The organism is Nocardia sp. NPDC058658, assembly GCF_042716665.1.
Lineage (GTDB): Bacteria > Actinomycetota > Actinomycetes > Mycobacteriales > Mycobacteriaceae > Nocardia.
Genome location: NZ_JBHXRR010000014.1, coordinates 2,826 through 60,496 on the forward strand (window position 1 = coordinate 2,826; position 57,671 = coordinate 60,496).

At 66.5% G+C, this 57,671-nt stretch carries 45 protein-coding genes (1 of these 45 only partly in view); 20 read left to right on the forward strand and 25 right to left on the reverse strand.

The genetic code is table 11. The annotated features are described in order from the left end of the window. The first annotated feature begins 249 nt into the window (after nucleotides 1-249). Together ACFWUP_RS19885 and ACFWUP_RS19890 are read left to right on the forward strand one after the other, a co-directional pair. The gene (locus ACFWUP_RS19885; RefSeq protein ID WP_379236302.1) at nucleotides 250-1,218 is read left to right on the forward strand and encodes a glycosyltransferase family 2 protein; all 969 of its coding nucleotides are present in this window, start codon (nucleotides 250-252) and stop codon (nucleotides 1,216-1,218) included. Further along, nucleotides 1,215-2,732 carry a DUF2142 domain-containing protein gene (locus tag ACFWUP_RS19890; protein ID WP_379236304.1) on the forward strand — a complete coding sequence of 506 codons (1,518 nt, stop codon included), beginning with the start codon at nucleotides 1,215-1,217 and terminating at the stop codon, nucleotides 2,730-2,732. The genes ACFWUP_RS19885 and ACFWUP_RS19890 overlap by 4 nt, the downstream gene beginning before the upstream one ends. Nucleotides 2,733-2,753: 21 nt before the next feature. Here ACFWUP_RS19890 and rfbB read toward each other — a convergent pair whose 3' ends face one another. Beyond that, nucleotides 2,754-3,755 (reverse strand): dTDP-glucose 4,6-dehydratase, encoded by a 1,002-nt coding sequence (gene rfbB, locus ACFWUP_RS19895; RefSeq protein ID WP_379236306.1) that lies wholly within the window; start codon nucleotides 3,753-3,755, stop codon nucleotides 2,754-2,756. A 326-nt stretch (nucleotides 3,756-4,081) separates the two neighbouring features. On the opposite strand from rfbB, the gene ACFWUP_RS19900 reads away from it, so the two are divergent. Next, a complete protein-coding gene (locus ACFWUP_RS19900; RefSeq protein ID WP_379236308.1) occupies nucleotides 4,082-4,774 on the forward strand; it encodes a hypothetical protein in 693 nt (230 codons plus the stop codon). A gap of 126 nt (nucleotides 4,775-4,900) precedes the next feature. After that, nucleotides 4,901-5,347: a hypothetical protein gene (locus ACFWUP_RS19905; RefSeq protein ID WP_379236310.1), complete on the forward strand. Its 447-nt coding sequence runs from the start codon at nucleotides 4,901-4,903 to the stop codon at nucleotides 5,345-5,347. Between the two features lie 234 nt (nucleotides 5,348-5,581). On the opposite strand, the gene ACFWUP_RS19910 is transcribed toward ACFWUP_RS19905, so the two are convergent. Then, nucleotides 5,582-6,622: an alpha/beta hydrolase gene (locus ACFWUP_RS19910; RefSeq protein WP_379236312.1), complete on the reverse strand. Its 1,041-nt coding sequence runs from the start codon at nucleotides 6,620-6,622 to the stop codon at nucleotides 5,582-5,584. A 244-nt stretch (nucleotides 6,623-6,866) separates the two neighbouring features. On the opposite strand from ACFWUP_RS19910, the gene rfbA reads away from it, so the two are divergent. After that, nucleotides 6,867-7,742 carry a glucose-1-phosphate thymidylyltransferase RfbA gene (gene rfbA, locus ACFWUP_RS19915; RefSeq protein WP_379236314.1) on the forward strand — a complete coding sequence of 292 codons (876 nt, stop codon included), beginning with the start codon at nucleotides 6,867-6,869 and terminating at the stop codon, nucleotides 7,740-7,742. Nucleotides 7,743-7,745: 3 nt separating this feature from the next. Then, complete coding sequence (locus tag ACFWUP_RS19920; RefSeq protein WP_379236316.1) at nucleotides 7,746-8,297, forward strand: dTDP-4-dehydrorhamnose 3,5-epimerase family protein; 552 nt, start codon at nucleotides 7,746-7,748, stop codon at nucleotides 8,295-8,297. 49 nt (nucleotides 8,298-8,346) lie between these two features. On the opposite strand, the gene ACFWUP_RS19925 is transcribed toward ACFWUP_RS19920, so the two are convergent. After that, the gene (locus ACFWUP_RS19925) at nucleotides 8,347-9,822 is read right to left on the reverse strand and encodes an MFS transporter (protein WP_379236318.1); all 1,476 of its coding nucleotides are present in this window, start codon (nucleotides 9,820-9,822) and stop codon (nucleotides 8,347-8,349) included. A gap of 86 nt (nucleotides 9,823-9,908) precedes the next feature. Between ACFWUP_RS19925 and ACFWUP_RS19930 the strand changes: the two genes are divergently transcribed. Next, the gene (locus tag ACFWUP_RS19930) at nucleotides 9,909-10,328 is read left to right on the forward strand and encodes a MarR family winged helix-turn-helix transcriptional regulator (protein ID WP_379236320.1); all 420 of its coding nucleotides are present in this window, start codon (nucleotides 9,909-9,911) and stop codon (nucleotides 10,326-10,328) included. Here the strand turns inward: ACFWUP_RS19930 and ACFWUP_RS19935 are convergent. After that, a complete protein-coding gene (locus ACFWUP_RS19935; protein ID WP_379236322.1) occupies nucleotides 10,312-11,157 on the reverse strand; it encodes a helix-turn-helix domain-containing protein in 846 nt (281 codons plus the stop codon). The two genes, ACFWUP_RS19930 and ACFWUP_RS19935, sit on opposite strands and share 17 nt — an antisense overlap. 123 nt (nucleotides 11,158-11,280) lie before the next feature. Beyond that, the gene (locus tag ACFWUP_RS19940; protein ID WP_379236323.1) at nucleotides 11,281-12,030 is read right to left on the reverse strand and encodes a DUF4282 domain-containing protein; all 750 of its coding nucleotides are present in this window, start codon (nucleotides 12,028-12,030) and stop codon (nucleotides 11,281-11,283) included. A 60-nt stretch (nucleotides 12,031-12,090) separates the two neighbouring features. On the opposite strand from ACFWUP_RS19940, the gene ACFWUP_RS19945 reads away from it, so the two are divergent. From ACFWUP_RS19945 to ACFWUP_RS19955, 3 genes are all read left to right on the forward strand, one after another. After that, nucleotides 12,091-12,585, forward strand: coding sequence for a hypothetical protein (locus ACFWUP_RS19945; protein ID WP_379236325.1), 495 nt, complete (start codon nucleotides 12,091-12,093; stop codon nucleotides 12,583-12,585). Nucleotides 12,586-12,691: 106 nt separating this feature from the next. Beyond that, entirely contained in the window at nucleotides 12,692-14,851 is a 2,160-nt protein-coding gene (locus ACFWUP_RS19950) for a molybdopterin oxidoreductase family protein (protein ID WP_379236327.1), read from the forward strand. Between the two features lie 168 nt (nucleotides 14,852-15,019). Then, a complete protein-coding gene (locus ACFWUP_RS19955; protein WP_379236329.1) occupies nucleotides 15,020-15,646 on the forward strand; it encodes a pyridoxamine 5'-phosphate oxidase family protein in 627 nt (208 codons plus the stop codon). 1 nt (nucleotide 15,647) lies between these two features. On the opposite strand, the gene ACFWUP_RS19960 is transcribed toward ACFWUP_RS19955, so the two are convergent. Beyond that, complete coding sequence (locus tag ACFWUP_RS19960) at nucleotides 15,648-16,145, reverse strand: GtrA family protein (protein ID WP_379236331.1); 498 nt, start codon at nucleotides 16,143-16,145, stop codon at nucleotides 15,648-15,650. A gap of 15 nt (nucleotides 16,146-16,160) precedes the next feature. On the opposite strand from ACFWUP_RS19960, the gene ACFWUP_RS19965 reads away from it, so the two are divergent. From ACFWUP_RS19965 to ACFWUP_RS19980, 4 genes are all read left to right on the forward strand, one after another. Then, nucleotides 16,161-17,588, forward strand: a complete 1,428-nt coding sequence (locus tag ACFWUP_RS19965) for an FAD-binding protein (protein ID WP_379236333.1) — start codon at nucleotides 16,161-16,163, stop codon at nucleotides 17,586-17,588. Continuing rightward, nucleotides 17,585-18,364, forward strand: a complete 780-nt coding sequence (locus ACFWUP_RS19970; RefSeq protein WP_379236335.1) for a decaprenylphospho-beta-D-erythro-pentofuranosid-2-ulose 2-reductase — start codon at nucleotides 17,585-17,587, stop codon at nucleotides 18,362-18,364. Before ACFWUP_RS19965 ends, ACFWUP_RS19970 begins: the two co-directional genes overlap by 4 nt. A 107-nt stretch (nucleotides 18,365-18,471) precedes the next feature. Next, nucleotides 18,472-18,645, forward strand: a complete 174-nt coding sequence (locus ACFWUP_RS19975) for a type II toxin-antitoxin system VapB family antitoxin (protein ID WP_379236337.1) — start codon at nucleotides 18,472-18,474, stop codon at nucleotides 18,643-18,645. A gap of 161 nt (nucleotides 18,646-18,806) precedes the next feature. Further along, entirely contained in the window at nucleotides 18,807-20,870 is a 2,064-nt protein-coding gene (locus tag ACFWUP_RS19980; RefSeq protein ID WP_379236339.1) for an arabinofuranosyltransferase, read from the forward strand. Between the two features lie 89 nt (nucleotides 20,871-20,959). Here ACFWUP_RS19980 and ACFWUP_RS19985 read toward each other — a convergent pair whose 3' ends face one another. The 3 genes from ACFWUP_RS19985 to ACFWUP_RS19995 are packed head-to-tail and all read right to left on the reverse strand — an operon-like array spanning nucleotide 20,960 to nucleotide 22,316. Then, on the reverse strand, nucleotides 20,960-21,394 hold the full coding sequence (locus ACFWUP_RS19985; protein ID WP_379236341.1) for a PIN domain-containing protein: 435 nt from the start codon (nucleotides 21,392-21,394) through the stop codon (nucleotides 20,960-20,962). Further along, complete coding sequence (locus tag ACFWUP_RS19990) at nucleotides 21,391-21,645, reverse strand: AbrB/MazE/SpoVT family DNA-binding domain-containing protein (protein WP_379236343.1); 255 nt, start codon at nucleotides 21,643-21,645, stop codon at nucleotides 21,391-21,393. The genes ACFWUP_RS19985 and ACFWUP_RS19990 overlap by 4 nt, the downstream gene beginning before the upstream one ends. 41 nt (nucleotides 21,646-21,686) lie before the next feature. Beyond that, nucleotides 21,687-22,316, reverse strand: coding sequence for a TIGR03086 family metal-binding protein (locus ACFWUP_RS19995; protein ID WP_379236345.1), 630 nt, complete (start codon nucleotides 22,314-22,316; stop codon nucleotides 21,687-21,689). Nucleotides 22,317-22,402: 86 nt separating this feature from the next. Here ACFWUP_RS19995 and ACFWUP_RS20000 point away from each other — a divergent pair, with 86 nt between their 5' ends. The 4 genes from ACFWUP_RS20000 to ACFWUP_RS20015 all read left to right on the forward strand — a co-directional run bounded on the left by ACFWUP_RS20000 (nucleotide 22,403) and on the right by ACFWUP_RS20015 (nucleotide 28,406). After that, nucleotides 22,403-23,365: a helix-turn-helix transcriptional regulator gene (locus tag ACFWUP_RS20000; RefSeq protein ID WP_379236347.1), complete on the forward strand. Its 963-nt coding sequence runs from the start codon at nucleotides 22,403-22,405 to the stop codon at nucleotides 23,363-23,365. A 169-nt stretch (nucleotides 23,366-23,534) separates the two neighbouring features. Continuing rightward, nucleotides 23,535-24,065, forward strand: coding sequence for a hypothetical protein (locus ACFWUP_RS20005; RefSeq protein ID WP_379236349.1), 531 nt, complete (start codon nucleotides 23,535-23,537; stop codon nucleotides 24,063-24,065). A 192-nt stretch (nucleotides 24,066-24,257) separates the two neighbouring features. After that, nucleotides 24,258-24,770 (forward strand): hypothetical protein, encoded by a 513-nt coding sequence (locus ACFWUP_RS20010; RefSeq protein WP_379236351.1) that lies wholly within the window; start codon nucleotides 24,258-24,260, stop codon nucleotides 24,768-24,770. 141 nt (nucleotides 24,771-24,911) lie between these two features. Then, nucleotides 24,912-28,406 carry an arabinosyltransferase domain-containing protein gene (locus ACFWUP_RS20015; RefSeq protein ID WP_379236353.1) on the forward strand — a complete coding sequence of 1,165 codons (3,495 nt, stop codon included), beginning with the start codon at nucleotides 24,912-24,914 and terminating at the stop codon, nucleotides 28,404-28,406. A 506-nt stretch (nucleotides 28,407-28,912) separates the two neighbouring features. On the opposite strand, the gene ACFWUP_RS20020 is transcribed toward ACFWUP_RS20015, so the two are convergent. Further along, nucleotides 28,913-32,245 carry an arabinosyltransferase domain-containing protein gene (locus tag ACFWUP_RS20020; RefSeq protein ID WP_379236355.1) on the reverse strand — a complete coding sequence of 1,111 codons (3,333 nt, stop codon included), beginning with the start codon at nucleotides 32,243-32,245 and terminating at the stop codon, nucleotides 28,913-28,915. A 78-nt stretch (nucleotides 32,246-32,323) separates the two neighbouring features. Here ACFWUP_RS20020 and ACFWUP_RS20025 point away from each other — a divergent pair, with 78 nt between their 5' ends. Then, on the forward strand, nucleotides 32,324-32,821 hold the full coding sequence (locus tag ACFWUP_RS20025) for a peptidylprolyl isomerase (RefSeq protein WP_379236357.1): 498 nt from the start codon (nucleotides 32,324-32,326) through the stop codon (nucleotides 32,819-32,821). Between the two features lie 75 nt (nucleotides 32,822-32,896). Here ACFWUP_RS20025 and ACFWUP_RS20030 read toward each other — a convergent pair whose 3' ends face one another. After that, nucleotides 32,897-33,556 (reverse strand): hypothetical protein, encoded by a 660-nt coding sequence (locus ACFWUP_RS20030; RefSeq protein ID WP_379236359.1) that lies wholly within the window; start codon nucleotides 33,554-33,556, stop codon nucleotides 32,897-32,899. A 167-nt stretch (nucleotides 33,557-33,723) separates the two neighbouring features. Between ACFWUP_RS20030 and ACFWUP_RS20035 the strand changes: the two genes are divergently transcribed. Then, the gene (locus ACFWUP_RS20035; RefSeq protein ID WP_379236361.1) at nucleotides 33,724-34,317 is read left to right on the forward strand and encodes a hypothetical protein; all 594 of its coding nucleotides are present in this window, start codon (nucleotides 33,724-33,726) and stop codon (nucleotides 34,315-34,317) included. Between the two features lie 586 nt (nucleotides 34,318-34,903). Here ACFWUP_RS20035 and ACFWUP_RS20040 read toward each other — a convergent pair. The 14 genes from ACFWUP_RS20040 to ACFWUP_RS20105 all read right to left on the reverse strand — a co-directional run. Next, nucleotides 34,904-36,448, reverse strand: a complete 1,545-nt coding sequence (locus ACFWUP_RS20040) for an acyl-CoA carboxylase subunit beta (protein WP_379236363.1) — start codon at nucleotides 36,446-36,448, stop codon at nucleotides 34,904-34,906. Further along, on the reverse strand, nucleotides 36,449-41,677 hold the full coding sequence (gene pks13 / locus ACFWUP_RS20045; protein WP_379236365.1) for a polyketide synthase Pks13: 5,229 nt from the start codon (nucleotides 41,675-41,677) through the stop codon (nucleotides 36,449-36,451). Nucleotides 41,678-41,771: 94 nt separating this feature from the next. Then, nucleotides 41,772-43,682 carry a long-chain-fatty-acid--AMP ligase FadD32 gene (gene fadD32, locus ACFWUP_RS20050; protein ID WP_379236367.1) on the reverse strand — a complete coding sequence of 637 codons (1,911 nt, stop codon included), beginning with the start codon at nucleotides 43,680-43,682 and terminating at the stop codon, nucleotides 41,772-41,774. A 183-nt stretch (nucleotides 43,683-43,865) separates the two neighbouring features. After that, nucleotides 43,866-44,885, reverse strand: coding sequence for an LLM class F420-dependent oxidoreductase (locus ACFWUP_RS20055; RefSeq protein ID WP_379236369.1), 1,020 nt, complete (start codon nucleotides 44,883-44,885; stop codon nucleotides 43,866-43,868). Between the two features lie 140 nt (nucleotides 44,886-45,025). Then, nucleotides 45,026-46,018, reverse strand: coding sequence for a cutinase family protein (locus tag ACFWUP_RS20060; protein WP_379236527.1), 993 nt, complete (start codon nucleotides 46,016-46,018; stop codon nucleotides 45,026-45,028). Beyond that, complete coding sequence (locus ACFWUP_RS20065) at nucleotides 46,012-46,509, reverse strand: DUF732 domain-containing protein (RefSeq protein ID WP_379236371.1); 498 nt, start codon at nucleotides 46,507-46,509, stop codon at nucleotides 46,012-46,014. The genes ACFWUP_RS20060 and ACFWUP_RS20065 overlap by 7 nt, the downstream gene beginning before the upstream one ends. 111 nt (nucleotides 46,510-46,620) lie before the next feature. Continuing rightward, complete coding sequence (locus ACFWUP_RS20070; RefSeq protein ID WP_379236529.1) at nucleotides 46,621-48,441, reverse strand: alpha/beta hydrolase-fold protein; 1,821 nt, start codon at nucleotides 48,439-48,441, stop codon at nucleotides 46,621-46,623. A 162-nt stretch (nucleotides 48,442-48,603) separates the two neighbouring features. Continuing rightward, complete coding sequence (locus ACFWUP_RS20075; RefSeq protein WP_379236373.1) at nucleotides 48,604-49,608, reverse strand: alpha/beta hydrolase; 1,005 nt, start codon at nucleotides 49,606-49,608, stop codon at nucleotides 48,604-48,606. Nucleotides 49,609-49,998: 390 nt separating this feature from the next. Next, complete coding sequence (locus ACFWUP_RS20080) at nucleotides 49,999-51,060, reverse strand: alpha/beta hydrolase (RefSeq protein ID WP_379236375.1); 1,062 nt, start codon at nucleotides 51,058-51,060, stop codon at nucleotides 49,999-50,001. A gap of 427 nt (nucleotides 51,061-51,487) precedes the next feature. Next, on the reverse strand, nucleotides 51,488-52,558 hold the full coding sequence (locus ACFWUP_RS20085) for an alpha/beta hydrolase (protein WP_379236377.1): 1,071 nt from the start codon (nucleotides 52,556-52,558) through the stop codon (nucleotides 51,488-51,490). 221 nt (nucleotides 52,559-52,779) lie between these two features. Continuing rightward, nucleotides 52,780-54,675 (reverse strand): flagellar motor control protein ZomB, encoded by a 1,896-nt coding sequence (gene zomB / locus ACFWUP_RS20090; protein ID WP_379236531.1) that lies wholly within the window; start codon nucleotides 54,673-54,675, stop codon nucleotides 52,780-52,782. Between the two features lie 4 nt (nucleotides 54,676-54,679). After that, nucleotides 54,680-55,612, reverse strand: coding sequence for a decaprenyl-phosphate phosphoribosyltransferase (locus ACFWUP_RS20095; RefSeq protein WP_379236379.1), 933 nt, complete (start codon nucleotides 55,610-55,612; stop codon nucleotides 54,680-54,682). Between the two features lie 26 nt (nucleotides 55,613-55,638). After that, the gene (locus ACFWUP_RS20100) at nucleotides 55,639-56,196 is read right to left on the reverse strand and encodes a phosphatase PAP2 family protein (RefSeq protein ID WP_379236533.1); all 558 of its coding nucleotides are present in this window, start codon (nucleotides 56,194-56,196) and stop codon (nucleotides 55,639-55,641) included. 26 nt (nucleotides 56,197-56,222) lie between these two features. Then, nucleotides 56,223-57,671, reverse strand: the 3' portion of a protein-coding gene (locus tag ACFWUP_RS20105; RefSeq protein WP_379236381.1) for a glycosyltransferase. It continues 477 nt past the right edge of the window; 1,449 of the gene's 1,926 nt are visible here — the last part of the coding sequence; its start codon lies off the right edge, out of view; the stop codon is at nucleotides 56,223-56,225.

Below are 57,671 nucleotides of genomic sequence, written 5' to 3' on the forward strand. Positions count from 1 at the left end.
GTGGCGCGGCGGTTGCGTTGCGGCTTGGGAGCAAGCAACGGCGGCTAACCGGCGGCCCCTTGGGGCCGCGACTCGAGCGCGCCAGCGCTCCAATAAACACAGCGTATACAGCCTGGGACTACCAACACCCGAGGCTCTGCCAGTCAAAGGGCCCATCAACGATGGCGCCGGACACCCGGACCCTGCTCAACAACAATCCTGTAGCCTCCCGGTGTCTTACTTGCTGCCTAACACCGAGGACTGACCCAGGTGGACTCCACCGAGCTTCGCATTGCCGCCGTGGTCCCCTGCCACAATGAAGAGGCCGCCGTCGCCAAGGTCGTCGCCGACCTCAAGGCCGCCGTGCCGGGGATCGTCGTCTACGTCTACGACAACCTGAGCACCGACCGCACCGCCGAACGCGCCCGCGAGGCCGGGGCGATCGTGCGCTACGAGAACACCAAGGGCAAGGGCAATGTCGTGCGCCGCGCCTTCGCCGATATCGACGCCGACGTGTACCTGATGATCGACGGCGACGACACCTACGAGGCGTCGGCCGCACCGCTGATGATCAAGACCCTGCTCGAGGGCCCCTACGACCACATCCTCGGCGTGCGCAAGCAGGACGACTCCGATTCCAGCGCCTACCGCAGCGGCCACGAGACCGGCAACAAGGTGCTCAACGGCGTGGTCGGCAAGGTGTTCGGCGAGAACGTCGAAGACATGCTGAGCGGGTTCCGGGTGTTCTCGCGCCGGTTCGTGAAGAGCTTCCCGGCCGTGTCGCGCGAGTTCGAGATCGAGACCGAGCTGACCGTGCACTCGCTGCACCTGCGCGTGCCGCAGACCTCGGTGTCGGTCGGCTTCCGCGACCGTCCCGCAGGCAGCGAATCCAAGCTGCGCACCTACCGCGACGGCACCAAGATTCTCGCGCTGATCCTCGGCTTGGCCCGCCACGAACGCCCCGTCGCGTTCTACGGCCTGTTCGGCACCGTGGCCTGGCTGGTCTCGGTGATCCTCACCGTGCCGATCGTGATCGAGTTCTACAACACCCACGAGGTGGCGCGGTTCCCGACGCTGTTCCTCGCCTTCACGCTGCTGCTGCTCGGCAGCCTCGCGTGGACCGCCGGGTTGATCCTGGACGGCATCCGCCGCTCGCGGCACGAGACCGCGCGGCTTGTCTACCTGCGTTATTCGGCCGCCGGGGTGAGCGAGGACATCGGGGCCGGAGAGCGTCGGTGACCACCACGACCGAACCCACTGTCGAGATCGCCGAAACCCCCGCACGCAAGGATCGAGCACTGAAACCGGTGCGCGCGGTGACCCAGCGGTTCGGTGCGGCGACGGTCGCGTTCGCGGTGGTCGCCACCGTGTTCGGCGCGCTGTTCGCCGTGCTCACGCCCGCGTTCTGGGGCCACGACGAGATCACCCAGTTCGGTCGCGCCTACCAGGTCGCGCACGGCGGGGTGTTCCCGCAGCGCATCGTCGACGATCGCGGTGTTGCCTACGGCGGGCAGATCCCGGTCAGCGTCGACGAGCTGATGGGCTACGCCTTCAAGGACTACGGCGACAACCCAGAAGAGCCCGGCGCGATGGTGGCCGACCCCGGCGCCTACGACCGGCTCGGCGCCGCCGAGATCTCGGACAAGACCCGGCAGATGTGGTTCACCAACACCGCCGCCTACTCGCCGGTGCCGTATGTGCCTGCGGCCGTTGGCATTCGGTTGGGTGAGGCGCTGGGGCTGAATGTGGGCGGCATGTATTTGCTGACCCGGTTCGCCGGGCTGTTCGCCTATCTGGCGGTTGTCGGATTCGGGCTCTACGCGCTGCGTGAACGGCGTTCGCAGTGGCTGGTTTTCACCGTCGCGGTGTTGCCGATCGCACTGTTCCAGGCGGGCACCGTCACCGCGGATACGCTCACCAACGCGCTCGCCATCATGGTGTCGGCGCTGCTGCTGAAAGCGCTTTTCGTCGGTGATCGATTGCACCGCACCGAAACCGCCGCGCTGCTCGCCGCGACCATCGCGCTGCCGCTGAGTAAACCGACCTATGTGCTGCTGGCGATGCTCGTTGTCGTAGTGCCCGCCGACCGGCTCGGTTTCACCGGAAAACTGAAATTCCTCCCGTGGGCATTCGCGGTGACCGGCGGTGTGCTTTTCCTCGCCTGGACCAAGATCGCCGCACCCACCGGCGACGGCATGGGCCTGATGCGGCCGCCGCACCAGTGGGGTCAGGTTCGGCCCGGCGATCAGCTGAAGGGAATCATCGGCGACCCTGTGCAATTCGTGCACGTGTTCGGCGAGAGTATCGCGCTGCGCGACCATCGCTGGTTCAACCAGTTCTTCGGTGAACTCGGTTTCGCGTATGTGGATGTGCCCGCGCTGTCGATGCTGGCGTGCCTGCTCGCGTTCGCGGTGAGTTTCGGGATCGTCGACCGGATGAGTACTGCCACAGCCACTTTCCGGCGCACGCTGATCGTGGCGCTGGTTGTTCTCGCGAGTGTGGCGATGATCTATGTGACGCTGTACCTGTCGTTCACGCCGGTCGATTACTACATCATCGACGGTGTGCAGGGCCGGTATTTCGTGCCGCTGGCGATCATGGGACTTGCCGTACTCGCTCGGATGGTGCCGCTGCGGCTCACGAATTCCGACGGGGTGATTCCGACCCGAGGGACCGGGATCACCATCGCCTGCGCGTCGACTTTCGCGCTTATCGCAACTGCCGCAACGTATTACACCGTCGTCTGGGGATAATTCCCCAGACGACGGTGGGAATTACAGCGTCTTCTCCCCTGCGGCCGCGTAGGCGCGTTCGGTATCGGCCTTTTTCGGGCGCCACCAGTCCTCGTTGTCGCGGTACCAGGCGACGGTGTCGGCCAGGCCCGCGCGGAAGTCCGCGTAGCGCGGTGACCAGCCGAGTTCGGAGCGCAGCAGGCTCGCGTCGATGGCGTAGCGCTGGTCGTGGCCGGGGCGATCGGTCACGTGATCGAAATCGGTCGGCTCGCGATCGAAAGCTTGCAGAATGAGTTGCACGACAGTGAGATTGTCGAGTTCGCCCTGCGCGCCGATCAGGTAGGTCTGACCGGTTCGGCCGCGCTCGAGAATGTCCCAGACCGCGCGATTGTGGTCGTCGACGTGGATCCAGTCGCGCACCTGATGACCGGCGCCGTACAGGCGTGGGCGCACACCGTCGATCAGATTGGTGATCTGGCGGGGGATGAATTTCTCCACGTGCTGATACGGGCCGTAATTGTTGGAGCAGTTCGACAGGGTCGCGCGGACACCGAAAGACCTGGTCCAGGCGCGAACCAGCATGTCGCTGCCCGCTTTGGTCGCCGAATACGGGCTCGACGGGTTGTAGGCGGTGGATTCGGTGAAAGCGGGCTCGTCGGGGGTGAGATCGCCGTAGACCTCGTCGGTGGAGACGTGGTGGTAGCGCACGTCGTGGCGGCGCACCGCCTGCAGCAGCGAGTAGGTGCCGACGATATTGGTCTGCACGAACGGCCACGGCTCGGCCAGGGAGTTGTCGTTGTGGGATTCGGCCGCGAAATGCACGACCGCGTCGACGCCGCTGACCAGATTGTCGACCAGGTCGAGATCGGCGATATCGCCGTGCACGAATTCGATCCGATCCGCGACCGGATCCAGTGACGCGCGGTTGCCCGCGTAAGTGAGTGCGTCGAGCACGGTCACTTGGACATCCGGGCGCGTGGCCACAGTCTGCTGGACGAAATTGGCACCGATGAACCCGGCCCCGCCGGTTACGAGCACTCGCACTCGGTCAACGATACGTGTATTCCGCGAGCCCTCGCGACGAATGTGGCACCGTAATGCGTTGCGGGAACGTCTCCGAGCTGAGATCGGGCATCTATTTACACCGTGATCTCCATCACACTACTTGCAAGTAGGTTAAGACTCAGAGTTGGTTTTCCTGAGAAAAACCCCGGTCAACGCTCAGGTTTCTATCAGCGCACCAGTGTCGGGGTACCGATGGTGAACATAACTTGAACTAACAGTCACAGCGGGTTCACCTCTGGTTAGCTGCGGAGGCTTTTGATCTACACGTCCCCTCCGCACCGCTCCAACTTTGAGGTTCACCAAAAATGCTGATGAGGAAATTCGCCGCCACGTCGGCGCTGCTGATCGCCGCTATGGGCGTCGCCGCCGGTACCGCGCACGCCGATGAGGCCCCTGCCCCGGTCCAGTACACCGCCACCACCACCGAGACCGAGTCGATCATCACGGTCGAGCAGGGCTCGCTGGCGATCGAAGACGGCGCCCTGAAGATCAAGAACAACGTTGGCACCACCATCGCCGGCACCCCCTTGACCTTCCGCCTCGATGACTTCGAGCTGCCGATCGCCGCCGAGCTCACTGGCAACACCGTCAAGCTCGCCCCCGTGGCCGACGTGACGAAGGCTGTCTACAAGCCCGTCGCCCTTCCGTACGAGGACAAGGCTCCTTGGAAGAACGAGTACGAGCGTGAGCAGGCTGCCTGGAGCCGTCTGACCTCCACCATCTCCATGGGCGCCACCATCGGCACCCTCGTCGGCGGCATCGGCGGCGCGGCTGCCGGCTGCGTCATCGGTGCGGGCATCGGCCTGGTCCTGACCGGCGCTCTGCTGACCCTGTTCGGCGCCGGCCCCATCGCGGGTTGCGTCGCGGGTGCGGCTGCTGTCGGCTTCCTCGGTGTTCTCGCCGGTCAGATCTTCGTGACCGCGCCGTTCGCCATCGGTGCCGCGATTCAGTACTTCAGCACCATCGCGGGCCCGGCGCCCGTTGCCCCGGCCAAGTAATTCGCCGTAGCACAGAGGTCAAGTGCCCCCGCTCGGGAGGAATCCTGACGGGGGCACTGCTCTGTATACATCGGTCATGTACCGGCGGGCCCCGAGTCCGCACTGTTTTCTGATGAGGAGAAACCTGTGAAGAAGTTCCGTCTGGTCGGCGCTGCCGTGGTCATGGCGTCTGGTCTGATGCTGGGCATGTCCGGCACCGCAGCAGCAGCCGAAACCACCCCCACCCCGGCTCCCGCCACCGGCTCCGCCGCCCCGAACACCGGCTCCGCGCTCGCGAAGCTGCTCGAGGGCAGCTTCTTCGGTATCGGCGCGGTCGCCGAGACCCCGGCTCCGGTCCCCGCCACCGGCTCGGGCGCCCCGAACACCGGCTCGGCCGTCGACAAGATCCTGAACCCGCCGAAGCCGGCCACTGTCGCGGAGACCCCGGTCCCGGCCCCCGCCACCGGCTCCAGCGCCCCGAACACCGGCTCGGCCGTCGACAAGATCCTGAACCCGCCGAAGCCGGCCACTGTCGCGGAGACCCCGCTGACCGGCTCGGGCGCCCCGAACACCGGTTCCGCGCTCGCGAAGTAATTTCTCCGTAGCTCGAAGGACAGCGGCCCCCGCTCAGAGAGATCTGAGCGGGGGCCGCTTCTGCGTTCTCGGACCAAGGGCCAGGGGCCTACGACATCGCAGGCCCCCCGACCCGAGTCGGCTCGTCCGGCCGATCGCGATCAGGACCGTTCGAGCCGCTTCAGTCGGCCTAAATGACACCGGCGCGAAGCGTTCCTCAGCCGCGCACGGCCGGAGCGAATGCGGAGGTACGCCTTAGGCCGTGCGGGCCCGCTGGGCCGGTTCCACGGCGCTACGGACGAACTTCGCTACCCGGCCCAGGGCCGAGCGGCTCTCAGGCATGCCAGGCACGATGCTCATGAAGGCGTGGACCTGTCCGCGCCACAGTTCCAGGGTGTTGGGGACGCCCGCTGCGGTGAGGCGGTGGACCATCAGTTCGCTGTCGTAGCGCAGTAGTTCGTCTTCGGCGGCGATGAGCAGGACCGGGGGCATGCCGGTCAGGTCGGCGTTCACCGGTGACAGGGCGGGATCGAGGGGGCCTTCGTGCTCGGCACCGAGGTGGACGACTGCCTCGAGCCCCTTCAGCGGGATGTAGGCGTCCCGGTTGACGTTGACGTACCCCGCCTTGGCCCGGTAGTCCAGGTCGAGCAGCGGGCTCAGCCCAACGAGGCCGGCGGGCAGTGGCAGGCCGAGTTCGCGGGCGCGGATCGCGGTGGCGAAGGTGAGGAAGCCGCCTGCCGAGTCGCCGGCGATCACGATGCGGGCGGGGTCGGCGCCGTGGCGCAGCAGCCAGCGGTAGGCGAGGACGCAGTCGTCGATGGAGGCGTCGATCGAACCGGGGAGCTGCCGGTATTCGACATTGAGGACGGGTAGTCCGGTGCGCCGGGCGATGCCTGCCGCGATCGGGCGGTGGGTGCGCAGACCGCAGACCGCGAAACCGCCGCCGTGCAGGTAGAGCACCGCGCCGTGGCGAAGGGCGCGCGAGCCGCCCGCGGGGCGCAGCATTTCCATCAGGAACCCGTCGAGCTTGATCTGCTCGCGTTCCACACCCTGCGGTTCGGGGTGCAGCCGGGCCAGCAGGTCCACCGCGACGGCGCCGATCGGAATGGTGGCCCGGTTGATGGGCACGGTGCGCAGCAGCGGCCCGACCAGTCCGAGGCAGGCGCCCATGAGCACGCGTGAGGCGGTGCTGGTCCGGCCGGAGTTGACGATGATGCCCGGCTCCGGCCTGGCGGTGGCGATCGCAGCCACGGGCGCGAGCCCGCCCATCACTCCGGTGATCTTCGTGGCAACCATCGCGCACCTACCTTTACCGCTGGCGCGTCGACCCCTGACCAGGCGAGAACCCCCGGAGCGGATGTCGGCGCTGACATCTAACACAGTGATGTTTCACACATCGGGGCTCACACAATCAGATGAGCACCGCGTCTGTCTCAGTTATCGCCCGACACGCCCGGTCACCAAACCTTCGTGATCAATTCGCCGACGTGTCGGAACCTCCCCGACTCCGGGGAGCAGGGAACTGGCAGACTTGCCACCTATGCGCGGAATCATCTTGGCGGGCGGCACCGGTTCACGGTTGCACCCGATCACGCGCGGGGTGAGCAAGCAGCTCGTCCCGGTCTACGACAAACCCATGGTCTACTACCCGCTGTCCACCCTCATGCTGGCAGGGATCGACGACATTCTGGTGATCACCACGCCGGAGGACGCCGACGCGTTTTCGCGCCTGCTCGGCGACGGCAGCCAGTTCGGCATCTCCATCAGCTATGTGGTGCAGGCCAACCCAGACGGTCTGGCCTGCGCGTTCGTCCTCGGCGCCGACCACATCGGCACCGAACCGGTGGCATTGGTGCTCGGCGACAACATCTTCCACGGCCCCGGCCTCGGCACCAGCCTGGAACGCTTCCACGACATCGACGGCGGCGCGGTGTTCGCCTACTGGGTGAAGGACCCGACCGCCTACGGCGTGGTCGAGTTCGACAAGCAGGGTCGCGCGATCTCCATCGAGGAGAAGCCGAAGGTCCCGCGCAGCAACCACGCCATCCCTGGCCTCTATTTCTACGACAACGACGTGGTGGAGATCGCCCGCGAGCTGAAGCCGTCGGCGCGCGGGGAGTACGAGATCACCGACATCAACCGCGCCTACCTCGACCAGGGCAGGCTCAGCGTCGACGTGCTGGCGCGCGGCACCGCCTGGCTCGACACCGGCACCTTCGACTCGCTGCTCGACGCCGCCAACTACGTGCGCACGATCGAGGAACGACAGGGACTCAAGATCGGCGTGCCGGAGGAAGTGGCGTGGCGACGCGGCCTGATCTCCGACGACCAGCTGTGCGAACTGGCCGAACCGATGGTGCGTTCGGGCTACGGCCGCTACCTGCTCGACCTGATCGACCGCGGAAAAGACTGGTAGCGCATGGAGTTTCGTGAACTGGCGATCCCCGGCGCCTGGGTGGTGACCCCGCGCCTGCTCGGCGACGATCGCGGGATGTTCTGTGAGTCGTTCAAGGCCTCGGAGTTCGAGAAGGCCACCGGGCGCCCGTTCGAACTGCACCAGGTGAACACCTCGGTCTCGGCGGCCGGGGTGCTGCGCGGGATCCACTACACCGAGGATCCGCCCGGTCAGGCCAAGTATGTGACCTGTGTGCGCGGGGCCTTCCTCGATGTGGTGGTCGACCTGCGGCCCGGCTCGCCCACCTACGGGCGCTGGGACAGTGTGCTGCTCGACGACGTGACCCGCCGCTCGGTGTTCCTGTCCGAGGGGCTCGGTCACGCCATCCTCTCGCTGGAGAACCGTTCGACGGTCACCTACCTGTGCTCGCTCGAGTACTCCCCCGAATTCGACCGTGACATGGACGCTTTCGATTCGCGCCTGGCCATCGACTGGCCGACCGAGGGCCGCGACGGTCGTCCGCTCACCTACATTCGCTCGGCGAAAGACGAAGCGGCGCCCAAGTTCTCCGCATAGACGAACGGCACCACCTACGAAAGGTGGTGCCGTTCAGCGTTGGTGACGATCAGGCCGGTTCGAGCACCTTCTCCTCGACGACCGGTCCGTCGACCACCGGCTTGCGGAACCGGGGCAGGAAAACCGTCAGCGCCAGCAGCGCACCGACGATGGTGACGCCCGCCGCGAACTCCAGACCCGGCCGGTAGGTATCGAGCATCTGCTGCGGGGTGGCACTCGTGCCGTGCCCGCCGGAGGTGACGATGGCGGTGGTCACCGCGAGCACGATGGCCGCGCCGACCTGCATGGACGTCTGCAGCACGCCGGCCGCCAGACCCTGTTCGTCGTCGTCGATACCGCTGGTGGCCTGCACATTGATGGCCGGGAACCCGACCCAGCCGATGCCGATCAGCAGGATGGCGGGCAGCAGCATGGTCCAGTAGTCCGGCGCGGTGTCGAGACGCAGGAACAGCAGGTAGCCGATCGCCATCACGCTCATGGTGACCGCGATGACCGGTCCGGTGCCGAATCGGTCGATCAGCTTCTCGGAGAAGAAGGCCGACGCGACGACCAGGATGCCGACCGGCAGCAGCGCCATCGCCAGCTTCAGCGCCGACCATTCCAGGGTGTCCTGCATGTAGAGCGTCACGATGAACTGCCAGGAGAAGTACGAACCGGCGACCGCGACGATGGCGAGGCTGGCCCGCAGCAGCGAGGCCTTGCGCAGGATGCCGAGGCGGATCAGCGGGTGCTTCACACGCTTCTCGGTGACCACGAACGCGGCGAACAGGGCGATCACGGCGAGGAACGATCCGATGGTGCGGCCTGAGGCCCAACCGACTTCCGGCGCGGTGACCACGGTGTAGACCAGCAACAACATGCCCGCGGTGGACAGCAGCGCCCCGAGTAGATCGTGTCCGCCCTCTTCGGCCTTACCGTCGCGCGGGATCAGCGCGAAGGCGGCGATCAGGGCGGCGATGGCGATCGGGACGGGCAGCAGGAAGGTCCAGCGCCAGCCGACGCCGGTCATCAGGCCGCCGAACAGCAGGCCCATGGAGTAGCCGCCCGCACCGAAGACGGTGTAGATCGACAGCGCCTTGTTGCGCGCTTTTCCTTCGGCGAAGGTGGTGGTGATGATCGACAGACCGGTCGGCGCGGTGAACGCGGCGGCCAGGCCCTTGATGAAGCGGGTGGCGATCAGCAGGGCTGGGTCGCTGACCAGGCCGCCGATGAGCGAGGCGACGGCGAACACGGCCAGCGCGATGAGGAAGACCTTGCGCCGGCCCAGCAGGTCGGCGGTGCGTCCACCCAGCAGCAGCAGGCCGCCGTAGCCGAGGATGTAGCCGCTGACGAGCCACTGCAGGGTGGAGGTGTCGAGGTCGAGTTCGGCGCCGATGGACGGCAGAGCGACACCGATCATCGAGACGTCGAGGCCGTCGAGGAAAAGGACGATGCACAGGGTGATCAGCAAGCCCCAGAGCCGGAGGGGCCATCTGGTGGGATCGGTCGCCTGATCTGCGGCCGAGAGCGAGGCTGTCGAAGTCATGCGAGGGACATTACATGCACACGCATTAATTGCCAACACATAAAATGCCGTTGCATGAAGATGCTTCGACCTCTAAGATGGGGCCCATGAATCCGGCCGAAACCACAGCTCGGCGCAACGAAGCGCCCCCCGAGCTGGTCGGTCAATGGCGCGAACTGCTCGGCAGGCATGCCGCCGTGAGTTGCGCGCTGGAGAAGGCGCTCCAAAGAGACCACGAGATCGGCCTCAGCGAATTCGAAACGCTGGACCGTCTGGTCGACGCGGCCTGTCAGAAGTACCGCATGACGGAACTGGCACACGACATCTACCTGAGCCAGAGCGCGCTGTCCCGCGCTGTGGCCAGGTTGGAACGCGACGGCCTCGTCGAACGCAGCATGTGCGATCTCGACCGCCGCGCCATCTTCGTCCAGCTCACCGACAAGGGCAGGGCGGTCTACGACCGGGCCCTGCCCACGCACCGTTCGGTGCTCGCCGGCTCCTGGGACAGCCCTACAGCGTGCCCGTAGCCGCCGCGGCGATATCGGTGAACGCGCGACGGTAGCGATCACAGTCGGCCGTCTTGTCGAGATAGTTGCTGCCCGCGAAGGTTTCCACGTAGACCACCGGCGGCTCCGGTCGATCCACCGAATCGTCGACCCCGAAGTCCAGGATCACGAACCGGCCCGATTCGAGCCCGGCGTGATAGCCGCAATCGCCGGGAACCACCTGGATGCGCACCGTTTCACGCTCGGCCAGCTCCCGTAATCGCGCGAGCTGGCCGGCCCGCACGCGCTCGTCACCGATCGCGCGGGTGAGCACCGGCTCGGCCAGCACCACGTCCAACCGCAACGGGGCATCGGCCCTGGTGACCAGCGCCTGCCTGGCCGCCAGCACCCGCAGCCTGCGCTCCAGCTCCGACTCGGTCAGCTCCGGAATCGTCTGCTCGAGCAGCGCTTTCGCGTAGTCCTCGGTCTGCAACAGCGCCGGGATCAGGCCGTCCTCGTAGAGGCAAAGGCCCGAGGCGGCTTCCTCGAGGCCGATGTAGACCTCGAAGCCCTCGGCGATCACGTCGCCGTAGCTCGTCCACCAACCCCGTGCTTTGGTTTCGCGAGCCAAGGCGGCCAGCGGTTCGACCAGATCGGTCGGCGCGCCGTACACCTTGCACATGGCTTCGACATCGAGGCTGCGCAACGACGTCTGCCCCGTTTCGATCCGCCAGATCTTCGCTTCCGACCACTCCAGTTGCGCCGCAGCGGTTCTCGTTGTCATCCGCGCACGATTGCGCAGGTCACGTAAGTGCCTGCCCAACTGCCTGCGTGGCATGGTCGAACCGGTGACGCCCTGTGGTGAAGCCATACTTCCCCCCTGTATCCGAACTCCGGCTCCGGAAAAGATCTTTCGGAAGCCGCCCTGCGCAGCCGACATATCGCCGGATCTGCGTACGGATTGTTTCACAATGAATCGGACACCGCGCAAGACCTATTTTTTCTTTCTGAACCGCCAGAACTGCACGGCTCGAACGTCTTCGGAGAGCTGGTTCACCGGCTCGGCCACATCAGAGAGCGCCTGGAACAGGTTGTCGGCCAGTTCGCTGATGTGCTCGACCCGCCCCGCCAACCGCGCTGCGTTGTCGGCGAATTCGAGCATCAACCGCACCGAAGCGGCGATGGTCAACCCCAGCGGAACCGCAACAAATACCGCCAACACCCCCAGAACGACGGAGGTTTTCCACATCAGCACCACGAATGCGACCGGCAGGCCGATGCCGAAGGACACAACGCCCAATACGTAGGCCAGTGGCAACAATGTCCTGGTCGCGGGCCTGCGGAACTGCACATCGAGCAGCGAACGGCCCGCTTCGGCCGCCCACTCCTTGGCCGAACCCGTGCTCCGGAACGGCTCCTCGAACCCCGAATCACGCGCGAGCTGCGCTTGGTAGGCGTCTTCGTTATCGCTTGCCGCCCGTGAACCCGTACGCTTCGCGTCGGTCTCTTTCCAAGAGAGCCACCGTGATTCGGCTTCGAACTCCTCGGCGTCGGCTTCGGGCGGCTCGGGCGTACCCGGCACTTCGGTCATGAGCCGAATCCTGCCCCGTTTCCGGCCCCACGCCAACCCGGAAGCGGTCGAACCTGCGATAGCGAAGGTTGCACGATTGAGACGAACCATACATTCTCGAATATTTTTTCGTAACGGCGTAACGAGTCGCCCGCCTCCCGCCGATACGCCCATGAACGCAGCAACGACAGCTCTTCGGAGCCAACGACAGCTCTTCGGGGAATGGAGAACACAGTGCGCACGACGTTTCCGACCACCACTACGGCCGCCGACAAAGGTGCCGCCGCGCAGGAGTACGCCGCGCGTGGATGGACGGTCGCCGAAACCATCAACGGCCTCTGCTTGATCACCGACGACGAGGTCTCGGCCATCGAGATCACCGGTGAGATCGCGGGCGAGGTCCGTCGCTTCCTGCGCGCCAACAACCTGTCCGGCCCCGTGATCGAGATCCCGGGCGCCGAGCGTCGCGAGATCCACCTGGTCACCGGCGTCCGCAAGGCCGCCATGGCGATCGAGGCCATGCGTGAAGCGGGCGTCATCGTGCACACCGACGGTGCCAGCATCCCGCTGCCGCCGACCCAGCTCGCCGCGGGCAGCGCCTCCTGGGGCGTCGCTCCCACCGAGGCTCGCTGGATCCCGCCGGTCGTCGCCCTCGGTGCGGCCGTTCGCTCGGCCATCGCCCGGTCCCGCAAGCAGAGCGGTGCGCGCAAGCTGACCGTGGCCTGCTGAGCCTGAAACTCACCGAACCCGCGATCCGACGCCTCCCCGACGTCGCCGATCGCGGGTTTTCGGCGTTTCCGGACATCGGCCGACCGACCTGCGCTAAGCATGGAGGATGGCTCCACGCTCGCTGCTCCGAACCTGTCCGCTGTGCGAGGCCGTCTGCGGGCTCACCGTCACCCTGGATGACGACGACCGGGTGTTGTCGGTGCGCGGCGACCGCGACGACCCGTTCAGCAAGGGATTTATCTGCCCGAAGGGCGCGAGCTTCGGCAAGCTCGACGACGATCCCGATCTGGTCCGCACCCCGCTGATCCGCGAGGGCGAGGGTTTCCGGGAAGCGAGCTGGGACGAGGCGTTCGATCTGATCGCGGCCGCGTTCGCCGAGATCCCCAAGGGCGCGTCCGCGGTCTACCTGGGCAATCCCAACGCACACACCGTCGCGGGCGCGCTCTATCTGCCCGTCCTGATCCGTGCGCTCAGCACCCGCCACCTCTACACCGCGAGCTCCGCCGATCAGATGCCCAAGCAGGTCGCGGCCGGACTCATGTTCGGCGACCCGCTGACCGTGCCGGTCCCCGACCTCGACCGCACCGACTACCTGCTGATGCTCGGTGCCAATCCGCTCGAATCCAACGGGTCGCTGTGCACCGCGCCGGACTTTCCCGGCCGCTTGAAGGCGCTGCGGGCTCGCGGCGGCAAGCTGGTGGTGGTCGATCCGCGCGAGACCAGAACCGCCGCGCTCGCCGACCAGCACCTGTTCATCCGGCCAGGTTCGGATGCGTATCTGCTGTTCGGGGTCGTGCACACGCTGTTCGACGAGGGTCTGACCGACGTGCGCGTCGACGTCGCCGGGCTCGACGAACTGCGCGCCGTCGCCATCGACTTCCCGCCCGAGGCGGTGGCCGAACGCACCGGGATCCCCGCCGACACCATCCGCACCCTCGCCCGCGAACTCGCCGCGGCGCCCACCGCCGCCGTCTACGCGCGGATCGGCACCTGCACCACCGAGTTCGGCACGCTCACCCAGTGGCTCGTCGACGCCGTGAACGCCCTCACCGGCAACCTCGACTCCCCCGGCGGCGCCATGTTCGCCGACGCGGCGGCGGGCGGGGTGGCGCGCAGCAGGCCGTTCCGGCTCGGCCGCTGGACCAGCCGGGTCCGCGAACTGCCCGAGGCGATGGGTGAGCTGCCCGTCGCCACCCTCGCCGACGAGATCGAAACCCCCGGCGAGGGCCAGATCAAGGCGCTGGTGACGGTGGCGGGCAATCCCGTGCTCTCCGCGCCGAGCGGTGCGCGGCTGGACGGGAGCCTGGCCGGGCTGGAGTTCATGGTCAGCGTGGATCGGTACGTCAACGAGACCACCCGGCACGCGAACGTGATCCTGCCGCCGCCGCGCTCGGTGCAGTCACCGCACTACGATTTCGCGCTGCTGCAGTTCGCGGTGCGCAATTACGCGCGCTATTCGCCGCCGCTGGTCCCGCTGGGCGAGCGGCCCTCGGAGGCGGCCGTGGTGGCCCGGCTGGCGGCCGCGGTGAGCGGTCAGCCGCATGCCGGGACGGGCGAGGCTAGCCCGATCGCGATGGTCGACGAACTCGTCATCGCGGGCACCCTGCACAAGGCCGGGATGAGCGAGCGTCGCGACGAGCTGACCGGCGCGAACACCACTGAACAGCGCCTGGACCTGATGGTCAAGCTCGGCCCGTACGGTGCGTGGAACGGCGGCGATCTGAGCCTGAAAACCCTGCTGGACAACCCGCACGGCATCGACCTCGGGCCGCTGCGGCCGCGCCTGCCCGGTGCCCTGCGCACCGCGTCGAAGACGGTCGAACTGGCCCCGCCGCAACTGCTCGCGGATGTGGCACGACTGCGGGGCGGGCTGGCTGATATCGCACCCGCGATGGTGCTGATCGGACGGCGTCAGCTGCGCTCCAACAACAGCTGGATGCACAACATCGCGGGACTTGTCGGCGGTTCCAACCGCTGCACGCTGCAGGTTCACCCCGAGGACGCGACCCGCCTCGGCCTCGGCGAACAGGCCGAGATCACCTCGGCGGCAGGCTCGTTGACGGTGCCCGTCGAGCTGACGCCGACGATCATGCCCGGGGTGGTGAGCCTGCCGCACGGCTGGGGCCACGGCGCGAGCACCACCCAGTCGGTCGCGCTGGCGCACGCCGGGGTGAATGCCAATGTGCTGACCGATGATTCGGTGGTCGACGCGGTCTCGGGCACGGCGGTGTTCAACGGGGTGCCGGTGACGGTAGGTCCAGCCTGATCGGTCCTGGTGCGGAAACCGTTGCGCAAACTCGGCTTTCATCCCATTCGCAACAATGGACACGCCCCACGGTCCATGAGAGTCCCCTAGACTGAATGAGATTGCGGTCACAGCGGGGGTTTCATCTCGAAACCCGCATCAACCGGTACGGCTAGCAGAGGGGACCTGATGCCCGAAAAGTTCGTCGGTAGCGACGGAGAACACGAGCTCCAGGAAACATTGGGTACCACCGAGCGGGCCGAGCGGTTCTACGACGACCAGGTGCTCGACTATCTGAACCCCACGATGATCGACTTCGTCGCCCGGATGGACATGGCCTTCATCGCCACCTCCGATTCGCACGGCGAATGTGACGCCAGCTTCCGCGCGGGCACCCCCGGATTCCTGCACGTGATCGACGATCGCACGATTGCGTACCCCGAATATCGAGGTAACGGCGTGATGGCCAGCCTGGGCAATGTGCTCGAGAACCCGCACGTCGGGATCCTGATGATCGACTTCGTCCGCGACCTCATCGGCCTGCACGTCAACGGGAAGGCCCGCATGGTCACCGATACCGAGTTGCGCGGCACCGTCGGCGATCTGCCACCCGCCGAGCGTGGCAAGAACGCGCAGGTGTGGGTGGTCGTCGACGTCGAAGAGGCCTATATCCACTGCCGCAAGCACATTCCGCAGATGGTTCCGGTGGCCCGTGACCAGCGCGAATGGGGCACCGACAATGTTCGGGCCAAAGGTGGCGACTACTTCGGCGTCAAGGCGGGCAAACGGACCCCGGCCGTCGCCGAGGCCAGCTGACCTACTTGATCTTGAAGATCACCACTCGCTGCACCACGAAGTTGATGACGGTTGCGGTGCCCTGGGCGACCACGAACGCCAGCGGTTGACGCCACCACTCGTCGGCCAATGCGAAGAACAGCGCCGCGTAGATCCCCACCTGCACGGCGAACGTCACCGCGTACAGCGCGACCACCGCGATGAACCGCGACCTGCTCGGCTCGGCCTTGAACGTCCACCGCCGGTTGATCAGGTACGCGGTGGTCGTGCCCGCGACGAAACTGATCACCTTCGCGAGGATCTCGGGCACGCCGAGCACATTCGACAGCAGTGTGAGCAGACCGAAGTCGACGATCGCCGAGAAACCACCGGTCAGCGTGAACCGCACAATCTGCGTCTTGAGGTCGACATCGGTTCCGCCGGGCTCGTCGACCAGGGGAATTTCGGCGGGCAGCGGCAGATGCGGTTGGGCTTGCACGTGAGGAAGACTACGAGACCGGCCGGGTGTCACGCTATGCATGTAGCCTCTTAGCCGATGTCTGAGAACATTTCGACCACCAACGATGACGCGTTCGCGCTACCGACGCGCACCCGCAAGCTCACCGGTTGGGGTCGCACCGCACCCACCTCCGCCGAAGTGCTCTCGACCAGCGATCCCGAGTTGATCGCCAAGGCCGTGAGCATGGTCGCGCAGGACAACGACTCGAAGCCGGCGCATCTGCGACGCGGCGTGATCGCGCGTGGCCTCGGCCGCTCGTACGGCGATCACGCCCAGAACGCGGGCGGCCTCGTCATCGACATGCCCGCGCTCAACCGCATCCACCGCATCGACCGCGATTCCCGCATGGTCGAGGTGGACGGCGGCGTGAGCCTTGACCAGCTGATGAAGGCCGCGCTGCCGTTCGGCCTGTGGGTTCCCGTGCTGCCCGGCACGCGCCAGGTGACCATCGGCGGCGCCATCGCCTCCGATATCCACGGCAAGAACCATCACAGCGAAGGCAGCTTCGGCAACCACGTTCGCTCGATCGACCTGCTCACCGCCGACGGTTCGGTGCGCACGATCTCGCCGAGCGAGGACGCCGAGCTGTTCTGGGCGACGGTCGGCGGCAACGGCCTGACCGGCATCATCCTGCGCGCGACCATCGAGATGGCGCCGACGGAGACCGCCTACTTCCTCAACGACGGCATCAAGACCTCCACGCTGGACGAGACCATCGCGGTCCACAGCGACGGCAGCGAGGCGAACTACACCTACTCGAGCGCGTGGTTCGACGTGATGAACCCGCTGCCGAAGCTGGGTCGCTCCTGCCTGACGCGCGGCCGTCTCGCCACCGTCGACGAGCTGCCCAAGAAGCTGCAGAAGAACCCGCTGAAGTTCGACGCGCCACAGCTGCTGACCGTGCCGAACATCTTCCCCAGCTGGTCGGCCAACCGGCTCTCCCTCGGCGCGGTCGGCGAGGCGTACTACGCCATGGGCGGCACCTACACCGGCAAGGTCCAGAACCTGACGCAGTTCTACCACCCGCTCGACATGATCTCGGACTGGAACCGCGCCTACGGGCCCGCCGGTTTCCTGCAGTACCAGTTCGTGGTGCCGACCGAGGCCGTCGAAGAGTTCAAGCGGATCATCATCGACATCCAGGCGTCGGGGCACATCTCGGCGCTGAACGTGTTCAAGCTGTTCGGTGAGGGCAACGCGGCACCGCTGAGCTTCCCGATGCCCGGCTGGAACATCTGCGTCGACTTCCCGATCCGCCGCGGCCTCAACGAGCTGGTCACCGACCTCGACCGGCGCGTGATGGAGTTCGGCGGCAGGCTCTACACCGCGAAGGACTCGCGCACCTCCGCCGAGAACTTTCACAAGATGTACCCGCGGATCGACGAGTGGATCAAGGTCCGCCGCAGCGTCGACCCGAATGGCGTTTTCATGTCCGATATGGCCAGGAGGCTGGAGCTCCAGTGATCAACGCAGTTGGCAACCCGCAGACCATCCTGCTCTTCGGTGGCACCTCCGAGATCGGTCTCGCGATCGTCGCCGAGTACCTGGCCAAGAGCCCCGCACGGGTGATCCTGGCGAACCTGCCCGGCGATCCGCTGCTCGAGAACGCCGTCACCCAGGTGAAGGCCGCGGGCGCGACCCAGGTCGACGTCATCGACTTCGACGCGCTCGACACCGAATCGCACCCCAAGGTCGTCGACTCGGCGTTCGCCGCCGGTGATGTCGACGTCGCGATCGTGGCGTTCGGTGTGCTCGGCGATGCCGAGGAGCTGTGGCAGAACCAGCGCAAGGCGGTCATGACCGTCGGCATCAACTACACCGCTGGTGTCTCGGTCGGCGTGCTGGTGGGCGAGAAGTTCAAGGCCCAGGGCCATGGCCGGATCATCGTGATGTCCTCGGTGGCCGGCGAGCGCGTGCGCCGCTCCAACTTCGTCTACGGCTCCACCAAGGCGGGCCTGGACGGCTTCTACCTCGGCCTCGGCGAAGCGCTGCGCCCCTTCGGCCCGCGCGTCACCGTCATCCGGCCGATGCAGGTCCGCACCTCGGCGACCAAGGCCCACTGGGAAGCCACCGGCTCCAAGGAAGCCCCCCTCACCGTCGACCCCTCCGACGTCGCTCGGCTCGCCGTCGCCGCATCCGAGAAGGGCACCGAGATCGTCTGGGCGCCGGGCGAGGCCCGCTTCCTGATGTCGGCCCTGCGCCACGTGCCGCGCCCCATCTTCCGCAAGCTGCCCATCTAGGCGCTCCTCCGCTCCGAACCACTGCCGCACCGTTGCTAACGGTGCGGCAGTTTCGTTTACCGGATCAGCTTCAATGGCTGCAACCCGCGAACACTCGAGGAGCCCGCATGTCACTCATTCAGCTGGAGATCAACCAGGACGCCCTCGCGCGCGCCATGCGTCTCGGCGGGCACCGAACCGCATCCGAGGCGGTTGCGGCCGCACTGGAGGAGTACAACAGGATTCACGCCCAAGACGCCGTATCGATGACATGCCACTGCCTGATCTCATCGACCGCTTGACCGAGGCCGAGCAGCGCGACCTGCGACCACTAGTGCTGCGCCTGCTCGGCGCCGCCCCGCAGCACCACTGACCGACCCGCTCCGTGGGCGTTCGGCCCGATGCCTGCTCCACTAGGCTGGCCCGGACCGTGGAGCAGAGTGAGCCGGAGGATTGCGCGCCGATGACGACCAATGACGAGGTGCGGGCGGGGCGCAGGATCTGGACCGGGGTCGGCGAGGGGGTCGCGGCGGCCGGGGTGGCGCTGATTGTGGCCGCGGTGGGGCTGTTCGCGTTTTCGGCGGTGCAGTGGCCCGCGTTCAACTCCTCCAATGTGACTCGTGCGCTGACCACGGTGGGGCAGGTTGTCGCTGTCGCGCTGCTGGTGGTGTCGGTGCTGTTGATCCGGCTGCGGAAGTGGCCTGTGGTCACGAAACTGCTTTCCTGGATCGGCATTTCGAGCTTTGTCACCGTCACCCTCGGGATGCCCCTGGCGGCGACGAAGCTGTATCTGTTCGGTGTTTCGGTGGATCAGGAATTCCGGACCGAGTACCTGACGCGGCTCACCGACAGTGCCGCGCTGCGCGACATGACCTATGTGGATCTGCCGCCGTTCTACCCGGCCGGGTGGTTCTGGATCGGCGGGCGCGTGGGCAATGTGCTCGGCATGGACGGCTGGGAAGTGTTCAAGCCGTACGCGATCGGGCTGCTCGCCATCGCCGCGACTGTCGCGCTGGTGTTGTGGATGCAGCTGGTTCGCGCGGATATGGCGGTGGGCGCGGCTGCCGCTGTCACAGCGATGACGGTGGCTTACGCCTCGCCGGAGGCTTATGGCGCGGTGCTCGTGGTGTTCATTCCGCCGGTGCTGGTGTTGGCGTGGGGTGCGTTGCATCGGCGGTCCGGCGGGTGGGGTGCGGTGCTCGGGACCGGGGTGTTCCTCGGGGTCGCGGCCTGTTTTTACACGCTCTACCTGGCGATCGCGGCGTTCACGGTGGTGGTCATGGCGGTCGTGGCGGCCGGTCTCGCTGTGCACGCGCAGCGGTTGGCGGGGCGTCACGGGGTCGGAGCCAGGGCGAACGTCGAGCCACTGGCTCAACCATCTACTGATGCCGGCTCGAGCAGTACGACCGGACAGGCGGTCGGCGATGCCGCGACGACGGCCGGCAACACCCGCGAGGCTGCCGGTTCGGTGTCCATAGCCGCGAATCAGGCTGCGTGGCGGGCAGGCATCCTGCCGCTGACGAAGCTGGTGGCAATCGGTGGTATAGCCGTCGCGCTCTCGCTTGTCGTGTGGACGCCGTTCCTGCTGAAGATGCTGGCAGGCGCGAAGATCCCCTCCGGCAGCGCATTCCACTACCTGCCTGCCTCCGGCGCACAGCTGGCGTTCCCGATGCTCGAGTTCTCGCTGCGCGGCGCCCTGTGCGTGATCGGCGTGCTGTGGCTCGTGGTTCGAGCCGGATCGTCCAGGCGCGCACAGGCATTGGCCCTCGGCGTCGTGTCGATCTACCTGTGGACGCTGCTGTCGATGCTGGCGACCGCAGCGGGTACCACCCTCCTGTCCTTCCGGCTCGAGCCCGTCCTGCTCGCATTACTCGCCGCAGCAGGCGTTTTCGGCTTCGTCGAAGGCGCCACCGCCATCTACCAGGCCCTGAACGAACCCGCCCCGATGCGAACCGCAGCCGCCGCGATCGCCGTCCTCGGCGCCATGGCCTTCGCCCAAACCATCCCCACCGTCCTCACCCACGAAATCGACACCGCCTACACCGACACCGACGGCAACGGCCAACGAGCCGACCAACGCAAACCCTCCGCCGTTTCCCACTACCGCGACATCGACGCCGCCATCCAAACCCAAACCGGCCGCCCCCGAGACGAATCGATCGTCCTCACCGCCGACACCACCTTCCTCGCCTACTACCCCTACTGGGGCTTCCAGGCCCTGACCTCCCACTACGCAAACCCCCTGTCGGACTTCAAATCCCGCGCCGCCACCATCGCCGACTGGAGCAAACTCCCCACCTCCCCCGCCCTCGTCGAAGCCCTCGCGAAGTCCCCCTGGCGAGCCCCCGACGCCTTCCTCTTCCGCACCGACGGCGACAACTACACCCTCCGCCTGGCCGAAGACGTCTACCCCAACGACCCCAACGTCAAGCGCTACACAGTCGCCTTCCCCAAGTCCCTCTTCACCGACCCCACCTTCACCACAACAGAATTCGGCCCCTTCACCCTGATCACGGTCCGCCGCTGATGTATTGGGATCCGATGCCGGTGATCGCCGCCTCCGAAGCTCGCTGAGCGACCCCGGGGTCCGAACCCCGGAATCATGCGTGCAGCAAATCAGGGAGCACCCTTGGCAGTCCCGGAGAAAGACCCGTCTTCTCCGGGCTCGACGCGCCGTACCGTCCCCACCTTGCTGATCCCCTTGTCGAAGGACCCGATTGCCGAATCGGGGTCAGCCTCAGCGAGAGCGACAAGATAGGCATCGGCGAACGACAGCCGATGATGCTCGTATACATCGACAGCCCTGATCAGGACGGCTGGGTCGTCGGTAGAGATGTTGCGCGAGCCGACGATTGCCCGTGTCAGTGCGGCCACCTCGGGCCTCGACACTCGGTAGACGCTCTGCAGCACGTACACCGTTTCTGCCACGATCAGGTCCGGCAGGTAGAACTCTTCTGACCGCGCGAGCATGGCGGTCGCGCGCCTGCCCATCTCCGGCGGATCCTGCGTGAAGTGCCGGACCAGGATATTCGTATCCAGGTAGACCGTCACGAATCCTGACCCTCCCGCCACTGCTGTGTCCAGGCAGCTTCTCGGATTTCCTCCCATGTGCGACCGCGAACCTGCGGCGGAACCGGCACGCTACCGGCGAGGTCGAGCAGGTCGGGTGTTTTGGCGAGCACCACGACGTTGCCCTCGACCCGGAAGTGAACGTTGTCGCCGGTGTGTAACTCCAGCGCTTCGCGTACGGCCTTCGGGACGGTGAGCTGCCCCTTGGATGTCAGACGAGCCAGTGCGTCCATATCAATCTCCTTACCTGGGTACAAAAGTAAGGATAGCGCGCTCAGGCGGTGGTGCGGCCGAGGTAGTGGAGGAGTTCTTCGGTTGGGTTGGTGGTCGATCCTTCGACGATCGAGGCGTAGGCGCCCCACTGGCGGAGGGGTTCGATGATTTCGGCGTCGGCGCCCGAACCCGGCGACGGGTGGATCGTGCGGGCGGCCGTGAGGAGGTGGGCCGACAGTTCATCGGTGAGGGGCGATGGCTGGCCGGTGGCGATGGCGATGTCCCAGGCGTGGACCGCCGCGTCGAGAGCGGCGAGGGTGGCTGCGACCGGGGTGGGGAGGTCGCCGTGTGGGAGAGGGGTTGGGACGGTGGCGGTTTCGGCAGAGACCGTCGCCCAGGCTTCGGCGGTTCGGTCGATGGCTTCGTAGACGAGGGCGATGGCGGTGCCGTCGATTTCACCGGACGGGTCGAAGGGGTTGTAGGTGGGGCCGGGGCCTACGCCGAGGGCGGCGGCGTAGGCGAGCTGGTCGCCTGCGGCGAGCTGGATCACCTGGGTGACGGTCCAGTCCGAGCAGGGTGTCGGCAGGTTCCACTGGTCGTCGGTGATGCCGGCGACGACGTCGCTGAGGGCCTGGTAGGAGGTGGCGACCACGTCGCGCCAGACGGTTTCGAGGGAGTCGTTGCTGTTCATGATGGAGCCTTTCGTAGTGGTGTTGACGACTCCAGCCTAGAAACCTATTAGGCTCGTTTCTTTCCTGATTTCGAACGAGGTGAAAATTGGCTGCGACAACCCCACGCGTACTGCGTCTGCTCGCCCTGTTGCAGGACCGCGCCTACACCGGCCGCGAGCTCGCCGACCGCCTCGACATCACCGAACGCACTGTGCGCAACGACATTTCACGACTACGCGAACTCGGCTATCCCGTACACGCGGAACGGGGTGCGGTCGGCGGCTACCGGCTCGGCCGTGGCGCGACCATGCCGCCGCTGCTCCTCGACGACGAGGAAGCCGTCGCCGTCGCACTGTCCATCGCGGTCGCCCACGACGGCTCGCTCGCGGTCTCCGATATCGGCGACCAGCTCAGCAGAGCCCTGCGCAAGATCGAACAGATCCTCCCGAAACGCCTGCAGCGCAAGGTTTCCGCTCTGCGCGACGCCACCGAAATCGGCCCCGCCACCACCGGCTCCCGCGAACCGGACGCACCGGTGGCCGCGGGCATCCTCACCACCCTCGCCGACGCCGTCCGCCGCACCACCGCGGTCACGATCGAAACTCCGGACGGCACAACAGAACTCGAGCCATACCGCTTGATCAACTGGCAGCGTCGCTGGTACCTGGTCGCCTACAGCATGAAAACCCATGACTGGACGGCACTTCCAGCTGCCACGATCACCCGTGCCGAGACCGAGACGCGCGTCTTCGCCCCACGCACCCTCCCGAACGACGACCTCGTCGCCTTCGTCATGCGCCACATCGCCTCCACCGCGTGGCGTGTCCACGCCCGCGTCACCGTCCTGGAACCCGCCGAGACGGTCATCGCCAGGATCAACCCGGCGGTCGGCGTGGTGGAGCCGATCGACGAGCACAGTTGCGTGCTGCTCACCGGCGCCGACGCGATGGAGACGATCGCGATCTACCTCAGCATGTTGATGATGGATTTCCGCGTCGACGGCCCGCCCGAACTGGTCGCGCATCTGCGCACCCTTGCCCGCCGCTACACCGAGTCGGTCGCGCCGTAGATCGTTTCCGTTCCGTGCCGGAACCAGGTGTTCATCCCGCTCGACGGCACTACACTGACGAGTGCGGCACGGTCGTCGCCGGCGGCTCACACAGGTCCCCGGCGGATGGCGTTGGAATCAGATCCTGCACGTCACGGGTCTCGCGCGACCCGCTACCGGAGGAGGACGTATGTCCGATCCGTTGCACACGAGGGTGTGTCTCACCGGCCTGAACTGCTCGTGCCCGAGCATCAGCGTCTTCCTTGTACCCGAACCGCTGGTGCTCGGCGGGCAGATGCTGCACCTGCTCGAACAGGCGCCGGTCACCGGCCGAATACCCGCCCCCGACATCGACCTGATCGACCTGATCCAGGCCGTCCGCACCCCACTGGACACCCGGGGGCTGGCCCGCGCGGAGCAGGTCGCGTTCACCGGACCGCGCCACGATCCGCCTGCCGCGCGTGAGATGCTGCACGACCATCTCATCGAAGAACCGTGGGGCCTCGATGTGGACGATCCGGACGAATTGACCCGGCTGGAGATGCTGCCCGAGCAACGCATCGGCGTACGGCGCATCGATGATTTCCAGGCACATTCGATCCGGCAGGCGATGGCGGCGGTGTACCGGTATTTCGCGATCGACCAGCGCATTCCGTTGATTTATCACGGTTTCGCCGATCCCCGCGATGGCTGGTTCGCCCTGCGCGCTTCGGCGGTGTAACAGATACCTGTGTTGATCGACACCCGGTAGCCACTGGTGTGCGGGCGCGCGATAGACCACAATATGTGCGGGCAGGGTGAACAAACCGCGCGGTCGGTGTCGCGCGGGGGGTACCCTGCGAAATGTTGGAAGTTCGGCCGACCGAAATCAGTTTTTGGTAGTGCTGATCGGTACGGATGCAGAGGTATTGCTATGACGCTCAGCCGACCGGAGCGGATCGAGGCCTTACTGGCGGGCCCACAGCGCCTGGCACGGGAACCTCAGCCGCGCGAGCAGCTCGAGTCACTCGGTGCGATCGAGCGGGTGATCATCGACACCACCATCGCCATGCTCTCGCCCGGCCAGAAGTTCGCACTGCTGTGGTCACTGCAGGTCGGCGAGCACGCGGTCGCCGGGGTGCAGATCAAAGAGCGCGACGGCACGGTCACCAACTTGATGCCACCCGCCGAGGTGCTCGAGTACCTCACCGATCACAAGCGCATGTCCTACGCCCCGGACACGGGTGCCTGGCTCAGCGCCGAGATCTTCATCGCGGGCCCTACCCGCTACAAGACCAACTACTCCACCGGCACCGTGGCGGACTGGATGCCGGAGGTCACGGCCGACGACCTCACCGCCGAATTCGCCGCCTTCCCGCGCCCCGACGCCGAGATCCCCGACTGGGCCCGCTCCCAGCTCGAATGGGCCACCCGCAAAACCGGCTAGACACCCGGATCAACCCGCTGACCTGCGACGTCCGACGGCCGCTCCCGATCACACGATCGGATCCCGTCGCCGTCGAAGGCGACGATGACCGGGCTCGCTCGGCGGGTCCGACCGAGCGGCGCCGACTCGCGCACAGGTTCGATGGATAGCATCACCCCCGTGCCGGACCGATCTGAACGTGCGTTCACCCGATACCGCCTGATCGCCCTTGTCTGCGGGCTGCTCGGGTTCGTGCTCGCCCTGCTCACTCCGCTGCTGCCGGTGCGCCAGGACCGCGCGACCCTGGATTGGCCGCAGGCGGGCGCGACGAGTGTCGAGGCGCCGCTGGTGTCGTATGTGCCGCAGCGGCTCGACGCGCAGCTGCCGTGCACGATGCTGGCCGCGCTGCCCGACAACGACGTGCGCGACTACGCCACCCCGCAGTCGACCACGCTGCTGACCACGATCCCGGTCGACTCCGGCCAGACCTCCCGAGGTCTGAGCGTCATCTCCCGCGACGGCGTGCTCACCGTGCAGGCCCGCGACGTGCCGATGCTGTCGGCGCCCCTTGAAGAGCTCACCAACTGCGACCGGATCAGCATCGTCTCGACGATCGAGGCGACGACCGTCGAGTTCGTCGGGGCGGCCCGCAAGGACGGCACCCCGTTCCGCAACACGGTCACCGTCGACAAGCGTCCGCAGATCGTCGGCGTCTACACCGACCTCGACGCGGCGGCCCTCACCGGCGCCCGGCTGCACGCCGACATCGACTCCCGCTTCACCTCCACCCCGACCACCCTGAAACTGGCGGCGATGATCGGCGCGGGCGTCTTCACCCTGCTCGCGCTGATCGCCCTGCACCTGCTCGACACCACCGACGGCCGCCGCGCCCGACACTTCCTGCCCCGGCACTGGTGGCGGATCACGCCCACCGATGTGGTGGTGGTCGCGACGCTGCTCGGCTGGCACGTGATCGGCGCCAACACCTCCGACGACGGCTACATCCTGAATATGGCGCGCGCGTCGGGCCCGTCGGGCTATATGGCGAACTACTACCGCTGGTTCGGGGTGCCGGAGGCGCCGTTCGGCTGGTCCTACGAGGTACTCGCCTGGATGACGAAGATCTCCGACGCCAGCCCGTGGATGCGCCTGCCCGCCCTCGCCGCCGGACTGGTCTGCTGGGCGGTGATCAGCCGAGAAGTGCTGCCGCGCTTGGGTGCTCGCGTGCGGCGCGACAAGGTGGCGCTGTGGACAGCCGGGCTGGTGTTCCTGGCCTTCTGGCTGCCCTACGACAACGGCCTTCGCCCCGAACCGCTGATCGCGGCGGGCGCGCTGCTCACCTGGTGCCTCATCGAACGCGCCATCGCCACCGCGCGATTGCTGCCCGCCGCGCTGGCGATTCTCGTCGCCGCGTTCTCGCTGGCAGCGGGGCCGACCGGCCTGATCTGCATCGCCGCGATGATCGCGGGCACCCGGCCGGTCATGCAGATCATCATCAAACGCGCACAGGGTCTGCGTCCGCGCCGCATCGCGGCGGACAGCGAAGTCGACCCGGCTGACGACCAGCTGACCAACGATGGCGCCGCGAAGCTGGGCCATGCGGATAGCTCGGATAGCTCGGATAGCTCGGATAGCGCAGCTGGCTCAGGCAGCACGGTCAACTCGGACAGCACCGCGGGCAACTCGCCTGGCACGGCCGACGTGAGCAGTCCAGGACAACGACTATCGCTGGGCGCCAAGATCTTCCGCTACGCCGCGCTCCTGGCCCCCGGCATCGCCGCAGGCACCCTGGTGCTCATCATCGTCTTCGCCGACCAGACGCTCGCCACGGTCATGGAGGCCACCCGCGTCCGCACCCTCGTGGGCCCGAACGTCGCCTGGTTCGACGAACGCACCCGCTGGGACTCCCTGTTCATGCTCTCCCCCGACGGCTCCCTCGCCCGCCGTTTCGGCGTGCTGGTGATGCTGCTGTGCCTGCTCGTCTGCATCCTGCAGGTCCTGCGCAAGGGCCGCATCCCCGGCACCGCACGCGGCCCGTCGGTGCGCATCCTCGGCATCGTCTTCGCGGCCCTGCTGCTGATGATGTGGACGCCCACCAAGTGGACCCACCACTTCGGCGTCTACGCGGGGCTGGCCGGTTCGCTCGCGGCGCTGGCCGCAGTTGCGGTGGGCACCAACGGGATCAAGGCCCCACGCAACCGAGCGCTGTTCACGGCGGCAGTGCTGTTCCTGCTCGCCATGACCTTCACCGGCTCCAACGGCTGGTGGTACGTGTCCAGTTTCGGCGTCCCGTTCTGGGACAAGGCGCCGATGGTGGCGGGCAAGGGTGTTTCGACGCTGTTCCTCGGCCTCAGCATCCTCGCCCTGCTGGTCGCCCTGTATTTCCATCTGCGCGCTCCCTACCGAAAGCCAAGGGAAACAGCACGTTTCGACCGCTTCGCCACCATGCCGCTGACCATCGCGGCCGCACTGCTGGTGCTGTTCGAGGTGGCGTCGATGGCCAAGGGCGCCATCACCCAGTACCCCGCGTACTCCATCGCGAAGTCGAATATCAATTCGCTGCAAGGCAATACGTGCGCCCTCGCCAATGATGTTCTGGTGGAGTCGAATACGGCCGATTCCCTGCTCACCCCCTACACCGGCTCCCCCGCCGACGGACTGAACGCCGAATCCACCGGCTTCACCCCCGACGGCGTAGCCGACGACCTCACCGCCGACGCCGACGAAACCGTGGTCGGCGGCGCCAACTCCGTCGACAAGGACTCCGCCAACAAAACCACCAAGACCACCGGCGCAGGCACAGGCGGCGGCACCAGCGCCGCACCCGGCATCAACGGCAGCACCGTCGCCCTCCCGTTCGGCCTCGACCCCGCCCGCACGCCGGTCCTCGGCTCCTTCCAGGAGGGCGTGCAGCAGCAGGCGAAGCTGACCTCGCAGTGGTATCGCGTCGACCTCAGCGACAGCGTGCGCCACGATCCCGCCTACCAGGCGCTCGTAGTCACCGCAGCCGGACGGATCCGCTACGTCGACACCGACGGCGTCGTGCACTACGGCCAGGACCTGCGCCTGGAATACGGGACCCGTGCGGCCGACGGTTCCGTCGACGTGACCGGCTCCGTCGCCCCACTCGACATCGGCCCGTCGCCGTCGTGGCGCAACCTGCGCGTCCCGATCGACCAGTTGCCCGAGGGCGTGAACGCGGTGCGCCTGGTCGCCGCCGACAACGACATCACCGGCAAGCAGTGGCTTGCGGTCACACCGCCGCGGCTGCCGAAACTGACCACCCTCGACTCGGTCGTCGGGCATCAGGACCCGGTGCTGCTGGACTGGCACGTCGGCCTCGCCTTCCCGTGCCAGCGCCCGTTCGAGCACCACGACGGCGTCGCGGAGGCCCCGAAGTGGCGGATTCTGCCCGACCGGGTCGGCTCGGACGCGTCCAATGCCTGGCAGGACGACATCGGCGGCGGACCGCTCGGGTGGACAAATCTGCTCTTGAAGGCCGAGACTGTGCCCACTTATCTCGACCACGATCTCGGCCGCGACTGGGGCTCGCTGGAACGGTTCACGCCGTATCAGCCCGCGCCGCCTGCCCAGATCGGGGTCACGGTGATCAATCAGTCGGGACGAGCGAAAGAACCGGCAATTCGGGCACAGTGATGTGCGGGACAGACTGTGGCAGCGTAAGGGCAGTGACCAGGCACTGGCGCATGTCTCTTACGAAAAACTCAGTGCCCGTTAGGGTTTCGATTACATGAAACACCTGTAAATGACAGCGTAAAGGACCTGTGCCTGCACGTTTGAGCACGTACGCTGGTGGGTATGACAGGAGCCTTCGATGACATGGATCTACGAGATCTCGTCGACTTGCTCAGCGACGACGAGAAGCAAGAACTACGACCGGCCGTAATGCGAGTACTGGAAAGACTGCCTTCACAAGAGGTTTTACGCCGCGACCTGAACCGTCGCATGCTCAACGTCTGACTCCTGCCGTATACGACCAAAAAGGCGCGAACCACACTATGTGGTCCGCGCCTTTTTTATTGGCGGCTGGCGCCGCGGTTCTCGGCGCTTAACTCCACCTCTTCCCTCCCTACGGGCACTCCTTCGTCGCACCCATCGGTGGAGTCCATCGGCGGAGGCGCGCCGAGAACAGAGCATCCGGGCTAGAAGACTCTCAAGGGTCCCGGGCTCCACAGTCCGCTGCGGGCCTCGGTGCCGGTGGTGAGCTCGGCGGGCGTGGCCTTCGCGTACTGGTCGTAGCGTTCCAGCGAACCCCAGTCCCGCGCCCAGTCGTCCTTCAGATAGGTCGGGATGGTGACCCGCGCCGCCAGCATCTGCGTCATGCCGAGCGGTCCACCGAATTCCTGCGCCTGCCAGGTGTCGGTCGACGAGATCGCCAGCGGACGGTCCGGCAGGATCCGGTAGTTCGGCACCTCGGCCACGCCGTTGCGGTGCGCGAACGGGCGCTGGCACGGGAACTGCAGCCCGACCGCCCAGTCGAGCAGCACCGGCTGATCGCGGCCGATGAAGGTATCGAGGCTCTGCAGCTTCGGCACGCGCGGCGGGGTGAAGGCCAGCCACTGGTCGCCGATCAGGATCGGGTCGTTGACCAGCACACGCACCGCGTTCGCCTCGACGGGCAGGTCGGCCATCGGCACGCGCAGGTTGCGCCACGACGGGGCAGGGCCGATATCGCGCGGCTGGTAGGCGCCGAGCACGTTGACGCTGCCGTCGGGGTTGCGGGTGCCGTATTCGACGAACAGCGCCTGGCCGTACTTGTCGGCGCCGGTGTCGTCCTTCGACGCGATGCGACCGGCCGCGCTGATCACCACCAGCGGCGACTCGTCGGAGCGTTCCGGCAGCCCGTACCAGGCCGATTCCAGGTGGGCGGGCTGCTGCATGCCCTCCTGGTAGGAGCCGAGGATCGGGGTCTGCGCCGGGTCGAGGCCGAACGGCAGCGCCACGGTGGAACCGTTGACGCCGCGTGCGCCCTCACCACCGCCGGTGCCCGCGCTCTCGCCCTCGGCGAAGGCCGCGCCGACCGACTGGTTGCTGGTGTTGCCGGTGCCCGGCTTCACCTCGACCGCGTCGGCCGACAGATCGCCCGGCACGCCGTTGGGGGTGAAGCCGACCGAGCCGGTGCCCGCGAGCGGGTCGTCCGGGTTGGTGAACGGGCGGGCCGGGTCGATGATCGGGTCGAGCCTGCCGCCGTTCGGGTCGGCTTCGACCAGCACATCGTTGGCGAGGCCGCACGAGTTGTTGCTCAGCGCGTCGATGTTGGAGCGGCCGAGCGAGTAGCCCGGGTACTGCTGCGTCGCGCCCTTGACCAGCGAGAGCACTTCGAACAGCACCATCAGCCCGACCACGATGGTCAGCGGGATGGCGGCGAACTTGCGAATCCGCCTGCCGCGCACGGTCTTCGCCGACGGCACGGGCTTCACATAGTCCTCGCGCAGCGCGTACCAGCCGACCAGCGCCAACGCCACGCCGAACAGGATCAGCATCACGGTGTTGGAGTTGAAACCGGCCACCGAGATGGTCTTGTCGAACCACGGCACGCCGTAACTCGACACGTACCAGTAGCCGTTGATGCCCGAGAACGACAGCGCGAGCACGAACAGCAACCCGGCCAGGAAGATCGCCCGGTTCTTGCGTGAACGCAGCGCGCTCTGCGACACCGCCACCGCCGTCACCGCCGCGAGCCCACCCGCGATGCCCGCGTAGGCACCGAAGTGGTGGGTCCACTTGGTGGGGTTGAACATCATGAAGAAGATCGTCCCGAAGACGATGCCCATCAGACGCCAGGTCGGACCCGACGCGATGCCGGGCACCTGACGGCGGCGCAGCAGCACCAGCAGCGTGGTGAACAGGCACAGCAGCATCACCAGGAAGGCGAAGCGCCGGGCCAGGGAGCCGTCGACGGTCTCGACGAACATGTAGTAGTAGCGCAGGTAGTCCTCGTACCAGGCCAGGTTCGGGCCGGTGGCCTGACGCACCCGGTTGGCTTCCTGGATACCGGCGAAGGTCTGGTCGCCGTAGACGACGGTGAGCACCAGCAGACCCGCCGACGCGATCGGGGCGAGCAGCGCGGTCGTGCCGAACTGGCGATGACGGTGCACGATGATCCGCACCAGTGGCCGGATGCCGGCAAGCAGTGCGGCCACACACATCAGACCGGTGGGCGCGGCGGCGAGGGTGAACGCCGCGATCAGCACCGCGATACCCGCGGGCAGCAGGCGACCGGTGGCGATGGCGCGTTCGATCGACACCCAGGTGAGCAGCGCGCCCAGCGCGACGATCGGCTCCGAGCGCAGGCCGTTGTCGAACGGCAGCCAGAACGCCAGGAACACCAGTCCGCCGGTCCACAGCGCCACCTGCGAGCGCTTCACCGCGTTACCGAGGCGCGGCACCACCTCGCGGCTGATCACCATCCAGCAGAGGATCGCGCAGAGCAGCGCAGGGACGCGCACCCACGGGCTGGCCGTGGAGATCTCGGCGAACACCTGGATCACGTAGTAGTACCAGCCGAACGGCGCCTCGGGAACGCCGTACCAGCGGAAGTAGTTGGCCGTGTAGCCCGCGTCGGGGGCCACGCGCACCATCGACAGGATGTAGCCGTCGTCGGAGGTATTCGCGCCGACGAAATGCCACACCAGCAGCGTGCCGATCACCGCGGCGTCGGCCCAGGTGGGCTTCAACCAGTTGCGCGGCAGGAAGCGGCGGTGCCCGCGCCCGTCACTGCCGTCGAGGCGACCGAGCGCGCCGAGCGCCAGCAGGGTGCACAGCACGGCCGCGACGATCGCGACCAGCTTGATCAGCGACGGACTCGACGAGAACCGCGTATCGATCGTCGAGGTCAGCGAAAGGCCCTGCGGCACCTCACCCTTCAGATCGGTGAACACGCCGACGATCTGCGGGCGCAAATCACCGGCGAGCTGACCCTGCACGGGCACCTGCACGGTCTCCATCACACCCGGCTGACCGGCGATCGGCCGCTCGATCTGCTTGGTCAGGCCAACGAACTCCGCACTCGTGCGCGACTGATCGGAACTGATGTGGATCGCCGAACACCCGTCCATCGCCGACCGCTCCGCAGACGCCACGACGGCATTGCGATCGACCACATCCACCGCGGTATCGGACACGCGCACGAACAGCGCCTCCAACGCCGCCCGATCACCCTGCGCCGGGGCGGTCGCCAGCAACATCCCGCCCTGCTCCGGCAGCGTCGACACGGCGCTACACGGAATCGACACATTCAGATCGATCGGCACCTGCGACATCAACGGCGCCTGAATATTGCCCAGCGTCCCGTTCTGCGGCCAGTTCAGCTGCGCGGTCGTCTGCGAGACCGGCAGGAACGGCGTGGCCACCGCGAACAGGGCACCGAGAATCCCGGCGACGATCGCGATCCATCGCGCGATCCGGAAGTCCTTCGCGGAGGCCACCGGCTCGACAGGAGGCTTGGTGAGAACAGCTGTTGCGGCGTCTGGCACGGTTCGACATGCTATCCCTCCCTCGGTACTTGCGAGGGGTCGCACGCCTCAGTAGTGCACTTCCCTAGACTCGACTCCATGACCAAGGTGAATCTCGAAACCAATTACGGACCGATCGTGCTCGAGTTGGACGACCAGGCCGCGCCGAACACGGTCGCCAACTTCGTCGACTACGTGAACTCGGGCCATTACGCCGGCACCGTGTTCCACCGCGTCATCCCCAACTTCATGGTGCAGGGCGGCGGCTTCGAACCCGGCCTGAAGCAGAAGCCGACCAAGGCCCCGATCCAGAACGAGGCCACCAACGGCCTCAAGAACGACAAGTACACCGTCGCGATGGCCCGCACCAACGACCCCCACTCGGCCACCGCCCAGTTCTTCATCAACATCGCCGACAACGCCTTCCTCAACCACTCCGCCCCCCAGGGCCAAGGCTGGGGCTACGCCGTTTTCGGCAAGGTGACCGACGGCTTCGAGGTTGTCGACAAGATCGCCGCCGTCAACACCGGCAGCGCGGGCCCCCACCAGGACGTCCCCGTCGACGACGTCATCATCGAATCCGCTTCTGTCGCTTAATCTTTTCGACACAGCATCCCGGGCCGCGCCGCCATTTCGGCGGTGCGGCCTTTGCGCTCGATAGCTGCGTTCACGCTACGGCCGCTGAGTAAGTAGTGCGCCGACTCCTTCCATCGACCGCACCCACGCCGCAGTCGGGCCGCAGCGAAGCTCGATCAGCTCGAGCAGCCGTGACAGATCTTCGCCTAGATTACGGTTGAATACCGGCTCGTGGTGAGCCACACGGTTGCGTAGCTTTCGAACGGCATCGAGGTCGGTATAGACCTGGCCGCGAAGCTGCCGGGCGGCGATCCCGGACGCATTCGGAAACAGCGCGATGATCTGGCCATCCCAGACACGTACGTCGTGACGGGATGTGAACATACTCTGCCAGAACGCGAACTTCAGCTCTGTGACTACGCTGCCGGTCGTCGCGTGACGTTTCCTCGTAGCAACCAGGTCCTTCTGCGGATTGTATGCAGGCCCGGTCTTCGACGGCAGGCTTCCTGTGAAGGTCGCGTTCCACGGCCAGTCCACCCCATACACTGCAGTCAACCCTTCCGAGACCGCATTGCGGGTGGTGACCTCAGCAAAGTGAGACGGAAGCATCAGTGCGGCCGACACGCGGGCATTCCACCCATAGAGGGCTAGCGCCTTTACAAGATTTCCACCGCTCGCAGCGATATATGTGCCTGCGCGAGGAGAGCTCAGCGCGTGGCAGATCGCGGCTTGGTCAGCAGGCTTTGCGAGGAGCACGGGGAGACTGTACGCTTGCTCCTACGAGTCGCGGGATTCGTGGGCCCAGGCCTCCCCCCGCGGACACACGATATTCCGAAGAGGACCTCGCAGCGCGGGGTCCTCTTCGCTGTCAGGTGCCTGCGTGTCGGTCACGATCGCAGTAGGCGAATGCCTTCCTTGCCGCATTGCCCATAGCAGTACTGACACTCCATGTCTTTCGGGTCGTCCACAGCTACAACCGCTTTCAATGGATACTCGCGATCTCGAACGCCACGCACCTTGCCGCAGATCGTCCTGTACGTGCCGTCGGTGGCGATGGGACGATGTACGACCAGGCAAGAAAAGACACAACTGGACTCAGGGAATGGTGGGAAGACCGTCCTGATGGGATCGGAAACTCGATCGGCTTGACCAATATGAAGCAGATCCAGTTCGATCAAACTGCGGCGAAATTTCCAGATCAATTCGAAGGTGAAGGCTGGTCGGATCTGGTCGGAAACGACGATTTGGCAATGAAGGCCACGGCGTACAATTTGAAACTCCTCACTGACGACTCCGCCGCACTGGCTACCCCTGACGTGAAGGCGAGTCAGCCGATTAATCAATTTCTCAGCTCCAGCTATAACGCCCTGGGCATCGAAGACCGATCGCGATCCGTCGCCGAGGGGGAATCTACTTTTCTCGGCAATGAAATAGAACATGGCCAGAGTACAGTAAAGCCAGAGGGCACTTTCGAGTTAGCGGATAGAATTCTTCGCGGGACGGGAGCCTACCGGTGAGAAATGACCGGAATGGGCGATCTCGGATTCAGTGGACAGTCGGAACCATCATCGTGATTATCACCCTTCTTGGCATCTCAGTCGTGAGCTTTCGCGAAATATGGCGAAATGGGCCCGGCGAGGCGCAGCGAATTGCCGAAGCTACGACGATTCAAGGGTTCTCACGCACCTCGGTTGTCGCCCTTCCGAATGATCAGCGAACGAGTGCGGTCGCATACTTCGTCGGTTCACCACCGAGGCCCGACATGCTCGCATCGACTTCGGTGCCAACAGTTACCCTCGAGCCACGCGAGGTCAGGCCAGAACTGCCAGCGGGACCGAAACGAGAAAGCACCGTTGTTGCCTTCGGACAGCGAGCAGACGAGTGCGGTGCTTCGATTTCTTTCCTTACACCGCCTAGCGTCGAACCAGGCAAAAAAGAATGGAACATAACGAAAGAACAACTTGCCGCGGTACATGCCGGAAGTCTGCTATTGATCAAACTGACTGTATTCAACTGCGGTCGGTAACCTACGGAACACTGAAGCATACGATCAGACTGGCCGCGCCTCGAAGGGTTTCGTGGCGGCCCGTTCGGGGTCTTGGTTTACAGCGGCAGCACGTGGTGCTTGCGGGGGTTGCGCTGGATCTTCTTGTCTTGGAGCAACTTCAGGGCTCGTCGGAGTTCGAGGCGGGTGGTGGCCGGTTCGATGATGGCGTCGATGAAACCGCGTTCGGCGGCTACCCAGGGGGTGGCTACGTTTTCGTTGTAGAAGTTGATCAGGTTCTGGCGGATGGCGGCGCGCTGGTCTTCGGGGGCTGCCGCGATTTGGGCTGCGCCTAGGAGACTGACGGCGCCTTCCGCGCCCATGACCGCGATGCGGGCGGTGGGCCAGGCGAGGTTGATGTCGGCGCCCAGTTGCTTGGAGCCCATGACCGCGTAGCCGCCGCCGTAGGACTTGCGGACCACCAGGGTGATCTTGGGGACCGAGGCCTCGACGTAGGAGAACAGGAAGCGGCCGCCGCGCTTGATGACGCCGACCTTCTCCTGTTCGACGCCGGGCAGGAAGCCGGGGGTGTCGACGACGAAGATCAGCGGGATCTCGAAGGCGTCGCACAGGCGCACGAAGTGCGAGGCCTTGTCGGAGGCGCGGGCGTCGAGGGCGCCCGCGGCGGCCATCGGCTGGTTGGCGACGACGCCGACGGTGCGGCCGTCGATGCGGGCGAAACCGGTGATGATGTTCTGGCCGGTGTCGGCGCTGATCTCCTTGAACTCACCGTCGTCGAAGATGCGCAGCAGGATGTCGTACATGTCGTAGCCGGCATTGTCGGAATCGGGCATGAACGAGTTCAGCTCGCGGTCGGAATCGGTGATCTCCGGTTCCAGACCGGGGTTCACCACCGGCGGCAGTTCCTGGCAGCTGCTCGGCATGTAACCCAGGTACTCGCGCACCCACTTGAACGCCGCCTCCTCGTCCTTGGCGACGTGGTGGATGTTGCCGTACTGGGCCTGCGTGCGCGCGCCACCGAGTTCCTCGAGGCTCACGTCCTCGCCGGTGACCTCTTTGATGATCTTCGGACCGGTGACGAACATGTGCGCCGACTCGGTCGCCACCACCACATCGGTGCAGATCGGCTCGTAGACCGCACCACCGGCGCAGTTGCCGAGGATCACCGAGACCAGCGGAACCATGCCCGACAGCGGCTCGAGATTGGTCGCCATCCACGCGTACCAGGCGAGCGAGCTGATCGCCTCCTGCACGCGCGCGCCACCGGAATCGTTGATGCCGACCAGCGGAATGCCGACCTTCGACGCGTACTGCATCAACCCGCACAGCTTGCGACCGAACGCCTCACCGACCGAACCGCCGTACACGGTCTGATCATGGGAGAACACCGCCACCGGGCGACCCTCGATCTTGCCGTGCCCGACGACGACACCGTCACCGTAGAGCGCGGTCGGGTCGCCGGGCTTGCGCACCAGCGCGCCGATCTCGACGAAGGTGCCGGGATCGAGCAGCTGGTTGATGCGGTCGCGAGCACTGGGAATGCCCTTGTGCGCCCGCTTGGCGATGCCCTTCGCACCGGCTGGTTCTTTGGCGAGCTCGAGCCGCACGTGCAGATCGGCAAGTTTTTCGGCGGTCGTGCTCACTTACTTGTTCTCCTTGGCGGAAATCGCGGCCAGTTTGGCGGCGAGGTCGGCACCGATCTGGCCGATCCGCGGTTCGTCGACAATCTGCAGGTGGTCGCCCGGAATGTGGACGACCTCCAGGTTCGGAATGAACTCGTCCCAGCCGCCGTTGGGCTTGCGGTCGGCGAAGCGGGGTTCGAGTTCGATCGCACCGTCGTGGTAGCGGTCAGCCAGGTAGAGCACGGCGTGGCCGTCGTACTGGCGCGGCTCGGCGACGGTCAGCGCCCGGTTCTCGAGCCACGAGGTGCGCTGGTGTTCGAGCACACCGCCGGGGATCTTCGCACCGGACAGCTTGATCAGATCGCTGATCATGGAGAACTGCTCGTCGTCGGAGGCAGCGGCCAACTCCTCGATCTGTTCGCGGTCGAGCTCGGCGGGGACGTTGTAGGTTTTCTTGGCGAAGGCCTGGTAGCGCTCGAGGCGACGCACGCGCTCCTCGGGACTGTTGTCCTCGTCCTCGACAGTGCGGGCCAGGTCGATCAGGCCGACGTGGCGCACATCGGCGCCTTCCGCGCGCAGCAACTGACCCACCTGCAGTGCGAGCACCGCGCCCAGCGACCAGCCGTACAGCACGTACGGGCCCTCGCCCTGGATCTTGCGCAGCTCGGGCAGGTACTGGCGGGCGCGCTCCTCGATCGAACCGTCGACACGCTCGAAGCCGTACATGGGGGTGTCGGCGGGCAGTCGCTTGAGCAGCGGCTCGTAGACGAGGGTGTTGCCGCCGGCGGGATGGAACACGAACACTGGAGTGGCGTCGGATCCATCGACACGGGCGCGCAGCGGACGGACGAAACCGTCCACGTCGGCACCGCTGTCCTGCAGGCCACGCACGATATCGGAGAGTTGTTCGATGGTCTCGCAGTCGAGCACGTCGTCGACGGTGACCTCAGCTCCGACCCGCTCGGTGAGGCGCGCCGCCATCTTCTCTGCCAGCTCCTCTTCGAGGATCGGCAGGGTGTTGAAGATGCCGCCGGGCGAAGCACCGGTGACGACGGCCCAGGTCGCGTAGGTCAGGCGCTCGGCAGCATCACGCGGCGGAACGTTGTCCTCGTCGCCTGCGGCGGCGTCGGCGAAGTAGTCGATGTCAGCGACAGCCGACTCGGTGGTTGCCGGCTCCGAAACCGATTCGGCCACAGGCGCGTCCACCTCGGCAGCATCCGAAACCGATTCGGCCACAGCAGCTTCCGAAGAAAGCTCGGCTTCGGCCTTCTTCGCCACCGCCAACGGATCCTCACCCGCGGCAATCGCAGCCCGAGCAGCCTCGACGAAGTTGGCGTCGACACCCAGCTCGACATCTTCACCGGCAGCCTTGGCAGCAGCCTGCTTCTCCGCCATCGCCGCGACCTCGTCGCGATGCTCGATCGCGTAGCGCAGCACCTTCGACACCTCGTTGAGGCTGGCGTCGCGCACGGCCGAGATCTGCAGCTGCGGGATGTCGAATTCGTATTCGACGCGGTTCTTGATGCGCATGGCCATCAGCGAATCGAGCCCGAGCTCCATCAGCGGAATCTCCATCGGGAGGTCCTCGACGGCGTAACCCATGGACTCGGCGACGATCACGCACAGTCGCTGCTCGATGGTCTCGCCACTGTCGGGGCTCCACCGGTCACCGGTCGCGATGGCGATCTCGGCGGCGGTCGGCTCAGCGACAGCAGCCGGAACAGCAACGGCGGCAGCCGGTTCGGGCAGCGCCGCACCGGAGGTGACGACCGCGTCGAACAGCAGGGTGAACCCGACCGGCGACTTGGCGTGCACCTGCACCGACGCCCCACCGAGGTGCGGGGTCAGCGTGGTGGTCAGCGTACCGGAAGTGGGCAGCGCGGCGTGCGGATGCGAAACCGAGACCGTGACATCGGAAAGGACCTGTGCGGCAGCGGCTTTCACCAGCGCGGCGAGGTCGCTCACCGAAGAGGCCTGCACCTCCCAGGCGTGACGGCCGTCCGGCATGGCGACGTGCGCGCCGGGCACGCGGGTGTTCCCACCGCCCGACGACATCGACACCTTGGGCCAGTACTCCTTGCGCACGAACGCGGTTCGCGGCACGTCGGCGTAATCACCTTGGGGCAGCAGCGAACTCAGGTTCACGGCGTGGCCGTGCACGTAGAGCTGGGCGAGCGCGCCGATCACACCGGCGGACTCGTCTTCCTTACGCTTGAGCGTCGGGATGAGCTGCGCGTCGTGCACGCCCGCCGCGAAGGTGGTGCCCAGAACCTGCATCAGCGCAACGGAATTGGGCGCCAGTTCCAGGAACGTGGTGTGGCCGGAGTCGACGGCGGCCTTGACCGCGTTGGTGAACCACACGCTGTGGCGCATGTTCTTCACCCAGTAGGGCTCGTCGTGGATCGGCTCGGAGCCGGGCTTGAAGAACAGGCCCTCGTGCACCGTGGAGTACAGGCCGGTCGTCAGCGAGGTCGGTTCGATCCCGGCCAGTTCGGCGGCGAGCTCGCCCAACAGCGGGTCCATCTGGGAGGTGTGGCCCGCGCCACGGGTCTGGAGGATGCGGGCGAACTTGCCCATCGCCTCGACCTCGGCGACAATCTGCTCCACCTGCTCGAACGGACCGCCGATGACGGTGTTGGTCGGCGCGGCGTACACCGCGCACTCCACATCGGGGTACTTCGGCAACAGCTGCGCCACATCGTGGGCGCTGAGTTCCACCAGCGCCATCCGGCCCGCTTCTTCGTCGGTGAGCATCTGCTCGCCCTCGCCCATCAGACGCGACCGGGCGCAGATCACGCGCACCGCGTCTTCGATCGAGAGCCCACCGGCGATGTAGGAGCCTGCCACCTCACCCATCGAATGACCAACCACCGCAGCAGGTTCCGCGCCATGGGCGCGCAGCACAGCGGCGAGGCCGAGCTGGATGGTGAAGATGCCGACCTGGCAGGTGCCGGTGTCGTAGTCCTGAGCGTCGTCCAGGATCATCTCGCGGACCGAGTAACCGGCCTCGTCCAGCACCAGTTCGTCGACCTCGTCGACGGCCTTGCGGAAGATCGAGTTCTCGCCGTAGAGCTGCTTGGCCATCTTGCGGTGCTGGGAACCGAAACCGGAGAACACCCAGACCGGACCGTTGGACGCGGGCGAATCGGCGGTGAACACACCGGCGCCGGGCTTGCCCTCGGCGATGGCACGCAGACCGGTGACGGCCTCTTCGTGGGTCTTGGCCAGCACCACACCGCGCGAACGCTGGTGGCTGCGCTTGGCCAGCGAACGGGCGACGTCGGCCAGCGGCACGTCCTTGCCCGCGCCTTCGAGCCAGTCGGCCAGCTCGGCGGCGGCGCGCTTGCGACGCGAGGGCAGGTAGGCGGAAATAGCCAGGACGACCGGCAGCGGCTCCACGCGCTCGCCGTCCCACTCGAGGACGGGGGTGGGCTGCACGATCTCGGCGGCGGCCTCGGTGATCGCGGTGGCCTCGGCGACCACATCGGTGGTCTCCGTGCCCTCGATCTCGTCGGCGAGCTCCACCGCGGCGACCTGCTCAGGGGTCACGTCCTCGACCACGGGCGCGGTCGGCACGTACTCCTGCAGCACCACGTGCGCGTTGGTGCCACCGAAACCGAAACCGGAGATGCCCACGGTCGCGACACCGCTGTAGCGCGGGTACTCGGTGGGCTCGTCGACGACCTTGAGATTGGCCTGCTCGAACGGGATGTACGGGCTCGGGCCGGCGTAGTTGATATTCGGCGGAATCACGTTGTGCTGGAACGACATCAGCACCTTCGCCAGAGCCGGGACGCCCGCGCCGGACTCGAGGTGGCCGAAGTTGGTCTTGGCCGAACCGAGCAGGGCGGGCTTGTCGGCGTCACGGCCACGGCCGATCACGCGAGCCAGCGCCTCGGCCTCGATCGGGTCGCCGATCGGGGTTCCGGTGCCGTGGGCCTCGATGTAGTCGACGGTGTTCGGGACGATGCCCGCGTCACGGTAGGCGGCGCGCAGGACGTCGGCCTGTGCGTCGGGGTTGGGCGCGAACAGACCATTCGAGCGGCCATCGGAGTTCACCGCGGAACCCTTGATGACGCCCAGGATGTTGTCGCCGTCGCGCTCGGCGTCGGCCAGACGCTTGAGCACGATCATGCCCGCGCCCTCGGAACGAACCATGCCGTCGGCATCGGAGGAGAACGCCTTGATGTGCCCGTCCTTGGCGACGGCGCCGTTCTGGTCGAAACCGAGGGTGATCACCGGGGCCAGGATCATGTTCACGCCACCGGCGAGCGCCACCTCGGCCTCGCCGGTACGCAGCGCGCGCACGGCCTGGTGCACGGCGACGATGGTCGACGAGCAGGCGGTGTCGACGGTGACCGAGGGGCCACGGAAGTCGTAGAAGTAGGAGACGCGGTTGGCGATGATGCCGGTCGAGCCGCCGAGCAGCGCGTAGCCGCGCGAGGAGGCGGGCGCGTCGGGATCGGTGTCGCCGAGACCGAGCGAGGCGATCATCTGGAAATCGTTGGTGGACGAGCCGACGAACACGCCGACCTGGCCGCCCTTGAGGTCACTGGCCGGGATGCGCGCGTGTTCGAGCGCCTCCCAGGTGAGCTCCATCATCAGCCGCTGCTGCGGGTCGACCTGCTCGACCTCGATCGGCGACATGGCGAAGAACTCGGCGTCGAAACCCTTGATGACGTCCTGGTCCAGGTAGCCGCCGAGGGTGTTGGCCCGGTCGACCGTCTCGGCAACGGACGGGTTGGAGAGGAATTCCTCCCAACGACCTTCCGGCAGCTCACGAATCGCGTCCCCACGACCGATGATGAACTCCCAGGTCGACTCGGGAGTCGTCCCCGCACCCGGCAGACGCGTCGACAGACCCACCACCGCGACATCATGCGCCTCCGAAGGCGCGTACGCGGCGGTGTACTCCGAGGAATCCTCGGCAGGAGCCTCCGGCTCACCGTGCACGATGACCTCGGCCAGCGAAGCGATGGTCGGGTGCTGGTAGACGACGGTCGGCGTCAGGACCACACCGGTCAGGTCCTCGATGTCGCCACCGAGCGCCAGCGCATCGCGCGAGGCGAGCCCGAACTCCTCCATCGGCCGGTCGACGGTGATCGCGTCGACCGACTGACCGGTCGCATCGGCGACCCAGCGGCGCAACCATTCGCGCAGCTCGGCTACCGAAAGCTCACCGCTCGTCGGTGGGTTACCGGCAGGAGTCACCGCACGGTTCTCATTCTGGGCGCCATCGTTGTCAGCCATCAGTCCTCAAGCTACCTGTCTGTGTGCAGGGCGCGCCGTGGAACTCCACGCCCGGCATGCAGCAGCACGCCGGGCGTCGTCCGTGTCGAGCCAATTACTCTTCCGGTGCATCGGGGAAAGCCTGCTGGGTGTAACCACCGCGCAGCGTTCCCTCGAGGTAAGCGGCCTTGCAGGCACGCCGGGCGATCTTGCCGCTGGAGGTACGCGGGATGGAACCCGCGGGGACCAGCAGGATGTCACGAGCGGTCACGCCGTGGCGCTGTGAGATCGCCGCGCGCACCGCGTCGGCGATCGGGCCCGGGTCGGCCTTACCGGCGCCGGGACCGCGTTCGGCCACGATCACCAGCTGCTCGGACGCGTCGTCGACGTCGAACTTCAGGCCGGAGTGGCTGTCGGCGGCGAAGACCTCGGCGGGCAGCTGGTTGGCGGGCACCGCGAAGGCCGCGACGAAACCGGGACGCAGCGACTTGGACGCCTCCTGCGCGGAGAACTCCAGGTCCTGCGGGTAGTGGTTGCGTCCGTCGACGATCACCAGGTCTTTGACGCGACCGGTGATGTAGAGCTCACCTTCGAAGTACACACCGAAGTCGCCGGTACGCATCCAGTCGGCATCGGGATCGGTGCCGTCGGCGTGGCCGCCCTCGATGGGCTCGGTGACCTTGTTGCGGAACGCCTTGGTGGACTCGGCGGGGCGACCCCAGTAACCGATGCCCATGTTGTTGCCGTGCAGCCAGATCTCGCCGACCTGGCCGTCGGGCAGCTCGCGACCCTGGCCGGTGTCAGCGGTCTCGGGGTCGATGATGGTGGCCCACTGCGACAGCCCGACATAGCCACACGAGACCTGCGCGATGGCCGACTCGTGCGACTGGTCCACGCGCACCATGCGGCCCGCGTTGAGCTCGTGGCGGTCCACGTAGACGTACTTGGCCTCGTCCTCGGCCCGGGTGGCCGAGACGAACAGCGTGGCCTCCGCCATGCCGTAGCAGGGCTTGATCGCGGTCTTGGGCAGCCCGTACGGCGCGAACGCCTCGTTGAACTTCTTCATCGAGGAGACCGTCACCGGCTCTGACCCGTTGATCAGGCCGATCACGTTCGACAGGTCGAGCGTCTCGCCCGCCTTCGGCACCCCGCGCGCGGCGGCGTGCTCGAACGCGAAGTTCGGCGCGGCCGCGAACGTACCGGCACCGTCGGACACGGCGGCCAGCTCGTTGATCCAGCGCGAGGGACGGCGCACGAACGCACTCGGCGACATGATGGTGATGAACTTGCCGCCGACGGCGGGCAGGATCACCGTCAGCAGGCCCATGTCGTGGAACAGCGGCAGCCAGGTGACACCGCGCGAGTTCTCGTTCATGTTCAGCGAGTTGATCATCTGCAGCAGGTTGGTGCCCACGGCGCGGTGGGTGATCTCCACGCCGGCGGGTACCCGGGTGGAACCCGAGGTGTACTGCAGGTAGGCGATGTCGTCGATCGCGGTGTCGGGGCGCACCCAGGAGTCACCGAGGGTGTCCGGGATGGCGTCGACGGCGATGATGCGCGGGCGCTGCGCGGCGGGCAGCGAACGGAAGAACTGGCGGACACCGGCGGCCGAGGAGGTCGCGGTGAGGATCGCCGACGGCTCGCAGTCGCCGAGGACAGCGTGCAGGCGGTCGGTGTGGCCCGGCTCGTCGGGATCGAACAGCGGCACCGAGATGGTGCCCGCGTAGATCGCCGCGAAGAAGGAGATCACGTAATCCAGGCCCTGCGGCGCGAGGATCGCCACCCGGTCGCCCGGGTTGGTCACCTGCTGCAGGCGAGCGGCCACCGCGCGCAGCCGTACACCGAACTCCTGCCAGGTCAGCTCGTGCACCTCGCCGTCGCGTTCCCGCGAATAGTCGATGTAGCGGTACGCGAGCGTATTCGCATCGTTACGGGTGTGCTTCTCGACGTGATCGACCAGGGTCCGACCCTCGGGAATCCTGATGTTCCCGGTTTCGTCCAGGTAGTCGTCGAAAGTCTCGTCCATTCCTTCTTCTCCTTGCGAGGACACGCGATGACAAGCTCTGCGGCCTCGACTCGCTATATCGCCACCGGCCATCGAACCCGCACGAACGTGCGTCGACAACCTGCGGATTTTCGAGTGGTCTGCGCGGTGACCACTAACGGCTAGATGTTTTCAAACCAGAATCATGTTACAGAGAGCCCCCGCTCACTCCTCCCGCAGCAGCGGAATGACAGGCGCGAAAGCGTCCATCTGGGTAGGAAAGATGCCCACATACGACATCGAAGTGAGTTGCCGCACACGCTTGACCTGTTCGGCGATTTCCTCGAACGTGCCGATCGCGATGTAGGGCGAGTCCAGAATCTCCTCGACGGTCAGCTCGACGTCGACTTCGAGGTCGGGATGCAGGCCGCGTTCGATCGCGCGCAGCGCCATCTCGGCGGTCTTCTCCCGGTCGTCGGTGATGACGATCGCGGTGATGGCCCAGTTCAGTTCGATATCGGCGAAGCGATCACCGGCAGCGGCCTTGACGATGTTGACCTTCTCGATCGTCTTCTCGAGCGTGATGCCCGAGAGCAGGCCCTTGCCGTTCTTGGTGGTCTGCGGCACGACCGAGACGATGTCGGCGTGCTTGGCCGCCAGCGCCAGCATCTTCGGACCGCCACCGCCGGTGCACAGCGGCGGGCGCGGGCCCTGCCGTGGGCGCGGAGTGCCCTTGATGCCACGCACCTGATAGTGCTTGCCCTCGAAATTGCACTCCTGGCCGCGCAGCAGCGTGTCCAGAATGGTCAGCGACTCGTCGAGCTTCTCCAGCCGGATGCCGGGACGCTCGAACGGGATGCCCGCGTTGTCGAATTCTTCCTTGATCCAGCCCGCGCCGACGCCGACCTCGAGCCGTCCCTTGGACAGCACATCGAGGGTGGCCAGCTCCTTGGCGACCACGACCGGATGACGTAAACCGTTGGCCAGCACCGAGGTGCCGAGGCGGATCTTGGACGTGGCTTGGGTGAGTGCGCCCAGCGCGGCGATCGGGCCGATCTGATCGCCGAGGTGGTCAGGAACGAAGAAGGTGTCGTAACCCATCTCTTCGGCTTCCTGCGCCGTCTGAACGAACTTGCGCGCGCCACCCTCCTGCTTGTTGCCCTCTCCGGCCGCTCCGAAGCGGAACGGACGCAGCGGCGTACCCAGTGCGGTCAACTCACCGACGGGTGCGGCAGCTTCGGTCATGAACTCTTCGCTCCTGGCTGGTGTGTACTCGGGCGCAATTCCCAGCGCACTTTACAGCGTGCGAGCAATCCGGCGTGCGGATGTCACAGCGGGGCGTGAAGCATGGCAATCACGCCCCCACTGTGACTGTGACAACTCCGTCAGGAATGCGGCGGATGTGGTGCGTTCTCAATAAGGGCAGCAGCCCAGTTGACCGTCCACTGGGTGGCCGTTGTGCCGTTGCCGTCCACCGTGTTCGAGGCGTACAGCGCGTGCACGGGATTGCCCGCCGAGCGGATCAGCGCGGCGATGCTGCCGAGCACATTGAGCGGATTGAGGGCCTCGCGCGGCGCGTCGCAGATCATGTCGCCGGGCGCGCAGATGGAGTACGTCCGCGATGCCAGTGTGCCGAAACCGCCGGGACGCGGACCCGTCATGCTGATGCCGGGCACGTTCACACCCTTGAGCGCCACCTCGGCGCCCTCCCCCGCGGGCGGCGGATCACCGATCTCGGTGGGTTGACCAGGACCGGTGGCGGTGCGGCGGCCGTCGGCGATCACCGTCACGCCGAGCACATTGGCCTCCGGGACCGGACCGTTGCCCGCGCCGATCTGGGCGGCGATGTCACCGGCGATCACGCCACCCTGGGAGAAGCCCGCGATCACGAAATTCGTCAGCGGGCATTCCTTGTGCCGCTGGGCCAGGATGTCGGTCGCCCGCGCGGTGCCCTCGGTGCGGCTGTTGTTGTAGGAGGCCTGACCGTCCGGCGGGATCGCGATCGGGTTCGAGAACTGGGCCACGTACGGAACCGTGTACACCTCGAGCCGGTTGTCCGGGAACTGCTGCCGCAAGGGCCCGGACACGCTGAGCATCAACGAGATCGGGTTGGCCGTCGGGTTGTACGGATCGTCGTTGCTCGACGACTCCCACGTGCCGGGAATCGAGAGCAGCATCACATCGGGACACTCCGCCGACTGCGACGTCGGCGGCGGCTCGGTGGGCGGGGTGCCCGGCGGGGTTTTCAACCGTCCCGCGAGCAGGTACCACAGCAGCACGATGACGATGACCGCCAGGACCAGCACCGCCAGCACGGTGAAACACCCCGCAGGCCAGAACCTGCGAGAACCTCGCGTCGGTCGGGGCGTCACTAGCAGTAGGTCGAGTTCGCGGCGGCGATGTAGATCTGCGCTGCCTGGTTGACATCCATCTTCGACGCGTCGAAGGACGGGTCGGTGCCCGCCATCGCGGCGACGAAGGTGGCGATATCGGCGTCACTGGCGCCGGTGCCCTTGGTGGAACAGATGTAGGAGGCGGTGGTGATCGCGGTGGTCTGATCACCGGGGGTGATGCCGTTCTTGGCCAGCTCGTCGAGGAACGCCTTGTCCTTGCCGGTCGCGGGGGCGGCCGCGGTGGTCTGCGGGATCGGCGTCGGCGTCTCGGCGGACGCGCTGGTCTCGGTGCTGGTCGGGGCCTCGGCGGGCGGCTCGATGACGACCGGTGGCGTCGTCGTCGACTTCGCGGCGGCGCTGGACGACAAAGTGGGCGTCTGCGACGCGGTCGAGTCGTTGCCACCACAGGCGGACAAGAGGGCGACGGCGGCCAGCGCCGCGACCGATCCGGCTACCTTGCCAGTGATCCGATGCATGAAGATGTTCCTCGATCGTTCGTCAGGGAAGCGGTCGCAGACCAGGCTAGCCGGACAATCGGCGTCACCGGGTACCGCGCAGGTGTTGCTCAGAGAGTTCTCAGCCCGAGATCACACCCCGTGAACTTCGGATTTGCCGTCTCGCACGACGATGAACCCGGTCTGGAAGTTCTGCTGGATTCCGCCCGGAACGGCGAACTCGTCGCTCACCGGATACCCGAGCCTGCCGTTCTCGAACCCCTGCGCGCCCCAGGCGTCGGCGAGCGCACCGTTGCGCACCGACCAGGCGCCCGAGAGCGGACTCCAGTAGATGTTGCCGCCCTCGAACCGGCTGAACCGCCCGAAGTCCTTCAGCGGCGCTTCGCCTGCCACGGGGAAACCGAGTGGGCTGTTCTCGAAGCCGAGCTGGCTGTACTTGTCCAGGATGAAGCCCTGCACCTGATGCGCGCCGGTGGCCGGACTGAAGAACATCGGACCGTGTTCGAAGGCCTGCACCGAGCCGTGCCGGCTGGGTGTGGGCGCTTCGGCGGCCACCGGGTAGCCGGCGGGCCCGCCTTCGAAACCCTGCTTGGCCCACGCGTCGAGGAACGCACCGCGCACCACCTGGGCGCCGGTCTGCGGGGTCCAGTAGATCGAACCACCCTCGAAGGTCTGCATGCGGCCACGCCCGTCGGGCAGGCCGCGATCGTCACCGTTGGGCAGGCCCAGCGGCGACGACGCGCCACCGATCCCGGCGTAGGTGCCGCCGATGCGCCCGGCCACCGCGTGTGTGCCCGTCGCGGCCGAATGGAACACCCGGCCGTTCATGAAGTCCTGCACGATTCCGGTGCCCGCCGGGTATTCGGCGGTCACACAGTTGCCCAGCCAGTTCGCGGCCTGCGCGACACCGGCGATCGCGCCGCCGAGGGCGCAGGTGGCGCCAGCGGGATCGGTGCCGAGCGCCGCGGCTGCCTGCGTCCACGACTGGCGCATCTCGAAATCCCAGTACGGCCACGTATGCGTGCCCGCGGGACGGTAATTCGCCTGCACCGGGATCGCCAGCTTCTCGAGTTTGGCGACGAAATTCTGGGTCGACAGCCGCGAGAGGATCTCCAACCCGGTGCCCGCCCAGTTCTCGCTCATCAAGGGCACTTCACCGAGCTGATCGTGGGTGCCCGCCAGCCCGCTGCCGCTGGAGACGTACATGCTCACGCCTTTGAGCTTGTCGGCCAACAGGTAGGGATCGTGGGCTTCCCACTCGGGGCTGCCGGGGGGACCCCACATCGCGGCCGCGTCGAAACCGCCCGCGTCCTTGTTGGCGAAGGTGATCGCCTGCGGCATCCCGAGTGTCGTGGTGGTGAGCAGGCCCGAATAGGAGGCCACGTATTTCATCAGGCCGGGATTGCGGCCCGCGAGATTCATCGCCGCGGTTCCGCCCATCGAAAGTCCTTGTACCCCACGCACCTCCGTGGTCCGCCAGTCACGTTCGAGGATCGGCGGGAGTTCCTTGGTCAGGAAGGTTTCCCACTTGTAGGTGAGGCCGTTGTCGGGTGCGAGCCAGTCCGAGTACCAGCTCGACTGACCGCCCACCGGCAGCACCACGTTCACGTTCTTGTCGGCGTAGAAACCCTCGGCGTCGGCGTCTTTGGTCCAGCCGTTCTCGTCGTCCTGCGCGCGCAGGCCGTCGAGCATGAGCATCATCGGGAATTTCGCGTCGGGGTTGCTGTTCCAGTCCCGCGCCAGCAGCATCTGCACCTGGATCGGGGTTTTCATCGCAGCCGAGTACACCCACAGCGCCACCCGCCGATCCGAGAGCCAGTCCACCCGCTGCACGGCCGAAACACCTGGCTGCGCCTGCGCGGGAACGGTGACGGCCGGTCCGAGCAAGGCCGCCGCCATGACCGCGATTCCGAGGATCCGACGCATCGGTGTCGAGACTCCACGATTTTTCATCACGCGACCCTCCTCATCCCGGAATTGGGACACAGCATCACCGTCGGTTGTACCGCAGCTCGCAGCGATAACCAGGGACGACACGCGAAGGGCGCGGACACCAAAAAGACCGGCCCACCCTGGGGGTGAGCCGGTCCTCGAAGTGTTGCTGAGCGGAAACTACTAGGCGCCCAAGGCATTCAGGATGTGCGGGCGTGCCTTCCACAGCTCGTCTTCCCAGTACTTCCACGAGTGGGTACCGGAAGCGCCGATGTCGTAGACGGCGTTGATACCGAGGGTGTTGAGACGACGCTGGAACGCCAGGGTGCTCACGAACGAGATGGCCTCGATGCCCATCGCGTTGGCGGTGTTGTAGGCACCACCGAGACCCGCCGGCTTGTCGTGCTGAGCGGGCAGACCGTTGGCCGAGGAGATGAACATCGGCAGGCCGCGCAGCTCGGGCGCGAACACCATCGGGTCCATCCGCAGCCACGCCGAACTCCACGGAGCGGCCATGGCGTCGACGTTGAAACGGCCCGCGTCGAGCATCATCACGCGGATGGCCTCACGCATGCCGGGGGCGCCCCAGTTCAGCGGGCCCGAGAGCGAGGACGCGTGCTTGAACTGATCGCGGTTCAGCGCGGCGAGGCGCAGCGCGGCCGGACCCGACATCGACAGGCCGAGCACCGCGTTGTTCTTGCGGGACACGCCGTAGCCCTCGAGGAAGGCAGGGAGCTCTTCGGTCAGGAAGGTCTCCCACTTGTAGGTGGTCTTCTGGCCGTTGGTGTTGCTGGCGGCGGTCCAGTCGGCGTACCAGCTGGACTGGCCACCGACGGGCATCACCAGGGTGACGTTGTCGCCCGCGAACTGCTGCATCGCGTTGGTCTCGAAAGACCAGGCATTGCGGTCGTCACGAGCGCGAAGGCCGTCGAGTAGGTAGAGGGCGGCGTTGCCACCGTTGCGGGCCCACTGGACCTGGACCTTCACGGGGCCCATCTTCGAGGGCACCATGAGTTCTTCGTAGCCACCGGCCGGCGCGCGCAGCACGGGTGCCGACACCGACGGTGCGGCGAGCGCGGTCGGGGCCGCTCCCGCGGCGATCGGCAGCACGAGGGCTGCAGCGCCGACAGCTAGAATTCGATTACGCCAACCACGAGATGCCGGCGCGACGGCCTTGCCGAAACGCATGTGAATTCCGCTCTCTTTCTGCTGTTATGGCATGCCAGACGCGTCTTGCCGCCTGCGACACGGCCCCGACAGCCCGGTCGATCAGACGGAGGAAACAACGATCTGGTCACACTTACGCTCGCTGGAGGATATTCGACCCACGAATTAACCGCAAGGGCAGGGACATTCGCGGCTGGCGCCGCTGGATTTTCGGCCCTGAGGGCCTCGAATCCGAAGGGCGATACTGCGCCTTCGGCGTTCCGTCTCGCCCTTCGGATCCGAGGCGGCCGAAAACCCGTGGTCGCTGAGCTGAGCGTGCGGCGCGGTCGGCTTATGTGCGAATTGTTCAGTCGCTTCGGTGGTCCGGACAGACCGAACCGGCGCCGAAAGTTTTACGGCGCCGGTTTGTAGTCAGCCGATGTTCGCGGACAAATCCGGGATCATCCGCAGCGCTTCGTCATTCCAGGTATTCCAGGCGTGGATGCCGAAGGCCGGGAAAGAGTAGTGGACGTTACGGGCACCGAGTGTCGCCATCCGAACTTCGAATGAACGGGTGTTGGCCAGCGCCAAGGCTTCCAGTGCCATGCCGTTCACGGTGGCCATGCTCGGTCCGTCGCTGCTCGTCGGCAGGCCTGAGCCCGCCGCTATCCACAGCCGGGTGTTGTTGCCTACCAAGTTGGGGGCGAACACGAACGGGTCCATCCGCAGCCACTGTGGACCCCACGGCGGTGCCATGGAGTCCACGTTGTAGCCGCCCGCGTCGAGCATCGCGATGCGAATGGCCTCGCGCATGCCCGGCGCCGAGATGTTCAGGTAGCCCGAATACGCACCGGCGAAGGAGAACTGGTCCGGGTGGTAGGCGGCCAGCGTGAGCGCGGCCGAGCCGCCCATCGACAGGCCGAAGACGCCGTTGCGGTTCGGGTTGAAGTTCAGGCGGGCCGACAGCGCGTTGCGCAGGTCGTTGGTGAGGAACGATTCCCACTGGTAGCGGTAGCTCTTGCCCGGTCCGCCGGACAGGCCGTTGGCCGCGCCGGAGCCGGACGAGGGCGCGCCCTGGCCGGGAATGCCGAAGAATTCGCTGGGCGAGTTCCAGTCGGCGTAGAAGCTGGACATGCCGCCGACGGGCATCACCACGTTGATATTGGCCGCGGCGAGCGCATTGGGGATATCGGTTTCGATCTCCCAGCCGTTGAGATGTTCCGGTGCGCGCATGCCGTCGAGCACGTAGACGACCCGGTTGGTGTTGCCGTCGGCCGCGCGCAGGATGCGCGACTTGATCGGGCCCATCCCGGAATCGACCCAGAAGTCGAAGGCGGCGCCGTTGAAGCCGGCCGAGGCGGGAGCGACACCGCCGGAAACAGCCGTCGCGATCGGAACGAGTAGAGCCATGGATACGCCCGCGGCCCAGCGCCGAGCCCACGATCCCGGGGCTGCGGTCTTCACGGGCCCACGCTTGCGGCGCAGTGTTCGCATTCGACTAGACCTTTCTCGCAGACCGAACGCGCAAATCCCGAGCTACGCAATCGGATCCCTCATCGGACGTCGCGCAGAACCAATCCAGGGCAAAACGGACGATTCAACCTCGACGCATGCTCACTGTGTATAAATCGGTGACGAATGGTCTACATGTTGCTGGAAAGTGACCCGAAGCACAACTCTCAGCCTAATTTGCGGCTGGCGCCGCGGTTCTCGGCGCTTAACTCCGCCTCTTCCCTCCCTCCGGGCACTCCTTCGTCGCACCCTCCGGTCAGTCCAGAGGCGGAGGCGCGCCGAGAACACCCAGGCGGACCTGGCCCAGGTGTTTGAACTGGGTCTAATTGGGGTCCGAACCCTCCCAGAACACGAAGCCGCCCGGTGCTGACGAGAGCACCGGGCGGGTTCTGGGGGTCTAGCGGTGTGACTAACCGATGTTCGCGGACAGGTCCGGGATCATGCGGTTGACTTCGGTTTCCCAGTTGCGCCAGTTGTGCACGCCGGTGATCGGGAAGTCGAAGTGGGCGTTGCCGCCGCCGAGGGTGGCCATGCGGACCTGGAACGCGCGGCTGTTCACCATCGCGAGCAGTTCCAGCGGCACGCCCTGGACGATCTCCATCGGGTTGGACACATCGCCCGCGCCGGGGATACCGCTGGCCGCGGAGACCCAGATGCGGGTGCCGTTGGCGACCAGGCGCGGAGCGAACACGAACGGGTCCATGTGGAACCACTGCTGGCCCCACGGCGGCGCCATCGCGTCGATGTTGAACGCACCGGCCGAGATCATCGCCACGCGCATGGCTTCACGCATACCGGGCGCCGAGATGTTCAGGTACCCGGAGAACGAGCCCGCGAAGCTGAACTGGTCGGGGTGGTAGGCGGCCAGCGTCAGGGCGGCGGAGCCACCCATCGACAGACCGAACACGCCGTTGTTGTTGGGGTTGAAGCCCAGCCGACTCGACAGCGCGTTGCGCAGGTGCGTGGTGAGGAAGGTTTCCCACTTGTAGGTGTTCTTCTTGCCTGCCACCTGGGTGGGCGCGACCGACGAACCGGTCATCGCCGAACCGGTCGCGGCGGAACCGGTGGAGCTACCACCGGAACCGGCGTCGAGACCGAAGTAGCTGCTCGGGGCGTTCCAGTCCGCGTAGAAGCTGGACTGGCCGCCGACCGGCATCACGACGTTGATGTTGGCGTCCATCAGGGCGCGGGCGACATTGGTGTCTTTTTCCCAGCCGCTGAGGTCGTCGCCCGCACGCATACCGTCGAGCGCGTAAACAACCCGATTGGTGTTGCCATCGGCCGCGCGGAAGATCCGCGACTTGATCGGGCCCATCTCCGAGTCGACCCAGAAGTCGAAAGCTGTGGGATCGAAAGCCGCGTTCGCGGTACCGACGGGACCGGTCACCGCCGCACCGATCGGCAGCACTACAGCCAGGGAGAGAAGCACCGATCGTTTGAGCCAGCCGGCTCCCCGGGCTCTGAGACGTCCGCCACGCATTCTGTTATGGGCCTTTCCTCGTGCGGTTCGCGCGGAACCGCGGTTGCAATGACCGCCGACTAGATACCGGCACACCAGTGCGCCGACGGGCCGTTCCTCCAGTGACCATATCGCTACACCCATAGCTTGGCGTTACCGAAAAGTGATTTAGCGGCGAACACCACAGAATAAGACCTGGCCAACCGGGGTACCTCATAGGTTCACCCGGCTGATCAGGCCGCTCAGCGCGGGGGTTCGGGGAATGGATCGACCAATCCGCAGCGCTGGATCTCGTACTTGGGGATCCGGTCGATCCGGTACTTCGAGAACGCCAGCGCATTGCGGAAGTTGTGCTTGAACCGGTCGAGGGTGAGCGGTTCACGCACCGAGACCATCAAGGCCTGGGTTTCCGGGCACGACATCGCCGTGCGCGCCTGGGTGACCCATTGCTCGTCCATGTACCAGGGCATCCACGGGTGGATGTCGACCATGCCCGAGTCGGCGACGACCCAGTCCGGCAGCAGGCTCTTGTCGTGACCGATGCGGCCGTCGGCGAGCCGGTCAGAGTGCGCGGCCAGCGGATAGGCCAGACCCATCGGGTCGATCACGCGGACGCTCAGCGGCACGTTCATGCTGGTCATGCCCAGGTTCAGGAAGTAGACCGTGTGGCCGGACCCCTCGGCGGGGATCGGCTCCGGTGGCGGATCGAGGTACCAGAACGTGAACGCGGGCGAGTTCAGCAGTAGGCCGCCCTTGGGGTTGGCGGCGATGTCGTTGACCATGGCCCGCATGCGCGGGTAGTCGAGGTAGTCCTCGGCCCGGATCGGGTGGTCCTTGCCGGTGTTGAGCACGTAGTAGATGCGCTCGTCGACGATGCCGGAGGGGCGGATCTTGGTGCCGGTCGTGATCGCGGTCGTGTTGGACGCGTACAGCGACCAGCCCGCCGAACCGAGCAGCGCGACCAACAGGGCCACGACCGACCAGTCCGACTTGCGGAAATGCAGCGGAATCGGAACCACAGCCACCGGCAGCAGCAGCAGGAACAGCTGGGTGAGCAGCATCCGCCCGTGCATGAAGTCGCCGCCGACGCGCACCGCGTACACGGTCAGCAGCAGGCCCGACCCCAGCACCATCACCACGACCGCGCTCGGCGACCGCAGCCACGCCCGGATTCCGGCCACCGAGAACTTCGGCACCGAGAAGCCGCGCGCGACACCCGCGATCACACCGGCGATCAGCAGCACGAGCAGCGGAATCCACAGGTAATACGGGCCGACCAGGTCCCACAGGTAGGTGGCGCCCTGACTCCACTTGGCGCCGCCCGCGTCCTTGGCGACCGCGGTGTTCGGATACGGCAGGCCGTAGTAGCCCATCCGCCAGATCTGATACCCCACCGGCACGACCCCGGCCACGAACACGATCAGCGCACGCAGCACGATCGGCCCGAACCGGAACTGCGGCATCGGCGCCAGGAAGATCATCCCGAGCGCGAGCACGCCGATCAGCGTGGCCTCGGGACGGACCAGCGGCGCGAGCCCGGCCAGGAAAACGAGCCCCAACAGCGAAGGCACGCGCACCACGGCGGCCTGACTCCACCGGATCATCAGCAACCACAGCAGCCCGACCCAGCAGATCACCAGGCCGCTCTCCAGCCCGGAGGTCGCGTAATCACGCGCGGGCGGCAGCGCGATGTAGACGAGCACACCGGCCGGAATCAGCAGCTGACCACTGGTTCCGCCCCACAGCCGCGCAGTGCCGACCATCGCGAAAACAACCGCGAGCACCGAAACCACCAGCGACACCCCGAGCACCACGTACTCGAGGCGGGCCTGGGTGAGCCAGGAGAAGAACCAGACCAGGTAGGTCCAGGCGGTGCTGGTGTTGGCCTCGACCCGCTCGTCGACATTGAAGACCGGGCCGTTGCCCGCGAGCAGGTTGCGGATCGTGCGCAACACGATCAGGCCGTCGTCGGCGATCCAGCGCCGATTCCACGCGCCCACCGTGAACAGCACGGCGGTGACGACCACCCCACCGACGAAGATGGCGCGGGACAGCACCGATTTACGCAGCTCTCTACGCGCCGACTCGTCGTCGCGTAGAGGTTCGTATTCGGTTGAATCCTGCTCCGCTACCAACATCTCGTCAGGTGAGATAGACAGCGACACCTACCGCTCCGATCCAGGCAATAGCGAGGAACTGCAGGATGCGGTCCCCCAACGCGATCTCTTCGGGTTCACCGGCCTCGCCACCATCGACGTCGACCGCGTAACGCAGGATTGCGATGGTAAACGGGATCATCGAGATCGAATACCACTGGGTGTCTCGAGCCGAGTCCTGCTGGAATGCCCAGAGGCCGTAGAACACCACGACCGCGGTGGCGGCGAGCGTCCAGATGAAGCGCAGGTAGGTCGGGGTGTAGTACTCGAGCGACTTGCGGATCTTGGCGCCGGTGTCGAGCGCGATCGCCAGTTCGGCGTAGCGCTTGCCCGCGGCCATGAACAGCGAGCCGAACGCCATGATCAGCAGGAACCACTGCGACAGCGCGATGCCCGCGGCCGCGCCACCGGCGACGGCGCGCAGCAGGAAGCCAGAGGACACGATGCAGATATCGAGCACGGCCTGGTGCTTGAGACCGAGGCAGTAGGCCAGCTGGATGCCGATGTAGATCGCCATCACCACGGCCAGATGCCAGGACGCCAGGAACGAACCGGCGATCGAACCGACCAGCAGCACCGCTGCCAGCGCGTAAGCCAGCTTGACAGGAACCACGCCCGCCGCGATCGGCCGGAAGCGCTTGGTGGGGTGCGCCCGGTCGGCGTCGACATCGAGCGAGTCGTTGACCAGGTAGATGCCGGAGGCCGCCATGCAGAACACGATGAAGGCGATCGCGACGTGCAGCAGGATGCCCGCGTCGCCGACCGCTTCCGGTCCGACGGCGAGCGGCGCGGCAAGCACCAGGACGTTCTTGACCCACTGACGTGGGCGCATGGCCTTGATGACACCACCGAGCAGAGTCTTCGGCGGGCCCTTCACAGCACCCTCGTCGAGGACGGCGGCGGACGGTTCTTCGCTCATCTGGGCCAAAGTTCTTTCAGTTGCGGTCACTGTCGGAGTCTCTTCTCAGCGGCTAGCACGGCAGCAGCCGACGCGGCCCCCAAAGCGGAACCGGCGATCACGTCGGAAGGGTAATGCACCCCGAGCACAACCCGGGACAGCAGCATCGGTGGGACGATCACCGCTGGCAAGGGTAGCCCGGTGAGCCGTCCGAGCAACACCGCCGCCGCCGTCGTGGACGTGGCGTGCGAGGACGGGAAGCTCAGTTTGCTCGGCGTCGACACGTTGACCTGCACCGACGGATCGTTGGGGCGTGGGCGCCGGACGATGCGCTTGATCACGATCGACGCGGCGTGCGCGCCCACCGCGCCCACCGCGACCCCGGCCCACTGCCGACGACGCGGCTTGTCGACCAGCCAGCCTGCCGCAGCGATGCCGACCCAGCCGAGCGCGTGCTCGCCGAAATGCGACATCCCGCGCGCGGCGGAGACGACGGCCGGGCTGGTGCCGATGGTGCCCTGCACGGCGTTGAGGATCGCGACCTCGACCGGGACCTCTTCGTAGTCGCCGCAGCAGCCGCCACCGCAGCAACCGTCGTCGGCCATCTCGATTTCGGGCAGTTCGGTGTCGGTCACTTCGTCGTTCCGTTCAGGCCGAAGGTTTTCTCCCACGCCGCCGTGCTGGTGAGCTCGGCGTGCGCGGCCCGGTAGCGCTGCTGCATCTCCGGGAAGCGGGCGGTGAGTTCCTTGCGCAGACGCAGGGCTTCCTTGAGCAGGTCGCGGGCCTGGCGCGGGTCGCGCTTGCGGTAGACGACGCCGCGCCCGTCGGCGGTGGTCACGGTGACACCGTCGACCTGCGAGAGCAGGTACCAGCGCGCGTCCAGGGTTGGCACGTTGAGCTGCGGGGTCTCGTAGGTGGCCGGGTCGGCCTTGCGGAAGTTGTGCACCACGCCCTTGGCGAGGCGGGCGACCTTCGCGATGGGGTTGCCCGGTTCGCCGACCGCGCCGACGCCGTGGCGGTTGGCCAGGGGTAGTTCGGTGGACGACGGCACGACGACCGCGTCCGGGAACTCCTTGCGCATGGCGTGGATCTTGCCGAGCGCGGTGGGGAGCATGTCGTGCAGACCCTCGGGTCCGGCGAGGAAGTCGCGGATCGCCTCGTTCTGGATGGCGACCGTCGAATATTCCAGGCAGAGAAGGTGTTTCAGCGTCGCCTTGACCGTGTTGACGATCATCGGCTTGCCGTCGCCGGGCAGGTACATCGAGGCGACGACCAGGCGGTTGCGCAGGTGGAAGTAGGCCTGCCAGTCGATGGCGTCGTCCTTGTCGGACCAGGCCATGTGCCACACGGCCGCACCCGGCAGGGTCACCGTCGGGTAGCCGGCTTCGCGGGCGCGCAGACCGTATTCGGCGTCGTCCCACTTGAGGAACAGCGGCAGCGGCTGCCCGATTTCCTCGGCGACCTGACGCGGGATCAGACAGGTCCACCAGCCGTTGAAGTCGACGTCGATGCGCCGGTGCAGCAGCTTGGAGTTGTCGCGATCCTTGAGCGGGTTCTTGGAGAAGTCGTGGTCGTATTCGACGTTGGGCGCGGCGCCCCACATGAAGATGCTGCGGTCGATGACCTCGCCCATCACGTGCAGGTGTGAACGTTCCTGCAGGTTGAGCATCTGCCCGCCGGTCAGCACCGGCGACTTCGCGAACCGCGAGAAGGCGAGGGCGCGCAGGATCGAGTCGGGCTCGATCTCGATGTCGTCGTCCATGTAGGCGATGAACTCGGCATCGGTCGTCTTCAGCGCCTCGTACATGACCCGGCTGTAGCCGCCGGAACCACCGAGGTTGGGCTGGTCGTGGATGGCGAGGCGATCACCGAGAATGCTTGCGGCTTCGGCGAATCCGGGCTCGTCGACCACCTTGCGGGTGCCCTGATCGGGGATGATCACCGCGGCGATCTTCTCCAGCACGAGGGGGTCGGAGCCAAGTGCCCCAAGGGTTTTCACCGCGTCGGTGGGGCGGTTGAACGTCGGCATGCCGACCGCGATGGTCCCGTTGCCCGACGCTTCCTGCGGTGCGTAGTACCC

What these genes read in the sequence shown, in the direction of transcription:
- ACFWUP_RS19975 (WP_379236337.1), top strand. Translation starts at nt 18,472, where the DNA reads ATGTCACTCATTCAGCTGGAGATCAACCAGGACGCCCTCGCGCGCGCC.
- ACFWUP_RS20075 (WP_379236373.1), bottom strand. Translation starts at nt 49,608, where the DNA reads ATGCGTTTCGGCAAGGCCGTCGCGCCGGCATCTCGTGGTTGGCGTAAT.
- ACFWUP_RS19965 (WP_379236333.1), top strand. Translation starts at nt 16,161, where the DNA reads ATGTCTGAGAACATTTCGACCACCAACGATGACGCGTTCGCGCTACCG.
- pks13 (WP_379236365.1), bottom strand. Translation starts at nt 41,677, where the DNA reads ATGGCTGACAACGATGGCGCCCAGAATGAGAACCGTGCGGTGACTCCT.
- ACFWUP_RS20025 (WP_379236357.1), top strand. Translation starts at nt 32,324, where the DNA reads ATGACCAAGGTGAATCTCGAAACCAATTACGGACCGATCGTGCTCGAG.
- ACFWUP_RS19940 (WP_379236323.1), bottom strand. Translation starts at nt 12,030, where the DNA reads ATGGGCGTATCGGCGGGAGGCGGGCGACTCGTTACGCCGTTACGAAAA.
- ACFWUP_RS19920 (WP_379236316.1), top strand. Translation starts at nt 7,746, where the DNA reads ATGGAGTTTCGTGAACTGGCGATCCCCGGCGCCTGGGTGGTGACCCCG.
- ACFWUP_RS20065 (WP_379236371.1), bottom strand. Translation starts at nt 46,509, where the DNA reads ATGCATCGGATCACTGGCAAGGTAGCCGGATCGGTCGCGGCGCTGGCC.
- ACFWUP_RS19980 (WP_379236339.1), top strand. Translation starts at nt 18,807, where the DNA reads ATGACGACCAATGACGAGGTGCGGGCGGGGCGCAGGATCTGGACCGGG.
- ACFWUP_RS20070 (WP_379236529.1), bottom strand. Translation starts at nt 48,441, where the DNA reads ATGAAAAATCGTGGAGTCTCGACACCGATGCGTCGGATCCTCGGAATC.
- ACFWUP_RS20055 (WP_379236369.1), bottom strand. Translation starts at nt 44,885, where the DNA reads ATGACCGAAGCTGCCGCACCCGTCGGTGAGTTGACCGCACTGGGTACG.
- ACFWUP_RS19925 (WP_379236318.1), bottom strand. Translation starts at nt 9,822, where the DNA reads ATGACTTCGACAGCCTCGCTCTCGGCCGCAGATCAGGCGACCGATCCC.
- ACFWUP_RS19910 (WP_379236312.1), bottom strand. Translation starts at nt 6,622, where the DNA reads ATGGTTGCCACGAAGATCACCGGAGTGATGGGCGGGCTCGCGCCCGTG.
- zomB (WP_379236531.1), bottom strand. Translation starts at nt 54,675, where the DNA reads ATGTTGGTAGCGGAGCAGGATTCAACCGAATACGAACCTCTACGCGAC.
- ACFWUP_RS20085 (WP_379236377.1), bottom strand. Translation starts at nt 52,558, where the DNA reads ATGCGTGGCGGACGTCTCAGAGCCCGGGGAGCCGGCTGGCTCAAACGA.
- ACFWUP_RS19930 (WP_379236320.1), top strand. Translation starts at nt 9,909, where the DNA reads ATGAATCCGGCCGAAACCACAGCTCGGCGCAACGAAGCGCCCCCCGAG.
- ACFWUP_RS19900 (WP_379236308.1), top strand. Translation starts at nt 4,082, where the DNA reads ATGCTGATGAGGAAATTCGCCGCCACGTCGGCGCTGCTGATCGCCGCT.
- ACFWUP_RS19995 (WP_379236345.1), bottom strand. Translation starts at nt 22,316, where the DNA reads ATGAACAGCAACGACTCCCTCGAAACCGTCTGGCGCGACGTGGTCGCC.
- ACFWUP_RS20015 (WP_379236353.1), top strand. Translation starts at nt 24,912, where the DNA reads ATGGATAGCATCACCCCCGTGCCGGACCGATCTGAACGTGCGTTCACC.
- ACFWUP_RS20010 (WP_379236351.1), top strand. Translation starts at nt 24,258, where the DNA reads ATGACGCTCAGCCGACCGGAGCGGATCGAGGCCTTACTGGCGGGCCCA.
- ACFWUP_RS19950 (WP_379236327.1), top strand. Translation starts at nt 12,692, where the DNA reads ATGGCTCCACGCTCGCTGCTCCGAACCTGTCCGCTGTGCGAGGCCGTC.
- ACFWUP_RS20100 (WP_379236533.1), bottom strand. Translation starts at nt 56,196, where the DNA reads ATGGCCGACGACGGTTGCTGCGGTGGCGGCTGCTGCGGCGACTACGAA.
- ACFWUP_RS20095 (WP_379236379.1), bottom strand. Translation starts at nt 55,612, where the DNA reads ATGAGCGAAGAACCGTCCGCCGCCGTCCTCGACGAGGGTGCTGTGAAG.
- ACFWUP_RS19960 (WP_379236331.1), bottom strand. Translation starts at nt 16,145, where the DNA reads ATGCATAGCGTGACACCCGGCCGGTCTCGTAGTCTTCCTCACGTGCAA.
- ACFWUP_RS19935 (WP_379236322.1), bottom strand. Translation starts at nt 11,157, where the DNA reads ATGGCTTCACCACAGGGCGTCACCGGTTCGACCATGCCACGCAGGCAG.
- fadD32 (WP_379236367.1), bottom strand. Translation starts at nt 43,682, where the DNA reads ATGGACGAGACTTTCGACGACTACCTGGACGAAACCGGGAACATCAGG.
- ACFWUP_RS20005 (WP_379236349.1), top strand. Translation starts at nt 23,535, where the DNA reads ATGTCCGATCCGTTGCACACGAGGGTGTGTCTCACCGGCCTGAACTGC.
- ACFWUP_RS20080 (WP_379236375.1), bottom strand. Translation starts at nt 51,060, where the DNA reads ATGCGAACACTGCGCCGCAAGCGTGGGCCCGTGAAGACCGCAGCCCCG.
- ACFWUP_RS19990 (WP_379236343.1), bottom strand. Translation starts at nt 21,645, where the DNA reads ATGGACGCACTGGCTCGTCTGACATCCAAGGGGCAGCTCACCGTCCCG.
- ACFWUP_RS19955 (WP_379236329.1), top strand. Translation starts at nt 15,020, where the DNA reads ATGCCCGAAAAGTTCGTCGGTAGCGACGGAGAACACGAGCTCCAGGAA.
- rfbA (WP_379236314.1), top strand. Translation starts at nt 6,867, where the DNA reads ATGCGCGGAATCATCTTGGCGGGCGGCACCGGTTCACGGTTGCACCCG.